This window comes from Nocardia otitidiscaviarum NBRC 14405 (genome assembly GCF_000308635.1).
In the GTDB taxonomy this organism is placed as follows: Bacteria; Actinomycetota; Actinomycetes; order Mycobacteriales; family Mycobacteriaceae; genus Nocardia; species Nocardia otitidiscaviarum.
In genome coordinates this window covers 1-44,759 of the sequence record NZ_BAGD01000070.1, presented here as the reverse complement: position 1 = coordinate 44,759, position 44,759 = coordinate 1, and the positions used below count along the sequence as shown (strand labels likewise).

Sequence of the window (44,759 nt, the reverse complement as noted above, 5' to 3'; positions counted from 1 at the left end):
CGGACGACCTCCCCGCGCGGCTGCGATCACTGTTCGACCGCGCGTTCCACGACCCCTTCGCGACCACGGGTCGCCCGACGGCGGTCGAATGGCGGGACGCGCTGAAGGCGGTCTTCCTGACCGGCGACGGGAGCGCCTTCCGCTATCCGGCACTGCGGGCGGTGGACCGGTACGCCGATCGGTTCCGTCCCCCACCGGTCCGTGCGAAACCCACTGTCCGACAACGCCCGGCCCCGGCGGCAGCGTCGACTTCCGCGACGACGCCATCCCGCGACCCCTGGCTCATGGCGAAGCTGGCGATCGCCGTCACGATGATCCTGATCGTCTTCGCACTCGCCAACGTCACCATCTCCGAGCCGTCCCGCCCGACCAACCGGCCCCGCTCGACCGAGACCACCTCCGAGTGGACTCCTTTCCCCGGTGTGCACGTGGAGAAGACGGACCGTGGCGAGACGCGCATCCGCACCGACACCACCCCGTGCGACCCGGCGGCGGACAATCCCAGGGAACTGCTGTCCGGCTTCTGGCTGGTCTGCCAGTCGGACGGAACCGCACCCCCGGCATGGCGACCGTCGGTGCTCCTCCTGCGCGCCACCCCCGGCACCCTGTGCGACTCCGAAGCAGCACCGATGGCCAGGGGCCCGGACACCCAAATCCTGCTCTGCCGGGACGGCACCTGGCAGCCACCGCGGTAACGCAGGGTGCGGTCGTTGATCAGACCTGATCGGCGGCGCGGCGGGCACGCATCGCCCGGACCCGTCCCCGGCTCGCACATGCCGGGGACGGGCACCAGCGGCGGCGACCTGCGCTGTCGATGAACACGCCCCGGCAATCATGTTCCGGGCAGACCTTCAGCGCGGCACGTTCGATGCCGGTCAGGTAGTCGACGGCTTGGCGTGCGATGCGAGCGAGCGCGTCGACTGCGGTCGCGGGGGGCTCGCGCCGCAGCCGACCTGCCACGACGAGGTGCACCGAGTCATCGTGCCCGGCGAGGAACGCGCTCAGTTCGGTGACCGCGTCGTGTGGTGGTGCCGTGCCGTCGATGGTGGCCAGCACCAGGACACGCAGTGTCTCCCGCAGCCGGGTCGCCCGGGCGAGGTCGTCGGCGGTGGGCGGTCGAGCAGGCAGTAGCTCACTGCGGTCCAGCCACTCGGCGAACCGCGCAGGCGAGTCCAGCCGCTCCACCGGGTCCGCACTGAAACTGCGGCCCTTCGTGGCGAGCAGATTCAGCCACGTGGACCCGCAGTCGAACCGAAACGCGTGCTTGTCTTCCGTCACCAGAACAGCGTAACGCTTCAAGCGTTACACATGTTAGCGTTGTAACGCCTAACCCGTTACGAAGATGTGAGGTTGCCCGACCATGACGAACACCGCTGACCTGTCCCAGCAGCTGACTCCGGCCCGGTTCGATCGCGAGGAGGGCTACCGGGTGTTGGACCTGCTACAGGACGAAGACACCCAGCACGCTGCACTGCCCGGTTTGGAGAGCTGGGTGCCCGGCTTCGCCGACTGGATCGTCACCGCACTGTTCGGCGGCACCTATCAGCGCGGGAATCTGTCGCTGCGGGATCGTCAGCTGGTCAACCTGGCCGCACTGACCGCGCTCGGCGGCGTGGACCCGCAATTGAACGGACATGTGAAAACCTCTCTGCGGGTGGGACTGTCCCGCGAGGAGATCCTCGAGGTCTTCGCGCATCTGGCTCCCTACATCGGAGTGCCCAAGGCGCTGGCCGGTCTGCGGGTGACCACCGCAGCACTCACCGAGGCCGAGGAGTCCACCCGGTGACCGGCATGATCCGCACCGTGCTCGGCGATATCGAGCCCGAGCACCTGGGTGTCTGCAACGCACACGATCACCTGTTCATTCGTTCACCCCAGCTGCCAGGCCAAGAACTCGACGACGCCGATGCCGCACTGGCCGAATTGAATTCGTTCGCGACGCTGGGCGGGCAGGCAGTGGTGCAGTGGACACCGTGGGGCATGGGGCCTCGCCTGGCCGACCTCCCTGAGCTGTCCCGGCGATCCGGTGTGCATCTGGTCGCCGCCACCGGGCTGCATCAGGCCAAACACTACGATCCCGCCGCATTGGCGGCCGTCCACGACGATCTCGCCGAGCTGTTCGTACACGAGCTCACCGCGGCACCGGTACGTGCGGGACTCATCAAGGTGGCCGGAGCCTTTCACCACATCGACGAACACACCCGACACGTCTTTGCCGCCGCGGCGACCGCCCACCACGCAACCGGGGCGCCGATCGGTGTCCACCTCGAGGGCGGCACCGCAGCTCTGGCCGTGCTCGATGAACTCGCCGGGACCCATGATGTGGCGCCGCAGCGCGTCATCCTCGGCCATCTGCACCGGTTCCCGGACCGCGCGATTCACCGGCAGATCGCCGCCGCCGGCGCATTCGTCGGGTTCGAAGGACCTTCCCGGGCACACCACGCCGTCGACTGGCACCTTCTCGACAACATCGCAGCCCTGGTCGACAGCGGGCATGCCGACCGGATCCTGCTCGGCGGAGATACCGTCACCGCCTCGGCGCGCTCGACCGCCGACGGCCCCGGGATGGCCTTCCTGCTCGACACCCTGCGGTCCCGCGTCGAAAACGAACTCGGGTCCGACATCGCCACCGCCGCTTTCGTCACCAACCCCGCCAACGCGTTCAGCGCGCACTGGAGATCGCACGTCCGCGCACCGTGAGACCACATGCGACAGCTGTGGCCACGACAGCGACTCCCGCTGGTCACTCACCGCCCGTCGCGCAGCTCCGCGATCGCTTCCGCCGCTGCCTCGTTCACTGCGGCCAGCATGTCGCGCAGCAGACGCAGTTCAGCGTCGCCGTACTCGGCCAGTCGAGCCCCGACCGCCGCGCCCATGCCCTGGAACAGTGGTGAGACCAGCTCGGTCGCGCGGGCGGCGTCCAGTTCCACCAGGACGCGGCGGCGGTCGGCGGTGTCGCGGCGGCGGTGGACATGGCCCGCGGTCTCCAGGCGGTCGAGCATGGCGGTCACCGCTCCGCCACGGGTGATGCCGATGCGGGCGGCCAATTCGCCGGGGGTGCGCGGGCCTTCGAGGCTGAGTACGTTCAGGCAGCTCAGGTCGGCGGCGGTGATGCCGAGGCGGGCGGCGACCGCGGTGTGGAAGGTGACCGTGCGGACGGCCTGAATGCGGAACTCGGCCTGTAGCGAGTTCAGGGCCGAACTCCGGGTGTTCCCGGATCCCATAGCGTGCTGCTCCTTCCTAATCTCTCTATTGCAGAGAGACTCTGATGCCGAGAGTACCGGGTGAAGGGAAGTACGATCATGACGTTCAAACGAAGCATCTGGCTGTGGCTGCTGGTGATCTTCGTGAGCATCCAGTTCGGCGGCGGGCTGTACGAGAAGCTCGCGGTCATACCGCTGTGGGCGGAGGCTCCGCCCGAACAGGTGCTCGCCACCATGCAAACTTCCGGATTCCACAAGGCGGGGCGCGCCTTCTGGCCGTTCGTCTCCCCGGTGGTGGCACTGCTGTCGCTGATCTGCCTGTTCGTCGCGCGCCGCGCCGCGACCCCGCTGCGGAACTGGTGGCTGGCGGGAGCCGCGATCATGACGCTGTCGTCGATCTCGACCTACGCCTACTTCGCCACCCAGATGCTGGTGTTCCAGAACGGCGGCGACGACTGGGACGCCGACCGCGTCGAATCGTTCGTCGGCCTGTGGACGACGCTGAACTATCCGCGCATGGTGCTCGCCGCCGTCGGCTGGCTCTGCCTGCTGCGCGCGCTGTCGCTGTCGGGTGTCGCGGGAGCCGGGGACCGGCGGCCACTCTCGGCCACCGCCGCATGACGCAATATCGCCAACTCGAGATTCGCAGGTTTCGCAGAGACGTTTCGATGGAACCTATGAACTATCGCATCACTGATCGCGGGGCGGCGCGTTCATCGAGGCATTCGTGTCACGTGACGGGCGATGCGTACTCGAGCGTCCGTAGAAGGAGGACACGGTGCGAGAATTGGTGTTGGATCCTGGGCCCAATGGGCAGGCGCACGACAACTGGAATGAAGCCATGAATGCCGATGACGACGGGCAGGAATCGTTTATGCGGGTCAACCGCCTGTAACGTCCGTTTGCAATCGCATAATCGAATACCGAAACGCCCCCGGAGAAATCCGGGGGCGTTGTTTGTGCCCGCAGGCCCATTGCGGATATCCCGAATGCGCAATGGCATTGAGTGCATGCATGCACGCGCTGCCTCATCCGTGCAGGTACTGCACCAGATGTTCGCGCTCGGTCTCCAGTTCGGCGATCTGACTCTTCACCACATCGCCGATGCTGACGATGCCGATCATGCGGCCGTCGCGCACCACGGGTAGGTGGCGGATACGGTGCTCGGTCATCCGGGCATTGAGGGTTTCGACGCGGTCTTCCGGACAGCAGGTGTGGACGACGTCGGTCATGATTTCCGAGACCGGCTGCCCGAGGACGACGGCGCCGTGCCGGTGCAGGGCACGTACCACGTCGCGCTCGGAGACAATACCGACCATATAGGACGCATCCGGCGAAACCACCACTGCGCCAACATTGTTGGTGGCGAGGATTTCCAGCAGTGCGTGCACCGTGGCATCGGGTGCGATCGTGACTACATCGGAACCTTTCCTGCGCAGGATCTCGGAAATTCGCATACTGTCCACCACCCAGTGAATTCGACGTCGATGCCTCCAGGATCTCGCGATTCACCGCCCGTGACCAGCAACGATTGCGATTCGACCGTTAATGCGGATGTTGAACGAACCGGGCGGGACTCAAGGTGTCCGTGTTGCGAAGATTTTCCGGCGACGCGCGGACCGAAAGCGTCAAGCTGCCGCGCGGAGCGACCCGCGGCACGTACCATGCCGAACGTGGCCGAAGCGAAACGTCCCGCCGCGCTGCGGGTGCTCGTGTACAGCAACGACGCCGACACCCGGAGCCAGATCATGCTGGCCCTGGGTCGAAAGCCGCGTCCCGACCTGGAGCAGTTCGACTACCTCGAGGTGGCGACCGCTCCGGTGGTGATCGAGCGCCTGGATGCCGGTGCGGTCGATATCGCCATCCTGGACGGCGAGGCGCAGCCCGCCGGCGGACTCGGGTTGGCGAAACAGCTCAAGGACGAAATCGCCGACTGCCCACCGCTGGTCGTGATCACCGGTCGCCCCGACGATGTCTGGCTGGCGAACTGGTCCCGCGCGGACGCGGCGGTGTCGCATCCGATCGATCCGATCCGGCTGACCGACGCCGTCGTCGGGGTACTGCGCAACCGGACGGCCGCGTAGCCCACCCCGTCACGTGACGTTCGCCCATTGCGTCCGATTGGTCATGAATGGGCGTTCCGAATTCGATCAAACGCCGCGCCGAAAATTGCTGCATCCCGACGTCCGAGTTGTAGGCTGTGCCGTAGCTCACATGGGTGCGAGCCGAGGTATCAGTCCGATTCGGTATTAATCCGCCGTGCCAGGTCCCGACCGCCCGCATCCCCGGCGAGTGCCTGAGGGGCGAGACTGGCCCGGCATGACGACGAAGTCAGCCCGCCTCGGCAGCATGCCGTCCGAATGCGTCCAGCTCGCAAGGAGGGGTAGTGCGGTTGTGAATATCGAGGTGCCGACTCTTGTTCTCGGTGCGATCGCCGCGGCGTTCGCACTGTTCTCGCTAGCTCTCGCGGCCCTCATCGGCCCCAAGCGCTACAACCGGGCCAAGCTCGAACCCTACGAGTGCGGTATCGAACCGACGCCGCACGCCATCGCCGGTGGTCCGGGAAACGCTGCTGGACAACGCTTTCCGGTGAAGTACTACCTCACCGCGATGCTGTTCATCATCTTCGACATCGAGATCGTGTTCCTGTACCCGTGGGCGGTGCACTTCGACTCGCTGGGCCTGTTCGGGCTGGCGGCGATGGCGCTGTTCATCTTCAACGTCTCGGTGGCCTACGCCTACGAGTGGCGGCGCGGCGGACTCAGTTGGGACTGATTCGCGTGCGACAGGGCTGAATCGAACGACGGCTGACGGGAATTCCGATCAGCGCCGGTGCGCCCGCACGCGGGGTCCGGCGCGAGAAGTCTGGAGAAGAATCCGATATGGGTCTCGAGGAGAAGCTGCCCAGCGGGTTTCTGCTGAGCACGGTCGAGGATATGGCGGGCTACCTGCGCAAGGGCTCACTGTGGCCCGCCACCTTCGGCCTGGCGTGCTGTGCGATCGAGATGATGGCCACCGGCGGCGGGCGATTCGACATCGCCCGCTTCGGCATGGAGGCGTTCCGCGCCTCGCCGCGCCAGGCCGATCTCATGATCGTGGCGGGACGGGTGAGCCAGAAGATGGCCCCCGTCCTGCGTCAGGTCTACGACCAGATGACCGAACCGAAATGGGTGCTGGCCATGGGCGTTTGCGCCTCGTCCGGCGGCATGTTCAACAACTACGCCATCGTGCAGGGCGTCGACCACGTGGTGCCGGTCGACATCTACCTGCCCGGCTGCCCCCCGCGGCCGGAGATGCTGTTGAACGCCATCCTGAAACTGCACGAGAAGATTCAGGAGGCTCCGCTCGGCGTCAATCGCGAGGAAGCGATCAAGGCCGCCGAGGCCGCCGCCCTGGCCTCCACCCCGACCATTCAGATGAGGGGTCTACTGCGATGACCTTCGATTCACCCAGTAGGACCGAGAGTCCCCCGGAGGCGGCCGTGGACGAACGCAAGCACGGCGAATCGAACGAACCGATCGAACCACCGAGCATGGCGGGTCCGATCCAGGACGAAACCGAGAACGACAACGGCACAGCGGAATCCGGACCCGCACCCGATGAGATCATCGGCGTGCGGCGCGGCATGTTCGGGGTCTCCGGCACCGGCGACACCTCCGGCTACGGCCGCCTGGTGCGCACCGTCACGCTGCCCGGCGGCACCGAGCCGCCCTACGGCGGCTACTTCGACGGACTCGTCGCCACCCTGCGCGCCGCGCTCGGAGCGGAATTCGAGGCAGCCGTGGAGAAGATCGTGGTCTTCCGCGGCGAACTCACCCTGCACGTACGCCGCGAACATCTGGTCGCGGTCGCCCGCACCCTGCGCGACGATCCGGCGCTGCGGTTCGAGCTGTGCCTGGGCGTGAGCGGCGTGCACTATCCCGACGACCAGGATCGCGAGCTGCACGCGGTCTACCAGCTCAACTCCATCACCCACAATCGCCGTCTGCGGGTGGAGGTTTCGGCACCCGACGCCGACCCGCACATCCCCTCGCTCTATGCCGTCTACCCCACCACGGACTGGCACGAGCGGGAGACCTACGACTTCTTCGGCATCCTGTTCGACGGTCATCCCTCGCTGACCCGCATCTCCATGCCCGACGACTGGCGCGGGCACCCGCAGCGCAAGGACTACCCGCTCGGCGGAATTCCGGTCGAGTACAAGGGCGCGCGCATCCCGCCGCCCGACGAGCGGAGGGCTTACTCCTGATGAACGACATCGACACCCGGCGCACAGGTTCAGGTGCGCCGGAAACACCCGTCTCACCACACGATCCGAAGCCGGAACGCGCCGTGACGGTGGTCGGCAACGACTGGGACGAGATCTCCGCCGCGCTCGACGGTGTCGCCGAGGAGCGCATCGTCGTCAATATGGGTCCCCAGCACCCCTCCACACACGGGGTGCTGCGGCTCATTCTGGAGATCGAGGGCGAGACCGTCACCGAGGCCCGGTGCGGAATCGGCTACCTGCACACCGGCATCGAGAAGAATCTCGAGTACCGGCCGTGGGTGCAGGGCGTCACCTTCGTCACCCGCATGGACTATCTGTCGCCGTTCTTCAACGAGACGGCGTACTGCCTGGCGCTGGAGAAGCTGCTCGACATCACCGACGACATTCCCGAGCGCGCCAGCGTGGTGCGGGTCATGCTCATGGAGCTCAACCGCGTCTCCTCGCATCTGGTGGCGCTGGCCACCGGCGGCATGGAGTTGGGAGCGCTCACCCCGATGCTGTTCGGCTTCCGGGAGCGCGAACTCATCCTCGATGTGTTCGAGACGATCACCGGTCTGCGGATGAACCACGCCTACATCCGCCCCGGCGGCCTGGCGCAGGATCTGCCGGAAGACGGCGTCACCAAGGTGCGCGAACTGCTGGCCATCATGCCGAAACGCCTGCGGGATCTGGAACTGCTGCTCAACGAGAACCCGATCTGGAAGGCCCGCACCCGCAATGTCGGGTACCTGGATCTCACCGGCTGCATGGCGCTGGGCATCACCGGTCCGGTGCTGCGCTCGACCGGCCTGCCGCACGATCTGCGCAAGTCCCAGCCGTACTGCGGCTACGAGGACTACGAATTCGATGTCATGACCGATACCGGCTGTGACTGCTACGGGCGCTACCTGATTCGCGTCAACGAGATGAAGGAATCGCTCAAGATCGTCGAGCAGTGCCTGGACAAACTGCGGCCCGGCCCGGTGATGGTGAGCGACAAGAAGGTGGCCTGGCCCGCGGACCTGGCGCTGGGACCGGACGGACTCGGCAACTCCCCGCAGCATATCGGCAAGATCATGGGCACCTCCATGGAGGCGCTGATCCACCACTTCAAGATCGTCACCGAGGGTATCCGGGTGCCGGCCGGTCAGGTCTACACGGCGGTGGAGTCCCCGCGCGGTGAACTCGGCGTGCACATGGTCAGCGACGGCGGCACCCGCCCGTACCGGGTGCACTACCGCGATCCCTCGTTCACGAATCTGCAAGCGGTGGCGGCGATGTGCGAGGGCGGCATGGTCGCCGACGTCATCGCCGCGGTGGCGAGTATCGACCCGGTGATGGGAGGCGTGGACCGATGACCGAGATACTGCTGAACCTGACCACGAGGCCGATTCCCTACCCGCAGCAGGTGCACGACCGCCTGGAGGTGGAGGCCCGGGAGATCATCGCGCGCTACCCGCATCCGCGATCCGCGCTGCTGCCGCTGCTGCACCTGGTGCAGTCGGTGGAGGGCTACGTCTCGGGCACCGGCATCGAATTCTGCTCCGGGCAGCTGGGTTTGACCGATGCCGAGGTGACCGCGGTCGCCACCTTCTACTCCATGTACCGGCGCACACCCACCGGCGACTACCACGTGGGCGTGTGCACCAATACGCTGTGCGCGGTCATGGGCGGCGACGAGATCCTCGCGACCCTGAAGGAGCATCTGGGGATCCGGCACGGCGAGACCACCGCCGACGGCGCGGTCACGCTCGAACACATCGAGTGCAACGCGGCCTGCGACTACGCGCCCGTCATGATGGTGAACTGGGAGTTCTTCGACAACCAGACGCCGGAATCGGCACGGGCGCTGGTCGACGCGCTGCGGCGCGGCGACCAGGTCACCGGCACCCGCAGCGGCGCACCGCTGTGCACCTTCCGCGAAACCGCCCGCATCCTCGCCGGCCATCCGGATCAGCGCCCCGGCGCGAACGACGGCGCGCCCGGACCGGCAACCCTCGCGGGTTTGCATGCGGTGCAAGAAAATCCGACCGACGGAGGCGCTCAATGACGACATTGACGCCGGTGCTCACCCGCTACTGGGCCGAGCCCGAGTCGTGGACCCTGAAGTCCTATCGCCGCCAGGAGGGCTACCGGGCCCTGCCCAAGGCGCTGAAGATGCATCCGGACGAGGTGATCGCCACCGTCAAGGACGCGGGGCTGCGCGGCCGCGGCGGCGCGGGCTTCCCCACCGGCATGAAGTGGGGCTTCATCCCGCAGGGCCCCGGCCCGGACGGCATCGAGAAGCCGCACTACCTGGTCGTCAACGCCGACGAGTCGGAACCGGGCACCTGCAAGGACATTCCGCTCATGATGGCGAGCCCGCACCTGCTGGTCGAAGGCGTCATCATCGCCGCCTATGCGATTCGCGCCTCGCACGCCTTCATCTATCTGCGTGGCGAGGTGCTGCCGGTGCTGCGGCGCTTGCAGACCGCCGTGGAAGAGGCGTACGCGGCGGGCTATATCGGCCGCAATATCCTCGGCTCGGGGTACGACCTCGAGATCGTCGTGCACGCCGGAGCGGGCGCGTACATCTGCGGTGAGGAGACCGCGCTGCTGGACTCTCTGGAGGGTCGGCGCGGGCAGCCGCGCCTGCGCCCGCCGTTCCCCGCGGTGGCCGGGCTCTACGCCTGCCCGACGGTGGTCAACAACGTCGAGTCCATCGCGTCGGTGCCCAGTATCCTCGCGCGTGGCGTCGAGTGGTTCCGGTCCTTCGGCACCGAGAAGTCGCCGGGCACCACCATCTACTCGCTCTCCGGTCACGTGACGCGACCGGGGCAGTATGAAGCGCCCTTGGGAATCACCCTGCGGGAGTTGCTGTCCTACGCGGGCGGCGTCCGCGCGGGCCACACGCTGAAATTCTGGACCCCCGGCGGCTCCTCCACTCCCCTGTTCACCGCCGAACATCTCGACGTCGCACTGGATTACGAGGGTGTCGCCGCCGCGGGCTCCATGCTCGGCACCAAGGCGCTGCAGATCTTCGACGACACCACCTGCGTGGTGCGGGCGGTGCTGCGCTGGACCGAGTTCTACGCCCACGAATCCTGCGGCAAGTGCACACCGTGCCGCGAGGGCACGTATTGGCTGGTGCAGCTGCTGCAACGACTGGAAAGCGGCCAGGGGCACAGCACCGATCTCGACAAGCTGGCCGATATCGCCGACAACATCAACGGCAAATCCTTCTGCGCCCTCGGCGACGGCGCCGCCAGCCCCATCTTCTCCTCGCTGAAGTACTTCCGCGACGAATACGCCGACCACATCCGGTACGGCGCATGTCCTTTCGACCCGTCCCGGACCACCGTCTGGGCGGATACGGCTGAAGGAGCGCGATGACCGCGACAGTCAGCAGCAACGACAGCGACACCGCACCCGCCGATCTGGTGAGCGTCACCATCGACGGCACCACCGTCAGCGTGCCCGCGGGCACCCTGGTGATCCGGGCGGCCGAGCTGATCGGCATTCAGATCCCGCGCTTCTGCGACCACCCGCTGCTCGAGCCGGTGGGCGCGTGCCGCCAGTGCATCGTCGAGGTGGAGGGACAGCGCAAACCCGTCGCCTCCTGCACCATGGCGGTCGCCGACGGCATGGTGGTGCACACGCAGCTCTCCTCGCCGGTGGCCGCCAAGGCACAGGAGGGCGTGATGGAGCTGCTGCTCATCAACCACCCGCTGGACTGCCCGGTCTGCGACAAGGGCGGTGAATGCCCGTTGCAGAACCAGGCCATGTCCAACGGCCGCGCGGAGTCCCGCTTCGAGGGCGAGAAGCGCACCTACCCCAAGCCGATTCCGCTGTCCTCGGCCATTCTGCTGGACCGGGAGCGGTGTGTGCTCTGCGCCCGCTGCACCCGCTTCGCGCAGCAGGTGGCCGGTGATCCGTTCATCGAACTCATGGAACGCGGTGCGGTGGAACAGGTCGGCATCGCCCAGGGCGAGAGCTTCGACTCCTACTTCTCCGGTAACACCGTGCAGATCTGCCCGGTGGGCGCGCTCACCGGCAGCACCTATCGGTTTCGCGCGCGCCCCTTCGACCTGGTCTCGAGTCCGGCGGTGTGCGAGCACTGCGCCTCCGGCTGCGCCCAGCGCACCGACCATCGGCGCGGCAAGGTCATGCGTCGCCTGGCCGGTGACGATCCGCAGGTGAACGAGGAATGGAACTGCGACAAGGGTCGTTTCGCCTTCCAGTACGCCACCGAACGGGATCGGCTCACCACCCCGATGGTGCGCGGCTGGGACGGTCGGCTCGCCCCCGCTTCCTGGTCGGAGGCGCTGGCCGCCGCGGCCGCCGGCATGGCCGGGGCGCACGGCAATGCCGCCGTGCTGGTGGGCGGACGCGTCACCCTCGAGGACGCCTACGCGTACTCGAAATTCGCGCGCGTCGTGCTGGGCACCAACGACATCGACTTCCGCTCCCGCGACCACTCCGCCGAGGAAGCCGACTTCCTGGCGGCCCGCGTCGCCGGACAGGGCATCAGCGTCGACTACGGTGCGCTGGAGCAGGCTCCGGCGGTGCTGCTGGTCGGATTCGAGCCGGAAGAGGAATCGCCGATCGTGTACCTGCGGCTGCGCAAGGCGGCCCGCAAGAACGGCACGGCGGTCTTCGGCCTCGCTCCCTTCCTGACCCCGGGGCTGGAGAAGATGTCCGGCACGCTGGTGCCCGCGTCCCCCGGCGCCGAACCGCACATCCTGGAGGCGCTGCACGGCGGCGACACCGCCGGACTCGTCGATCCCGCTGTCGCACAGCGCATCACGAACCTGCTGCGGCAGCCGGGCGCGGTGATCATGGTGGGTGAGCGACTGGCCGGAGCCTCCGGCGGACTCTCCGCCGCCACCCGGCTGGCCGAGGAGACCGGGGCGGCCCTGGCCTGGGTGCCGCGCCGCGCGGGCGAGCGCGGCGCGATCGAGGCCGGAGCCCTGCCGGTACTGCTGCCCGGCGGCCGACCGGTCGCCGATCCGCAGGCCCGGCACGAGGTGCGCGACGCCTGGAACATCGACGACCTCCCGGCCGCCCCCGGCCGCGACACCGCCGGAATCCTCGCCGCCGCACCGACACTCGGCGCGCTGGTGGTCGGCGGGGTGGAGGTCGGCGACCTGCCCGATCCGCACGCCGCGCTGGCCGCCATCGATTCCGCCCGCTTCGTGATCAGCCTGGAACTGCGGCACAGCGATATCACCGGCCGCGCCGACGTGGTGTTCCCCGTGGCCTCCGCCATGGAGAAGGCCGGTACCTTCCTCACCTGGGAGGGCCGCCACCGGCCGTTCGAGGCCGCACTGCGCGACGCCACCGTGCGCCGCGAGGCGGCCCCGCTGCCCGAGCACCGGGTGCTGCATGCCATTGCGGCGGAACTGGGTATCGATCTCGGCGTACCCGATGCCGCCCACGCCCGCGCCGAACTCGCCGACCTCGGCGTCTGGTCCGGACCGGCCGCCGCAGCCCCTGTGCACCGCCCGCATCCGATACCGCAGCCCTCCTCCGGTACCGCCGTCCTGGCGGGCTGGCGCATGCTCGTCGACCGGGGTCGCCTCCAGGACGGCGAACCCAATCTGGCCGGGACCGCCCGCACCCCCGTGGTGCGCCTGTCCCCGCACACCGCCGCCGAGATCGGTGCCACCACCGGCGATCCGGTCACCGTCGGCACCGACCACGGCCACATCACCCTCCCGCTGGTGATCACCGAAATGCCGGATCGCGTGGTGTGGCTGCCCATGAACTCGCCCGGGTCCGATGTGCTCGTGCAACTCGGCACGACACCCGGCCACCTGGTGCGCATCCGACGGGAGGACCACCGTGAGTGACATGAGTGTCTTCGGCCACGACCCCTGGTGGCTGGTGCTGGTCAAATCCCTCGGCATCTTCGTCTTCCTGCTGCTCACCCCCATGCTGGCGGTGTACGCGGAACGAAAGATCGTGGCGTTCATGCAGATGCGCGTCGGCCCCAATCGGGTCGGCCCGCGCGGCACGCTCCAGTCCATCGCCGACGGCGTGAAGATGCTCCTCAAGGAGGACATCATCCCGGCCATCGTGGACAAGCCGATCTTCGTGCTGGCGCCGGTCATCTCGCTGATCCCGGCGGTCATGGCGTTCGCCGTGATCCCGTTCGGGCCCGAGGTCAGCATCTTCGGCGAGACCACACAGTTGCAGCTCACCGATATGCCGGTGGCGGTGCTCTACGTGCTGGCCATGGCCTCGGTCGGGGTGTACGGAATCGTGTTGGCGGGCTGGGCATCCGGTTCCACCTACCCGCTGCTGGGCGGGCTGCGCTCCACCGCCCAGGTGATCTCCTACGAGATCGCCATGGCGCTGTGCTTCGCGGCGGTGTTCCTGCTCGCGGGCACCATGTCCACCTCCGGCATCGTGGACGCCCAGTACGGCACCTGGTACGTCTTCCTGCTGCTGCCGTCCTTCCTCATCTACGCGGTCTCCATGGTCGGCGAGACCAACCGCGCGCCCTTCGACCTCCCCGAGGCCGAGGGCGAGCTGGTGGGCGGCTTCCACACCGAGTACTCCTCACTCAAGTTCGCCATGTTCATGATGGCCGAGTACATCAATATGGCGACGGTGTCGGCGCTGGCCACCACGCTGTTCTTCGGCGGTTGGCACGCTCCGTTCCCGATCAGTCTGTGGGAGGGCGCGAACTCCGGCTGGTGGCCCATGCTGTGGTTCACCGCCAAGGTGTGGACGTTCCTGTTCGTGTTCATCTGGCTCCGCGGCACCCTGCCGCGACTGCGCTACGACCAGTTCATGAATCTGGGCTGGAAGCTGCTCATCCCGGTCTCGCTGGCCTGGGTCATGTTCGTGGCCACGCTGCGGGTGCTCCAGCTCGAGGGCATGAACGTGCAGACCCCGGGCATGGTGATCGGCGGCATCGTGGTCGCCATCGTGCTCATCGGACTGGTGCTGCGGGCCGGGCATGCGGGCGACGACCGCACCGCCGCCGCACCCGATCCCGACGCCACCCGGATGTACTCGGACTTCCCGGTGCCGCCCATGCCGACCGATACCGGCGCACACGCCGCCAAACCCGGTCTGCTGGAACCACTCGCCGGATTCTGGGTCACCTTCTCCACCATGTTCAAGAAGCCGAATACCGAGCTGTACCCGGAAGTGAAGGTGCCCACCGCGCCCCGCTACCACGGACGCCACCAGCTCAACCGGCATCCGGACGGCCTGGAGAAGTGCATCGGCTGTGAGCTGTGCGCCTGGGCCTGCCCGGCCGACGCCATCTTCGTGGAGGGCGCGGACAATACCGAGGACGAACGCTTCTCCCCCGGCGAACGCTACGGCCGCGTGTATCAGATCAACTATCTGCGCTGCATCGGCTGCGGTCTGTGCGTGGAGGCCTGCCCCACCCGGGCACTCACCATGACCAATGACTACGAGCTCGCCGACGACAATCGCGCCGACCTCATCTTCGAGAAGCAGGATCTGCTCGCCCCGCTGCGACAGGGCATGCTCGCCCCGCCGCACGCCATGTACCCGGGCGCGGACGAGGGCTCCTACTACCGGGGTGAAGTACCCGGCGCGACAACCGAATCCGAGCCCCGCACGCCCGCGGCGGTCGGCGCGGAAGGAGAGGCGCGATGAGTGCTCTGCTCGCCCAGGCGGAACCGATCATCACCCGCACCACCACCGGTGAGGCCGTGATGTTCTGGATTCTCGCCGTCGTCGCGGTGGCCGGGGCGCTCGGCATGGTGTGCGCCCGCAAGGCCGTGCACTCGGCACTGTGCCTGGCCGCCACCATGATCACCCTGTCGGTGTTCTACATCGCCCAGGACGCGCTGTTCCTGGGCGTGGTGCAGATCGTCGTCTACACCGGCGCGGTCATGATGCTGTTCCTGTTCGTGCTCATGCTGGTCGGCGTGGATTCGGCCGAGTCGCTGCGTGAGACCCTGCGCGGCCACCGGATCGCCGTGATCGTGGTCGGCCTCGGATTCGGGCTGCTGCTCATGGCCGCCATCTCGCGCGGGATGAACGAGACCAGCGTGGCCGCCACCGGACCGGGACTGGGCGGGGACTACACGGTCGCCCAGCTCGCGGAACTGATCTTCGTGCGGTACGTGTGGGCCTTCGAACTCACCGGCGCACTGCTGATCACCGCCACCATCGGTGCGATGGTGCTGGCGCACCGGGAGAAGTTCGGGCCGCGCACCGATCAGCGGGAACTGTCCAAGCAGCGGTTCCGGGACGGCACCCGGGTCACGCCGCTGCCCACGCCCGGCGTGTACGCCCGCCACAACGCCGTCGACACCCCGGCCCGGCTGCCCGACGGCTCCTTCGAGGAGCAGTCGGTCAGCACCATCCTGCGGCACCGCCGACGGCGCGCCCACAACGAAGCCGCCGCGCTCTCGGTCAGCAACGGGAACGGCAACGGCCACAACCACTCCGACAGTTCGGACGAGGAAGGCACGCGGTGAATCCGGACAACTACCTGTATCTGTCCGCACTACTGTTCACCATCGGCGCGGCCGGTGTGCTGGTGCGGCGCAACGCCATCGTGGTGTTCATGTGCATCGAGTTGATGCTCAACGCGGTGAATCTGGCCTTCGTCACCTTCGCCCGCCAGCACGGCAATCTCGACGGGCAGGTCTTCGCCTTCTTCACCATGGTGGTCGCCGCCGCCGAGGTCGTGGTGGGCCTGGCCATCATCATGACCATCTTCCGTGCCCGCCGCTCGACCTCGGTCGACGACGCGAATCTGCTGCGGTACTGATATGGATACGCAGACGATGACGCTGTGGCTGCTGCCCGCACTGCCGCTGGCCGGTGCCGTATTCCTGCTGTTGGTCGGACGATTCAGCGATAGGTGGGGCCACTGGGTCGGCACCCTCATGGCGCTGGGCTCGTTCGGCGTCGCCGCGTGGGCGTTCGTCGAGATGCTCGGCCGCGCCGACGGCGACCGGGCCGTGCACCACGCCTTCTTCAGCTGGGTGCCGGTCACCGGGCTGAATGTCGACTTCGCCCTGCAACTCGATCAGCTGTCGATGTGCTTCGCACTCCTCATCACCGGAGTCGGATCGCTCATCCACATCTACTCGGTCGGCTACATGAACGGCGATCCGGGGCGGCGGCGGTTCTTCGCCTACCTGAACCTCTTCCTCGCCGCCATGCTGGTGCTGGTGCTCGCCGACAACTACCTGGTGCTGTACCTGGGCTGGGAGGGCGTCGGCCTGGCCTCCTACCTGCTGATCGGCTTCTGGTACCACAAGCCGTCGGCCGCGACCGCCGCCAAGAAGGCGTTCGTGGTCAACCGGGTCGGCGATATCGGGCTGGCCATCGCGCTCATGATCATGTTCGCGACCTTCGGCAGCGTGGACTTCCAGACCGTGTTCGGGGCCGCGTCGGCGGCGGGCGAGGGCACCCTCACCGCCATCGGCCTGCTGCTCCTGCTCGGCGCGTGCGGCAAATCCGCGCAGGTGCCGCTGCAATCCTGGCTCGGGGACGCCATGGAGGGCCCGACCCCGGTGTCCGCGCTCATCCACGCGGCCACCATGGTCACCGCCGGTGTGTACCTGATCGCCCGCTCCAATGCCATCTTCGATCTGGCGCCGGGTGCGCAGGCCGCGGTCATGGCGGTCGGCGCGGTGACCCTGCTCTACGGCGCGATCATCGGCTGCGCCAAGGACGACATCAAGAAGGCCCTCGCCGCCTCCACCATGAGCCAGATCGGCTACATGGTGCTGGCGGCGGGATTGGGGCCGGTCGGCTACGCCGCGGCCATCATGCACCTGCTGACGCACGGCTTCTTCAAGGCCGGACTGTTCCTCGGAGCCGGATCGGTCATGCACGCCATGAACGACGAAACCGATATGCGCCGCTACGGCGGACTGCGCAAGATCCTCCCGATCACCTACATCACCTTCGGACTCGGATACCTGGCGATCATCGGGGTGCCGCCGTTCGCGGGCTTCTTCTCCAAGGACCGCATCATCGAATCGGCCTTCGCCTACGGCGGCTGGGGCGGCTGGGTGACCGGTATCGCGGCGCTGGTCGGCGCGGGCGTCACCGCCTTCTACATGACCCGCGTCATGCTGCTCACCTTCTTCGGCGAGAAGCGCTGGCACTCCGACGCGCACCCGCACGAAGCGCCGGTGAGCATGACCGGGCCGATGATCCTGCTGGCGCTGGGCTCGATCGCCTCGGGCGCGATGCTGGCTTTCGGCTCGTCACTGCAGAATTGGCTCGCGCCGGTGGTCGGCTCGCATCACGGTGAACCCGTGCTGCCGATCTGGATGATCACCTTCTTCGCCCTCGCGGTGGTCGCGGCGGGTGTGTGGGTGGCCTACGACCAATATGCCAAACGAGAGATCCCGGTGCTCGCACCCGCGGGCAACGCTCTCACCGTGGCCGCGCGCCGCGATCTCTATCACGACGCCGTCAACGAGGCCGCGTTCATGCGGCCGGGCCAGCATCTGACCCGTTCGCTGGTGTTCGTCGACAATCGCGGGATCGACGGTCTGGTCAACACCACCGCCGCCGTCATCGGTGGCCTGTCGGCTCGAATCCGGCGCGCGCAAACCGGATTCGTGCGGTCCTACGCCCTGTCCATGTTCACCGGCGCGGCCCTGGTGGCCGCCGCCCTGCTGGCGGTGAGGTACCTGTGAGCGAGTTTCCTTGGCTGACAACGCTGTGGGTGACACCGCTCGCCGGTGCCGCGCTCACCCTGCTGATTCCCGGAGCCTGGCGGACCGCCGCCCGCGCCTGGGCGCTGCTCGTCTCGCTCGGCACCCTCGGCATCGGGATCTGGCTCGCCACCCGGTTCGTGCCCGGTGGTGAGCATTTCCAATTCGTCGAATCACACGAGTGGATACCGGCTTTCGGGGCCGGATACACCGTCGGCATGGACGGCATCGCCCTGGTGCTGGTGCTGCTCACCGCCGGATTGGTGCCGCTGCTCATCCTCGCCGGATGGAACGACGAACGCGAGGTGGGCAGCGGGCCCCGGGTGACGCACTACTATATGGCGCTCACCCTGGTGGTCGAGGCCATGGTGCTGGTGTCCTTCACCGCCCTGGACATCCTGCTGTTCTACGTGTTCTTCGAAGTGATGCTCATCCCGATGTACTTCCTCATCGGCGGATTCGGGCCGCGCATCACCGATGTGGCACTGCGACAGCAGCGCTCCCGGGCGGCGGTGAAATTCCTGCTGTACAACCTGTTCGGTGGGCTGATCATGCTGGCGGCGGTGATCGGGCTGTACGTGCTCACCGTGCGCGAGGGCATCGGCGGTGAGAACGGCACCTTCGATTTCCGGGCCGTCATGGAGGCCGCCAACACCGGGCAGCTCGGGGCCGGACCGGCGGTACTCAACGCCATCTTCCTCGGCTTCATGTTCGCCTTCGCGGTGAAGGCCCCGCTGTGGCCGCTGCACACCTGGCTGCCGGACGCCGCGGTGGCCGCCACGCCGGCCAGCGCGGTGCTCATGATGGCGATCGTCGACAAGGTCGGCACCTTCGGCATGCTGCGCTACTGCCTGCTGCTGTTCCCCACCGCCGCATCGGATTACGCGCCGATCATCAGCGTGCTCGCGGTCATCGGCATCATCTACGGGGCACTGCTGGCCATCGGGCAGACCGATGTCATGCGGCTCATCGCCTACACCTCGATCTCGCACTTCGGTTTCATCATCCTGGGCATCTTCGCCATGACCAGCCAGGGCGGCTCCGGGGCGACGCTGTACATGGTCAACCACGGCATCTCGACGGCGGCGCTGTTTCTCATCGCCGGATTCCTGGTGTCGCGGCGGGGCACCCGCGTCATCGCCGACTACGGCGGGGTGCAGAAGGTCGCGCCGATCATGGCCGGAACGTTCTTCATCGCCGGACTGGCCACCCTGTCACTGCCCGGACTGGCGCCGTTCGTCAGCGAATTCCTGGTCCTCGTCGGCACCTTCACGCGGTACCCGGTGGCGGCCGTCTTCGCCGCCAGTGCCCTGGTGCTCGCGGCGCTGTACGTGCTGTGGATGTACCAGCGCATGATGACCGGGCCGGTGAAGGAGGGCAGCGACAAGATCTACGACCTGCTGCCGCGTGAACTCGCGGTGGTGGTGCCGCTGATCGGGGCGCTGATCTTCCTGGGCGCGTACCCGAAACCGGCGCTGGACGCCATCGATCCGGCGGTGGCGCGCACGCTCACCACCATCGGTAAGCAGGATCCGGCACCGACCGTGCAGCCCGAGGCCGCGACCGAATCCACGCACAGCGGAGGTACACACAAGTGAGCGGTACTCCCCTTCTCACCGCGGTATCCGATTCACTGCTCGCCGCGACCGTCCCCGCGCCCAGCATCGAGTACCGGGACCTGTCCCCCATGCTCATCGTGTTCGGTGTGGCCGTGGTGATGGTGCTGGTGGAAGCGTTCCTGCCCAGGCGGTTCCGGTATGGATCGCATCTGGTGCTCGGCCTCGGCGGTCTGGCGGTGGCGCTCGGCGCGGTCATCGGACTGCGCGGCACCGAGGCCACCGCCGTGGTCGGCGCGGTCGCCATCGACGGGGTGACCCTGTTCCTGCAGGGCACGATCCTGGTGGTGTCCATCCTCGGCCTGCTGTTCCTCGCCGAGCGGCGTGCGGACCGGAATCCGGTGCGGCGGGAAGGACCCGGCACCTGGAGCCTGACCGCGTCCAAGGGCGTGGACGCCTTCACCCCGCAGGCCGCCGCCACCCCCGGCAGCAGCGACGAACTGGCGGCCGCGCGGGCCGGTGTCGCCACCACCGAGGTGTTCCCGCTGGCCATGTTCGCGGTGGGCGGGCTCATGCTCTTTCCGGCCTCCAACGACCTGCTCACCATGTTCGTGGCGCTCGAGGTGCTGTCACTGCCGCTGTATCTGCTGTGCGGGCTGGCCCGGCGGCGGCGACTGCTCTCCCAGGAAGCGGCGCTGAAGTACTTCCTGCTGGGGGCGTTCTCGTCGGCGTTCTTCCTGTACGGCATGGCGTTGCTGTACGGCTACGCGGGCAGTGTGCGTCTGTCCGGCATCGCCGAGGCGGTCTCGCGCGACGGCGGTGAGCGCACGCTCGCCATTCTCGGCGTGGCCATGCTGGCGGTCGGCCTGCTGTTCAAGATCGGCGCGGTGCCGTTCCAGTCCTGGGTGCCGGACGTCTACCAGGGCGCGCCTACTCCGGTCACCGGCTTCATGGCCGCCGCCACCAAGATTGCCGCGGTGGGCGCGCTGCTGCGCGTGCTGTACGTCGGGGTGCCCGGACTGCGGGACGACTGGCGGCCGATCCTCGCGGCCGTCGCCATCGCGACCATGATCGTGGGCGCGGTACTGGCGATCACCCAGACCGATATGAAGCGCATGCTCGCCTACTCGTCGGTCGCGCACGCGGGCTTCATACTCACGGCGCTGGTGGCGGCGAATACCGCGGGTATCTCCTCGGTGCTGTTCTACCTTGTCGCCTACGGCCTGGGCACCATCGGAGCCTTCGCCGTGGTGACCCTGATCCGCGACCGCAACGGCGACGAGGCGACCACACTGTCGGCCTGGGCCGGGCTCGGCCGCCGCTCCCCCTGGCTGGCCTCGATCTTCGCGCTGTTCCTGCTCTCCTTCGCGGGTATTCCGCTCACCAGCGGTTTCATCAGCAAGTTCGCGGTCTTCGAGGCGGCGGCGTCGGGCGGGGCCACCCCGCTGGTCATCGTCGGCGTGGTCACCAGTGCGGTGGCGGCGTTCTTCTACGTCCGCGTCATCGTGCTCATGTTCTTCACCGACCCGCCCGAGGACCCGCCGACACTGGTCTACCCGACCGTCACCACCACCGTCATCGCCGTCACCGCCGCGGCCACCCTGGTGCTCGGCATCTTCCCGCAGCCGCTGCTGGACCTCGCCGAGCAGGCGGCGGTATTCACCGGTTAGCCTCTCTCGCACACACATCGGGCCCGCCGCGATCGTCGCGGCGGGCCCGATGTGTTCGACGGCGGTGCCGGGTGCACTAGACGGGCGTGCATTCGATGCTGGAGTACTTGGCCTCCCCGCGCCATTCCGTCTTGGCCAGCCCCTTGGCAGCGCGCACACCGTACTTCGACTCGACGGTCAGCGGACCGAGCTGCTCGCCGCCCCACGACTCGGCGGTGCAGCTGTAGGTCTGCACCCGAGCCTGGGCGGTGCCCGAGGCGGCGAACCCGAACACCGGCACCATGGCCATGACCGCCACCGGCAATCCCACGAGGTATCGAACTCTCACCAACTGCTCCTCACGTACCGAGCTGAACGAACGCGCCCATCCTCACACACCCGCCGCCGAGCCGTGGGGCGTGCGCTGGAAACGGTGCGAGCCGGGGATACCGGCAGCGACCACACTCGTTCCGAAGCCGAAAAGACCGGATACCGAGGTTCACGGCTATTCGATTGCTGATCCTTCAGATGGTGGACATTCCAGAGTTTCCCGATGCTGGGAAGCTCTGACGGATTGAGATCGCCCCTCCTGCGGGAAGATCAGGTGCTTGGCACGGCCTCCTCGAGAAGAGGATTCGGTCTCGTTCGGATTGTGCCGGTAGGGATGGGGTTGCTGTGGATCATTTCGGGATCGGCTGCCGGGCCGCGGTATCGACGTTGATCTCACTGTCGGAATCGAGTGATCCAGTTTCGCCGCACACTCGCGGAGGCGCATCGTGACGCCCGGAGGCGCAGACGAGATCAGCAGGATTGTCGACCGGATTCTGGCCGTACAGGGACCTTTCACGCCGGACTCCGTCTCCGAGGCGTGCTCGGTCACGCTGTTCGAGGTGCCCTGCACCAATCCTCACCTGCGCGAATTCGAGGCACACCCGGAGACGGGTCCATTGTCAACAATCACCTTCCGTGGATCTCGTACGCTGTCCGGTCCTCCGAAGGGCTTGGTGATAATGGACGTCTCGGCGGGATGCCGAATCACTCAGGCCGAGCTCACGACTCGCTTCCACCTTTCCTCCGAGCATGTCAGCGCCAACCCTCGGATACCACCGGAGGGAGTCATCTCGTTCCAGGAAAGGCGCGGTCTCAGAACGCTGTACCTACAGTTCACCGCGGAAGCTAGGACACTTCACGCAATCAGCGTGCACGAGACGTCATGAGCCGAGTCTCGCAACTCGTCGAAGAAATCGCCGGCCGTACCAGCAACCTGCTGCGGCGGGCCGGCGAGGGCTACGTCACCCGCTATCGGGCCGGCAGTGGTGGACTGCGCAACACGGCTGCCGGGCTGACCGGCGCTGATCAACGCAATGCTCCGAAGTTCACATGGGAGCGTGCTTCGAGGATCGCATGGACGACCTCCGCTGGATTGTGGGGCTACCAGATCTTGGCCAGTGACAGCGCAGAAAGGGCGGGACCTTCCAGCGACGGACCGGTTCAGGAAGTGGACGCGCTCGTCGAACTGTCTCCCACACTGGCGAAGACTTTGCGGGACTTGGAAGCGGACGGGTGGATCATTCAATGGGGGCCGAAAGGCAGCGGGTATTACACCGTCCGAGAGCAAAAATTGATCAACATCGACATAGCCGCGAAGGGAGACGATCTGCTTTTGACGGATATCCTGGCTCATGAGGCCGGCCACGCCAGGAAGAGCGATGTACCCATTTCGATAAGACCGCCTACAAAGGATATGACACGCGAGCAGTGGATAGATGAGCATCTGTACAATTCGTTCGTCGATGAAGCTGAGGCTGAACTGACGTCCGCGCAGGTGCGGAGAGAAATCTCGGAGAACGGCGGTCCGGATATCCGATCTTTTGACGGTGACGGTGACAGCATACGATTCGCTGTCGAAGTCGCCTACAATAGCCATGCCAGCGGCATGATATCCCGCCAAGAGGCACGTCTCATAATCGCCGACAGCATCAACCACCCGCATTCGTTTTGGTATCAGAAATACTATCCCTTCTATCAGAAACTGTCTGACGACTACTTCGGAGATTAGGTGCTCGATGGACCACGGGTGATCACTTCTGGAACGGTGAACCTCCGGAGCGCTCCCCCTGCCCTGCCCGCCGGTCCCGAGCCCCGTGAACACGCGTCGGTAACGCGAGTGATCTGAGTCACATAGTGTCAGGAAACTCGGAACTGCGGTGTCTGGTGCATGAACCCCTCGGAGTGAAGGAGACATCATGGGCGAGAACATCGATGTGGTCGTGGTCGGCGGCGGGTACGCCGGGATCATGGCGGCCAATCGCCTGACCCAGCGCGACGACGTGACGGTGACCGTGATCAATCCACGGTCGGTCTTCGTTCCGCGGCTGCGACTGCACCAGCTGGTGGGCGGTACCCACGACGCGGTCGTCGAATACCCGGACGTGCTCGCCGAGGGCGTCCGGTTGGTCGTCGACAACGTCACCGGCATCGACGCGGCCGGACGCGGCGTGACGCTGGCCGAGGGCGGCCGGATCGGCTACGACTACCTCGTCTACGCGGTGGGCAGCGGCAGCGCGGGGCCGCGGGTACCGGGCGCGGCCGAGTTCGCCTATCCGATAGCCACATTGGAGGCGGCGCGGCGCTTGCGGTCGGTGCTGTACGACACGCCGATGTCGGCGGCGGTGACGGTGGTCGGGGGCGGGCCGACCGGGATCGAGACCGCCGCGGAACTGGCGGAGCAGGGGCGCAGCGTCACCCTCATCTGCGGTGGTGGCCTCGGGCCGTACCTGCACCCGCGGGCGCGCCGCACCGCGCGCAAATACCTCACCAAGCTCGGCGTCGGCCTGCTGGAGGGCCCCGATACCGCGGTCGCCGCGGTGACCGCGGACGCCGTGGAACTGCGGGACGGTCGCACCCTGGCAAGCCGGGTCACCATTTGGACCGCAGGATTCGGGGTGCCCGAACTGGCCGCGCGCAGCGGTCTGCGCACCGACGCCGCCGGGCGCCTGCTCACCGACGAAACCCTCACCAGTGTGGACGATGAGCGGATCGTCGCGGCGGGTGACGCGTCGGCACCCTCGGATCTGCCGTTCCGGATGAGCGCCTACGCGGCGGGCTGCCTGGGCGCGCACGCCGCCGACACCGTCCTGCACCGGATCGCGGGTGAGCGGCCGACGCCGATCGACCTGTCCTTCCCCGCCATGTGCATCAGCTTCGGCCGCCGCACCGGCATCTTCCAGCTCGGTCGCAAGGACGACACCGCACTGCCGCTGTACTTCACCGGATTCGCGGGCCGCACACTGAAGGAGTTCTCCTGCGCCGCCAGCGTCGACCATCTGGTGACGGAGGCGGCCAAGCCCGGTTCGCACCACTGGCCAAAGGACGGCAAGCATCGACCGGCCCTGCTGGCTCAGCGCGGCGACGCCACGGCACCCGTCGCGTAGGACGGGAGCGAACCCGATGGACACCACGCGCGAACCCGGCCGACCCCGGCGGCCCGGCGTGCCCGCCAACCCCCACGCCGCCGTCGCCGCGACGGAAACCTTTCTCACCCATCGCAATCTGCTGTTCACCGTCGCCTACGAAATGCTCGGGTCGGCCGCTGACGCCGAGGACGTGCTCCAGGAGACGTGGCTGCGCTGGGTGAAGGTGGACGCGGCGGAGGTCTCCGAACCGCGTGCCTACCTGGTGCGGATCACCGCCCGGCAGGCGCTGAACCGACTGCGGTCGTTGAAACGCCGCCGCGAGTCGTACGTGGGGTCCTGGCTGCCGGAGCCGCTGCTCACCACCCCGGATGTGGCGGCGGATGTGGAACTGGCCGAAAGCGTTTCGATGGCGCTCATGCTGGTACTCGAGACGCTGACCCCGACCGAGCGGGCCGTGTTCGTGCTGCGCGAGGCCTTCGGGATCGGCTACGACGAGATCGCGGCCGCGGTGGACAAGACCCCCGCGGCCGTGCATCAGATCGCCCATCGCGCCCGCCGCCACGTCGAGGCCCGCCGTCCGCGCCGCACGGTCACGGCCGACCAGGCCGAGGCCGCCGTCGAGGCATTCCGGCACGCCCTGGAAACGCGGGACCTGAGCGGACTGCTCGCGGTGCTCGCCCCCGACGTGGTGGCGATCAGCGACGGCGGCGGCATCAAACAGGCATCCCCGCGGCCGATCCACGGCGCCGACAAGGTATCCCGCTTCATCGTCGGCGGGCTCACCAAGACGCTCACCACCACCGATATCACGATCACCGTCGAGCCGGCCACGGTCAACGGCGGTCCCGCACTCGCCCTGTACGCGGACGGCGAACTCGACGGCGTCATCGCCGTACACGTCGAGGATGCGCACATCACCGGCCTCTTCTATGTCCGCAATCCGCGCAAACTCACCCACGTCGACTCCGAAACCCACCTCACGCTTCGATGATTTACCCGGAAATTGGACGGGCACCGATGAATCTCGAGCCCGCGGGCGGTCCAACGAGTTATGCGGAAACTTGTCTACACCTACGGTGTATCCCTGGATGGTTACATGAACGACCGCGACGGCGGCATCGGCTGGACCACCCCGGACGACGAACTGCATCAGTTCCACAACGACCGCTTCCGCGAGCTCGAGATCTCGCTGCACGGCCGCCGCATGTACGAGCTGATGGCCGATCACTGGCCGCACGTCCCCGAGGACGCCCCACCCATCGAACGCGATTTCGCCGAGCTCTGGACCAGCAAACCGAAGGTCGTCTTCTCCCGGACCCTCACCGAAGTCCACTGGAACAGCACCCTGGTCCGAGAGAACGCGGTCGAGGAGGTGCGCGCGCTCAAGGCCGGAGGCGACGGCGTCATGGAGGTCGGCGGCGCGAGCCTGGCCGCCGCACTGCTCCCCCACGGTCTCATCGACGAGTATCAACTGTTCGTCTCGCCGATCCTGCTTGGCGGCGGTACCCCGATGTTCCCGCCCCTGGCCAAGCACATCCCGCTGCGCTTGGCCGAAACGCGACACTTCAGCACCGCGGTACTGCTGCGCTACCTCGCCGACTGAGCCCTCGTTCAGACCGGGATTCGAGACAGGAGCCGTGTCCTGAACCCCGCATGGCCCGTTCTCGGAGCCGGATACGCCGAATCCGATGTCGGGAGTGGCCTGCTGCGGCTCCATCAGCTCGCCATCGGGCGGCGATTGCGCCACCCCGGACGGAAGTGCCACTGAGTGTCGGTGTTTCGGCGGCGTGGCCTATCCCGCGAGCCGTTCGATCGTCGCGAGCCAGGCGGGTGCGCCGTCCGGCGTGAATCGGGTTTCGATGGTCTCCGGTGCGATGTCGGCGACCTGCCAGTCGGGGTCGTCGTCGAAGGGGGCTGTCAGCGCCTCGCGGCTCACAGGGTGTGGACCTGGGTCGGGACCGTTGTCGCCGAAGCAGAGGATGAACAGTCGGGAGCCAGGGGTGGTCACCGATGTGAGGCTGTGCACGTAGGCCGTTCGCTCGTCGGCGTCGAAGGTGTGGAAGAGGCCGCTGTCGACGACTGTGTCGAAGGTGCGGTGCAGCAGGTGTAGCCGGAAGGCGTCGGCCACGGCGAATTCGGCGTCGAGTCCACGGGCGGTCGCCTTGCGCCGGGCCATGGCGATGGCGGTCTCGGCCACGTCCACGCCCAGGACCGCTCCCCCGGCAGCGGCGATGTGGAGTGTGTTCTCACCGGTTCCGCAGCCCGCGTCGAGGACGGTGCGACCGAACGCCCCCGCCGCCAGCCGTACGATCGCCGGTTGCGGGCGGCCGGTGTCCCACGGGGCGGGTTCGTCCCGATACGACTCGTCCCAGAACAGGCCCGACCTGCGTTCGTGACTGGTTGGCTGCCGATCCGCCAGCGGTTCGTTCACGGTGCTCCCATCCGGCCACCGCTCCCGGCCGATGCTCGTCAGGACAGGTCCGCACCCCGGTCCCGCTGCACCTGCTTCCAGAGCGCGAGCGGCATGAAATCGTAAGCGGTGCCCAGGATTACCGGCTCCGGGAACACCTGTTCCGGCTGATTCTGCAGATGCACGCTCAATACGTGCACCTCACCGTCGATCCGGCACCACCGAGCTTCGTGGCCGTTGCACTTGGTGATATGTGGGCCCGGTTCGTCGGCGCGCCCCATCACACGCCCCTATCCCTCCGCTGTGCGATCAGTCCGCAGCCACCGCCGCGATACGGCACGGCGGCTCGAACTACCTGTGCCTGTTCAACATACCCGCAGCGGGTTGAGGATTCCACGTGTCGGGCAGGTGGGAGGTCGGCGCGGCTATATGATCCCCCGCTGAGGTCGTGCGCCGGCACGCGTAACCTATCGCCGCCAGCGCGGCCACTCCCGGTAGGTGGCCGCGCGCAGCAGCCACTCGACCGGACCGTAGCCGTGACCGCGCAACCACCACGCGCTGAACCACAGCTGCATCAGGTAGGTCGACAGCGCGATACCCACCGCGACGGCGGGGGCGACCCGATCCGCCAAGGCCAGCCCGTACCCGGTGAACACGAGCATCATCACCACCGATTGCAGGATGTAGTTGCTCGCCGCCATGCGACCGGCCGGGGCCAGCCACGCGATCCCACCCGCCCAGCGGCCGCGCGCCAACCAGAGGACGGCTGCCATGTAGCCCAGCGTCACCACCGGATTCACCAACTCCTGCACGCCGTACCAGTGCGGGGGCAGACTGCCCTCCGTGGACGCGAAGAAGAGGGACGCAAGCGATACCGGCAGCCCGACGAGCCCGCCCGCGACGAGCCCGACGCGCGCCCAGCGGCGCAGCAGGTCGGCGTTCTCGAAGATCCGCCGCTTCCCGGCCGCCATGCCGATGAGGAACATGCCCAGGCTCGGAACGCCCTGCGTGAGCCAGATGAGGAGCATGAACACCGGCGCGGTGTCGAGTTGGGCGTGGAAGGTGTCGGCGGGACTGCCGGTATATCCGGCCCGCATGGCCTGGAGGTCGAAGAGGGCACGCAGACCTTCGATTTCGCCGCTGCCCGGCAGGAAGGAGAACGCCACGAACGCCAGGTACAGCACCACACCCGCGATGAACGCCGTCCGGGGCCGGATCTTGCGCAGCAGCACCAGGATCAGCCCCAGCGCCGCGTAGAGGGTGAGGATATCGCCGAACCAGAGCAGCATCACGTGTGCGAGACCGATCAGGAACAGGGCCAGGCACCGCCGTAGCAGCCGTGGCACCGGCCGCGCACCCGCCCGCTCGGCCGCCGTGATCTGCAGCGTGAACGAGTAACCGAACAAGAAGGCGAACAGCAGGTAGAACCGGCCGATGAACAGCCCGTCGACGATCGCGTAAACGAACCGGTCGATCGTCCCGTCGTAGAGGTGACGCGGATCGTCGTCCGTGCCGGTGAACGACAGCACCGTCGTGAGGACCACGACGTTGGTGATCAGGATCCCGAACAACGCGAATCCCCGCAGAATGTCGATTTCTCCGATACGGCGAACACGGGACGATGCGGCAGACGAACCGGACATAGGGCAACGCTATGTCCCACCACCCACTCTCACATCCACCGCGCGGCTCAACCGCGACAGCGCCATCTGATACCTCGGGACTACGAACCGCGACTGACCTGGCATTTTTGCGGACGGACCCGAACCTAATAATATTAGGTAGTAGCCTAATTGCCATAGGAATAAGGGAGTCGCATGTCCCCGCGCGTGGGCCTCAGCGCCGAGCGAATCACCAGTGCCGCGGCCGAGTTGGCCGACGAGATCGGCTTCGACAAGGTCACCCTGTCCGCCGTCGCGCGGGGCTTCGGCGTCAAGGACCCGAGCCTGTACGCGCATGTGCGTAATCTGCACGACCTGCGGGTGCGTATCGCGCTGCTGGCATCGGGTGAGATGGCCGATCGCATCGCGGCGGCGGTGGCGGGGCGGTCGGGGCGGGACGCGCTGTTCGGGTTCGCCGGGGCTTATCGCGGCTACGTGCTCGACCATCCGGGCCGCTACGCCGCCACCCAGATGCGCTTGGACCCGGCCGACGTGGGCGACCACCCGGCCTTTCTGCGCACGATCGAACTCACCACCGCCCTACTGCGCGGGTACGGACTCGACGAGCCCGCGGCCACCGACGCGGTTCGCCTGCTCCGCAGCACCTTCCACGGCTTCGCCACCCTGGAGGCGGCCGGCGGCTTCGCCCACCCCCGCCCCACCGACACGTCGTGGGAACACATCCTCGACGCCCTGCACCGCACACTCGACCAGTGGCGGCACACCGATAAGGAGCACTGACAGTGAGATCCGGAACAATTCGATCCGGCACCCTGAAAACCCCCGGCGCGACCATCTACCACGAGGTGCGCGGCAGCGGACCGCTGCTGCTCATGATCCCCGGCGGCGGTGGAGACGCGGGCGTCTTCGATGCCATGGCCGAGGTCCTCGAGCGGCATTTCACCGTCGCCGCACTCGACCCGCGCGGCTACTCCCGCAGCACCCTGGACAGCGGTCACCCGGAGCGGCAGGTTGTGGCTGTGCAGAGCGATGACGCTTTTCGCCTGCTCGCGCATCTGAGCGACGAGCCCGCGTATGTGTGCGGTACCAGCAATGGCGCGATCGTCGGCTTGGACCTGCTGGCCCGGCATCCGGAACGGGTGCGCGGCCTGATCGCTCATGAGCCGCCCTGCTTCGCCGTCCTCCCCGACGCCGCCGAACACCGCGCCATGGTCGAGGAGGTCTACGCCCTGCACCGCAGCGAGGGACCGGCGGCGGCCGGGGCGCGGTTCCTGGCCGGTATCGGAGGTGCGATGAAAGCCGCGCCCGAGGTGTCCGAACTGCCGCCGCGCATCGCTGAGATGTGGGGACGCCTGGCCGCCAACGGGCCCCTCATGATCGAGCACGAGTTGCGCGAATTCACCTCGTACCAACCGGATTACGCGGCCCTCGCGCCGCATGCCGACCGCCTGATCCTGGCCGTGGGACGCGAGACGCGCGGCTGCCTGCCCTATCGTCCGGCCGCGGCGATCGCGGAACGGCTCGGCGGTGGCGTCACCGAGTTCCCCGGTGCCCACAATGGTGTGCGCACCGACGCCGAGGAGTTCGCCCGCCGGGTGATCGAGGTGCTGCGCTGATCCGACGGCGGGTCAGTCGAGCGGTGTGACGCTCGCGAGCGTCCGCGCGGTGCCGTCGATCTCCAATTGCGCGTGCAGTCCGGTGTCGGTCCGCCAGCTGCGCAGCGTCACGTCGTTGCCGGCCATGACCGGGCCGACGTGTTCGACGATGGCGCGGTGCGGTCGTGCGTGCAGGTCCGGATGGGCGGCTAGGGTTTCCTCCACGGCCTGCCAGTGCACGGCGTTGTTCACGTGGTCGTGGCGGTCGAAATCGGTGGCGCGCAAGGGGAAGGGGCGGGCGTCGGTGGCGGGGGCGGTCTGCTCGTGCAGCGCAGCCTTCCAGCGCAGCCGGTGTTCGGTGGTCACCGCCAGCATGGGCGACATGAAACGGTCGGTCATGCGGGCCGGACGTCCCGCCTGCGGATCCACATTGATCAGGAACTGCTCGACCTCGACGACGCCGCCCTGATCGCTGTGGATCTGGATGCGCGCGTTGAACCAGCGGTTGGACAGCGCCGACGGCCAGCGCCGCAACCGCACCCGGTCGCCGAACCGAATGGGCCGTAGCACGTCGATCACCGTGCGCCGCACCAGCCAGGCCGGATGCAGATGCCCGTCCTCGGCGGCACGCAACTGGTCGTAGCCGATATCCATGGCGTAGCGCGCGATGCCGTCGAGACGCAGCCGCTCCCGAGTATCGGTGTCGGCCAGGCGGACCGCCCAACTCGCCTCGTACGCCTCACCGTCCGGGCGCGGCGGCAGCGGGAAGTCGATCACCGGTTGTTCGGTGCGGTACGCCGTTTCGGTCGGCAAGGGTTCCTCCGTCTGATGGATGGTGGTCGGTCACCGGATCTCGGTCTCGCCCGGAACGCTACCCGCAACCATTGGGCATCCCAAGGATCTCCGGAAGCCCCCGCTGGGACGGATCAGTACGTACCGACGATCTGATCGGCGGTGCGCTCCAGCCGCACGGCCGTCAGCACCTCGGAGACGCCCAGCGCGAGGGTGAACAGGCCGACCACCACCGACAGGGTGGCGATGGATTGGAACGGCACCACGGCCACCGCGATGCCGACGACCGTCGTGGTCAGTCCGACCGCTTCCTGCCGTCCCGCACCCGCGAGTTCGTCCGACCAGGCCGCCACCAGCGCCAGCACCACACCGCGCGCCATCCAGCCCATACCCACCCACATGCCCAGCAGCGGAACCCATTCGCCGCTGCCGAAGCACCAGTACGCCAGGGCGGCCGCCAGCAGGGCGCTGAAGAACTCCAGGAACCGCAGCGCGGTCGGTATGTTCGCACCGAATGCAACGATCGCCTGCACCGCCGCGGTGGCGAGGAGGACCAACCCGAACAGGGTGCCCGCCACGGTGGTGGATTTGTTCGGCCAGACCGCCGTCGCCAGCCCGAGCACGGCGGAGCACACGCCGATCACCAGCAGTGTCTGCCAAGCCCACTCGGCGAACACCGCGGTACGCCCCTCGATCCGATTGGTGGGCATAGAGCAATGATATGACCGGAAAGTCGGATTACCTGGACATTTGCATCGATGGCATGTCGGCACGCGCTGCGGAAACGGCCGTCCAGTCGGTAGCTGGCCGCCGCTCGGCGTGACGCGGACGGCAGCGTCGATGAGACTGTCGGAATGCACATCGTGGTGGCGAACCGGGGAGAAGTGGCCGTTCGGGTGATGCGGACTGCGCGGGAACGCCGTGCCGCGACCCTCGCCCTATACAGCGCGGACGACCCGGACGGCCTGTGGGTGCGGCTGGCCGACGATGCCCTGGAATTGCCCGGCGACGGGGCCGCCGCCTATCTCGACATCGATGCCGTCGTGAAGGCGGCCCGCACGGCCGGGCCCGGAGCCCTCGTCCACCCGGGCTACGGATTCCTCAGCGAGAGCGCCGCGTTCGCCGAATCCTGCGCGGCGGCGGACCTGGTGTTCGTCGGCCCCTCCCCCGACGTGCTGCGCGTCTTCGGCGACAAGGTCGCCGCCCGCGCCGCCGCCGCGCGGGCGGGCGTGCCGGTCCTGCCCGCCACCGCCGCACATGCCACCCTCGCCGAGATCGGCGCATTGCTCACCGACCATCCCGGCGGAATCATGGTCAAGGCCGCCGTGGGCGGCGGCGGCCGCGGTATGCGCGTGGTGCGCGATCCGGCCCAGCTGGCCGAGGCGTACGAGCGCTGCCGGGCCGAAGCCCGCTCCGGATTCGGGGACGACACCGTCTACGCCGAGGCGCTGGTGGACGAGGCCCGCCATATCGAGGTGCAGATCGTCGCGGACGGGCGGCGCGCGGTCGCGGTCGGCGACCGGGATTGCAGTGTGCAGCGGCGGCAGCAGAAACTCCTCGAGATCGCGCCCGCCCCGAATCTGGATGCGCCGCTGCGGACCGCACTGCACGACTACGCGGTGCGATTGGCGGAATCGGTGGCCTGCCGGGGCGTGGTCACCATCGAGTTCCTGGTGTCGGGCGGCGACGCGTGGTTCCTCGAGGTGAATCCGCGACTCCAGGTCGAACACACCGTGACCGAGGAGGTCACCGGCCTGGACCTGGTGGCCCTCCAGGTGGATCTGGCCCAGGGGCGCACGCTCGACGACCTCGGTATCGAGGCGACCCCGCCGCGCGGGTACGCGGTGCAGGCGCGGCTCAACGCCGAGATCGTCACCGCAGGGGGCGAGGTGCTGCCAAGCACCGGACAGCTGCACCGGTTCGCACCCCCGATCGGCATCGGGGTGCGCGTCGATACCGCCGCCTATCCGGGTATGCGGCAGGGCGCGCGATTCGATTCACTGCTGGCGAAGGTCATAGCCCGGGGTCCGTCGTATCCGGCCGCGCTACGCCGCTGCGCCGACGCACTGGCCGAGACCGTCGTCGACGGCGTCGACACCACCATCGCGCTGCAGCGGGCGGTGCTCGAGGCGCTGGCCGACGGTGCGGTGGTGTCGACGGCGTGGTTCGAGCGGCAGGTCGGCGAACTCGTGTCCCGGGCGGTCGATATCGCGCCCGCCGCCGTCGCCGCGGCGACGCCGAGACCGGTGTCGGTGGAACCGGAGCTGGCCGACGACGAGCGGGCGCTGCGCTCCCCGCTGGGCGGCACGGTCGTCACCGTGGCCGAGGCGGGCACGCTGGTCGCGGCCGGTGCCGAGGTCGCGGTGCTGGAGGCGATGAAGATGCAGCACGTGGTGCGCGCCGAACAGCCCTTGCGGGTGCGCCGCGCCCTGGTCGCACCCGGCAGCGTGGTGGATCCCCATACGCCGCTGCTGATCTGGACCGCGGCCGACCACGACGGCGCGATCGCCGATCGCGAGGCGGCGGACCTCGACGCGGTGCGCGAGGACCTCGCCGAGGTCCACGAACGCCACCGCCGCACCCGCGACGAGGCGCGCCCCGAGGCCGTGGCCAAACGACACCGTCTCGGTCGGCGCACGGCGCGGGAGAACATCGCCGATCTGGTCGACGCGGGCAGTTTCATCGAGTACGGAGCCCTCGCGGTCGCGGCCCAGCGGCTGCGCCGCAGCCCCGAGGACCTCATCGCCAACACCCCCGCCGATGGGCTCATCGCCGGGGTCGCCACCGTCAACGCCGACCGCTTCGGCGCCGAGGCGGCCCGCGCGGTGGTCATGTCCTACGACTACACCGTGCTGGCGGGCACCCAGGGCATGCGCAATCACGCCAAGACCGACCGCATGCTGGAACTGGCTCGGGAACAGCGACTTCCGGTGGTGTTCTGGACCGAGGGTGGCGGTGGACGCCCCGGCGACACCGACTACTCCGGCATCTCCGGCCTGGACGTCACCACCTTCCGCGCCATGGGCGCGCTGTCCGGCACCGTCCCCCTCATCGGCATCGTGTCCGGCCGCTGCTTCGCCGGGAACGCCGCCCTGCTCGGCATGTGCGACGTCGTGATCGCCACCCCGGACGCCAATATCGGCATGGGCGGTCCGGCCATGATCGAGGGCGGCGGGCTGGGCGTGTACGCGCCCGAGGACATCGGCCCGGTCGAGGTGCAGCGCCGCAACGGCGTGGTGCACGTGGTGGCCGCCGACGAGGCCGAGGCGGTCGCCGTCGCCCGCCGGTACCTGGCCTACTTCCAGGGCGCGGACACCGAGTGGACCGCACCCGACCCGCGCCTGTCCCGGCATGTGGTGCCGGAGAATCGATTGCACGCCTTCGACATCCGCGCCGCCATCGACGCCGTCGCCGATATCGACTCGGTGCTGGAGCTGCGCCGCGACTGGGGTGTCGGCGTGGTGACCGCGCTGGTGCGGGTGCAGGGCCGCCCCTTCGGACTCATCGCCAACGACTGCCACCATCTCGGCGGTGCCATCGACGCCCCCGCCGCCGACAAGTTGAGCGCCTTCCTGCGACTCTGCGACGCGCACCGGCTGCCGATCGTCTCCCTCTGCGATACACCGGGATTCATGGTCGGACCGGAGGCCGAGACGCACGCCACGGTCACCAGGTTCAGCCGACTGTTCATCGACGCGGCGGCGCTGACGGTGCCCTGGGGCACCATCATCCTGCGCAAGGGCTACGGCCTGGGCGCACAGGCCATGGCGGCGGGCTCCTTCCGCGCCCCGCGCTTCATCGTCGCCTGGCCGACCGGGGAGATCGGCGGTATGGGTCTGGAGGGCGCGGTGCGACTCGGCTTCGCCAAGGAGCTCGCCGCCATCGAAGATCCGGCCGAGCGCGCTGCCGCCTTCGACAACCTGGTGCGACTCGCCTACGCCAACGGCAAGGCGCTCACCGCCGCGACCGTGCTGGAACTCGACGACGTCATCGACCCGGCGGATACTCGGCGGTGGATCGACACCCTGCGCTAGGCCGAGAGTCCGCGCAGCTTACGGCAGAACTCGCGCAGATCGTTCGTGAGCAGGTCGGGCGCTTCCATGGCGGCGAAGTGCCCACCGCGGTCGAACTCCGACCAGTGCACGACGGTGTTCTGCTTCTCGGCGAGCCCGCGAATGCTGGTCCCGCCCGGGAAGATCGCGACACCGGTCGGCACCCCGGAGTTCGTCGACTCCCCGCCCCACTGTTGCGATTCCCGGTACAGCCGCATGGAGGACGCGGCGGTGTTGGTGAACCACAGCAGCGACAGGTTGGTCAGCAGTTGGTCACGGTCCATGGCCTCATCCGGCCGGGACTTCGTGGGGTTGGTGTAGGTCTGCACGACATCCAGAACCCAGGCCATCATGCCCGCCGGGGAATCCGAGACCGCGGGCGCGAGGGTTTGCGGCCGGGTGGAGTGCACCATGGCGTACGCGGAATGGTCCTGATTCGACCAGTCCTGGAGCGCGGCCAATTTCTCCCGGTCCTCCGGACCGTAGTCGGAGCCGTCGTCGTCCCAGGACGGAATGGTGATCGGGTCGTTGAGGTGTACGCCGACCACATGCTCGGTATCGATGCGACCCAACTGCGGGGCGATGAACGAACCGGCATCCCCGCCCTGCGCGGCGTAGCGCGAGAATCCCAGCCGCGCCATGAGTTTCGCGATGAGTTCGGCCGCGCGCTCGGTGGCGGCGTCACCGGGCCGCCGCGTCGGACCCGACAGTCCGCATCCGGGCAGGCTCGGGATCACCAGGTGGAAGGCGTCGCTCGCCGCGCCGCCGTGCGCGCGCGGATCGGTGAGCGGTCCGATCATGTCGGTGAAATCCGCGAACGGCCAGCCGTGGATCAGGACCAGCGGCAGGGCGTCGGCCTCCTGTGAGCGAATGTGCATGAAATGCAGACGCTGCCCGTCGATCTCGGTGACGAACTGCGGAATCTCGTTGCGGGCGGCCTCCGCGGCTCGCCAGTCGTACTCGGTACGCCAGTACTCGGCGAGTTCGCGCACATACGAGGTCGGGATGCCGTAACTCCAGTCCACCCCGGGCAGTTCATCGGGCCAGCGGGTATGGGCGAGGCGGGCGTTCAGGTCGTCGATCTCGCGCTGCGGAATGTCGATGCGGAAGGACTCGATGGTCGTCATGGTTCCCACGGTAGAAGTCCATTAGGTCAGCTTCTGTCCTAAGAATGTGGCAATCTGAGGGCATGCTGGAAACCTCGGCGCGACTACTGCGACTGCTGTCGCTGCTGCAAACCCATCGCGAGTGGTCCGGTCCCGAACTGGCCGATCGACTCGGCGTCAGCGCCCGCACCGTGCGCCGTGACGTGGACCGGCTGCGGGAACTCGGTTACCCGGTCGACGCGGTCCAGGGCACGGCCGGATACCGCCTCGGCGCGGGCTCGTCCCTGCCGCCGCTGCTGCTCGACGACGAGGAAGCCGTGGCGGTGGCCGTCGGGTTGCGCACCACGACCGGCGGCACCGTCTCCGGGATCGAGGAGGCGTCGCTGCGGGCGCTGGCCAAGCTGGAACAGGTGTTGCCGTCGCGGCTGCGTCACCGGTTGGCGGGGCTGAAGCGGTCACTGGTGCGCGTGGAGGCCGCCGCGCCGCGCGTCGACCCCGATGTCCTCATCGCGCTCTCCGACGCCTGCGACCGGCACGAGCGATTGCGTTTCGACTACACCGATCATGCTGGGCGACAGTCGATCCGCGAGGTGGAACCGCAGGCGGTGGTGAACTTCAATCGGCACTGGTACCTGGTCGCCTGGGATGTGGCGCGCGATGATTGGCGGTCCTACCGAGTGGACCGGCTGCGCCCGCGCATCCCCAGCGGCCCCCGGTTCACACCCCGCGAACCACCCGACGGCGATGTGGTCGCATACCTGTCCCAGCGGTTGTCCCAGGCGTCCTGGCCGTATCAGGCCACGGTCACCCTGCACCGCGGCGCGACCGAACTCGCCGACGAGCTCTGGCCGGGCATGGGCGTACTGGAGGCGGTCGACGACACCAGCTGTCTACTGCACCTCGGCGCGGATTCGCCCTGGGCGCTGTCGTGGATGCTGACCTCGCTCGACACCGACTTCACCGTCACCGAACCGCCGGAACTGGTCGCCGAGATCGAGAAGCTCGCCCGCCGCTGCGCCGCGGCCGTGCGCTGAATTGGCCGAACATATCTGCACGCGGCGGCCGCTCGCGCCCTACCGTGGACGAGAGGCGGTCGCCGCCGCCCGCGGTCCGAAAGGAATTCCCGTGCCCACCGCCCATCCCCCGGGTCCTCGGCTGCCGAGGATGGTTCAGACCGTGCTGTACGCGAAGTGGCGCGGTTTCCTGCTCGAGCGCGCGGCCCGCCGCTACGGCGACGTGTTCAGCCTGCGCCTGGTGCCGCCCTACGCGGAGCATGTGGTGATCTTCTCGCGGCCGGAGCACATTCGGGAGATCTTCGCCGCCGACCCGGCCGATCTGCATGCGGGCGAAGGCAATCGGCTGCTCGTGCACATCATGGGCGAGCGTTCGGTGCTGCTCACCGACGAACAGGAGCACGCCCGCGCACGGCGACTGCTCATGCCCGCCTTCACCGGATCGGCGCTGCACGGGTACCGGGCCATGGTGGAGGCGATCGCCAAGACGCATATCGACCGGTGGGCGTCCGGGTCCACCCTGCCCGCCCTGGACCGCATGAACGACCTCACCCTCGATGTGATCATGCAGGTGGTCTTCGGCATGACCGACGAGCGGCGGCGGGGCGAACTCGCACCGCGACTGCGCCGCATCGTCAACATCAACCCGATCGTGTTCTTCGGCTGGAAGTATCCGCGCCTGGCGCGCTTCGGGGTATGGCGGCGTTTCCGCGAGAACCAGCTCGCTATCGACGCCCTGCTGTTCGACGAGATCACCCGCCGCCGTGCGCACCCCGATACCGACCAGCGCGCCGATGTGCTGTCCCGACTGTTGGCGGTGGGGTCCGGCGACCATCCGGCCGATCAGCCGCTCTCCGACGCGGAACTGCGCGATCAGCTCATCACCCTGCTGCTGGCCGGGCACGAGACCACCGCATCCGCGCTGGCTTGGGCGTTCCAGGAGCTGGCCGCGAATCCGGAGGTCCAGGACACCGCCCGGCGAGCCGCCCACGACGGTGACGACAAGTACTTGGAGGCGGTGCTCAAGGAGTCGCTGCGGCGGCGTACCGTCATCGCCGCCACCGGGCGCAGAATCACCCGCGATATGACCATCGGCGGTATCGAGCTGCCGCGGGGCACCGTCGTGTCGACCTCGATTCTGTTGGCGCATCAGCGGTTCGACGCCTATCCGGACGCCGCCCGTTTCCGGCCTGACCGGTTCCTGGACGGCAGCGTCGCACCGAATACCTGGCTGCCGTTCGGCGGCGGGGTGCGCCGGTGCATCGGCGCGGGCTTCTCGCTCATGGAGGGCGCCGTCGTGCTGCGGGAGGTTCTCGGCCGCTTCGCCCTCGAACTGCCCGAGGACGGGTCCGTGGAGCGGACGCGCATTCGCAATATCACCCATGTGCCCGCGGGCGGGGCGCGCATCACCGTGCGCGCCGCGGCCGCACCGTCGTGACGTGCGGGCCTCGGTGCGCTTCCGCTGTCGGTGACGGTGGTCCCGGCCGTGGCCGGAGAGCGATCTTGGTTGTAGTTTGAGCTGATGCAGGTCACTGTTCGCCCGGCAACCGATTCGGATATCCCCGAACTCGCCCGCGTCCTCGGCATCGCCTTCCTGGACGACCCCGTCGCCACCTACTTCGTTCCCGATGCCGGCGTACGGGCGGACCGCATGGCGCTCATGTACGCCACGCTGACGCGCACCCATTTCCTGCGCTACGGCGGTGTGGACGTGGTCGAGGACGATGCGGGAACCATTGTCGGCGCGGCGGTCTGGGCTCCGCCGGGACACTGGCACGCCTCGACCGCGGCCACCCTGCGGGCCGCACCGAACATGATCCGCGCCTTCCGCGGCCGCATCCGCCTGGCCGGGCGGATGGCCGAACGCATGGCGGACGTACACCCTCGCGAACCGCACTGGTATCTGGCCTTCATCGGCACCCTGCCCACGGCGCGCGGGCGCGGATACGGCCAAGCGCTGCTGAACTCGCGCCTGGACCGCTGCGACGCCGAGGGCGTGCCCGCCTACCTCGAATCCAGCAAGGCCGACAACGTCCCCTATTACGAGCGCTTCGGGTTCGTTCAGACCGCCGAGCACGATTTCACCGACGGCGGGCCGCTGGTCTGGTCGATGTGGCGGGAACCCGCTGATCAGGCGGATTGAGTCGGCGTTATGGCGAACTTTCTTGCGTCACAGTGACGTTGGTCGATTCTGATGTTGAATGGACGGCATGAGTGACTGGAGTTCACCGTACGTCTACCCGTCCGTGATCGAGTTCGTCGAGAACTACCTCAGCGTGGTGTACCGGCGCGACGTGGTCAACGACCCGAACCAGGCGTGGTGCGTCGAATGGTGGAAGCACGCGGAGGCGGTGGCGCGGCTGGATGTGCTGTGGCGGGCCTGGGAGCACTACCGCCTGGATTCACGCACGGGACTGAGCGTGTGGTTCCTCGATCACGCCGATCCGCAGATGGCCCGGTTACTCGCGGCGAACGGACCCTTCCGGTTCTGCTCGGTGACCAACGGGCATCAGAGCATGCTCGGCCCGCTGCCGCTGGTCTCACCCCGGAAGGGGCTGTTCACCGATCCGACCGCATAGGAGCTTCAGCGCTTGCGGGCCATCCCCGCCACGATGAGGTCCTCCCAGATGCTCAGATCCTTCTGCACCGGATCGGTTCCCGGTGCGGGCGGTTCCGGCCGCCAGCGGGCGCACGGTGCCATTCCCGGCTCGAGCAGTTCGAGATCGCCGAAGAAGCTCTTGATCTTCTCCTCGTCGCGCCAGGTTCCGACCCCGAAGGCGTCCCGGATCTTGCGCTCGGTGGCGACCGCCTCCCGAGTACGCCCGGTGCGGAAATGCGAGATGTAGACACGACTTTCGGGCGCGAGGCGCTGCGACCAGTCCCGTACCACCGCGGCCGGATCGGCCTCGTCATCGAGGAAGCTGAGCACCACGCCGAAGATGATGCCGACGGGCTCGTCGAAATCGATCAGCCGCTGCACATCGGGATGCTCCCGAATCGCCGCCGGGTCGCCGACATCGGCCTCCACCACCGCGATGTTCTCGTCGATGGCCAGCAGCGCCCGCCCGTGCGCCACCACGAACGGATCGTTGTCGACGTACACCACACGCGCATCGGGGACCTTGCGCCGCAACACATCGTGCACGTTCTCGTCGGTCGGCAGTCCGCAGCCCATATCGATGACTTGGCGGATGCCGTCCGAAGCCATATCACGGGCCGCGCGGAGGATGGCTTGACGATTCGTAATGGCCAGCATCTCCGACCCGGGGAGATCGCCCATGAAGAAATCCCCGACGTCCTTGTCCACCCCGTAGTTGTCGCGCCCACCGAGCACGTAGCTGTACACGCGCGCCACACTCGGCCGTGATTGCCGTGCCCGCATGGCGTTGATATTCAAGTCTCGCAACCCCTTTACCCTTCCGTGCACCAGCGGTCGATGATCGCACGGGCAGCTCGCCGGTAGGCGGAACCACGACAGAAGATCATTCCAGATCGCGTCCGTGTGGAGCAGTCGTTCGCATCTGACGATACAGGTGTAAGCCCGGGATTCCATCAGCATTGAAATCTTCGGGGTGAAGATTCATCGCGCAGTCCGCACGTAGGCTCTGACCTGCGGTTGAATGACCGAATGGTCCGAATGAGGAGGCCGCAGAACAAGATCGGCTACGGTATGGGTGATCGAAGGAGGGGAAGTGACGGAGGGCCCACGGCCGAACCTGCGGACCCGCCTGCGCGCACTACGGCAGGGCGAACGGGATGCGGGGGTGCTGGAGGCCCTGCGCGCGGCCGGACGGGCGGCGCATCAGGAACAGTTGCTGGCCGACCAGGCGCGCGCGGAACTGACGCTCGCCGGGCACAGCGTCTGGCAGGCGTCACCGGCGACCCAGTCGCGGCTGCTCGCCGCCTGGTCGGCGACCGCATGGCAGACGCTCAGCGAATCCGTGCTGGATACGGTGTACGCCGTCGATCCCCGTACCGCCGGGTACGTGCCGCCGGTGACCTATGACCTGGTGTGGCGATGGCTGAACATGGTGGAGCAGTGGCTGAAATTCGCCCGCGCCGCCACCATCGATCCGCGGTTCGAGATCACCGCCGTCCTGCCGGTGCCGACCTCGCTTCAGGTGGGTCCGGTCGCGACCAATACCCCACGGCCACATCGTCATGCCCTGACCGCCGCGGTGTCCACCGCTCGACAGCTGGCCGAAGCCGCCGTGTACGCCCTCGAAATTGACACGCCCGCGGAGTACGAACCGAAGTTGAACCGCATTCGCGCCCTGGCCGGGCAGGCGGCGGTGCAGTCGGACTATCTCGTCGGGCTGCATCCGGCACTGGACAACGCGGATTTGCACCACCTCATCGATGAGCGCGTGCGCAGCACGCTGGATCTGTGGGTGACCATCGGACAGACGGCAGCGATGCCCGCGCTGTTGTCGCGACGGACCCGGTCGGCACATGCCGCACGCGCGTCGCGTCCCGCCGGCCCGCCCGCCGCGCCATCACGGCCGCAACCCGCCCCCCGACCGGCGCCCGAGCCTCGGCTCTCCCTCGGTCCGGGGCTGCCGCTGGGGTCGAGAGAACTGCCCGACGCCAGCGTCGGTCGCGGATCCGCCGTGCTGGGACTACGGCTGACCCCGGGCGTCAGCCACACCGTGAGCCTGATCATGGACGGCGACAGCCCATTTCGCGTATCCAGCCGGAGCGAGCACGGCACCGAGCTCGCGGTGCTGGCGCAGGCGGTCGGCGCGTATCGCGGTGTGCTTCCGCTGGATCTCGGGGTGGTCCCGGCGACGCTGCACATCGACACCTCCGCAGATATGCGGTGGCGCGTAACGATCGACCGGCTGAGCAATGCCCCCAGATGGAACGGGCGGGCGTCGGGCGCGGGATCAGCGGTCCTGCGGGTCCCGTCCCGGCTTCGCATGGGATTCGCCGAACTCCGCGTCTCTCACACCGGATCCGCCCGTTTCCGAGTGGTCGCACACACCCCGTGGCCCACACTGCTCGTGGACGGCATCGGACCATACCGCGGCACCGTGGCCCTCCCCGCCGGATCGCACACCCTCCAGATCGACGCCGACGGCTCCTGGTCCATCTCCCTGCCGTCCGTGCTCGCGGACTGACCCCTTCAGGACAGCGCCAACAGCGTCACGGTCGCCGCGGCTCCCAGGAAGAGCGACGCCGCGACAATCGCCGCCATCAACCGCATCCGTGGGGACGGCCCTCGATAGAGCGGCCCGTCCTCGAGCATGTCGTGCGTCTCCAGCTCCGGATCGCGCATGAGCCGTTCGCGGTAGTCGTCCATGCGGACGAGGGTATCCGGACCGGAGAGCTAGTCGCACGGGTAAGTCATGCTCAGGCGCGTACCCACGGCGCGCTCCGTGCTAGCAAGCTGATGCGCTGCGGTCATGCTGTCCTGGGGCGCTATTACTCGTCCTTGTCAAGACCGGCGTGCGGAAACAACTTCCGGTACGGTTTCACCATGGCGAGCGTGAACGTGGGATCAGGTGCAGGCGATCGCGGGGTCGGGTGCCGACCGGTGTCGCCGACAGCAGCGGCCTGATCCGTGTGGATGCTGCCGAAACCGTTACGCCGAGGCGGATTTCGGCGTGGCTGGTGCGGAGCAGCAGCATGTGAGGACCGTTGACAGGGTCGAGGCTGCCGGAGTTCTTCAAGGGCGTAGCCGATGGACTGCGCAGCCAGCAGATACCACGCATCGCCGAGTACATCGAAAGGAGCTACGGCGGCCCGCTCGGTGCGAACGGCCTTCGGACTGTCAGCGGTGGGGCAGGTGACGCCGACGCGTTGGCTGCCGAACAGGTGAAGCACCCTATCGAGGGCACAGGCCAGGCCGTTCCACCGGCACCGTTGCTGTCGCCTCACGATGTCGAGAACTCCTTGACAAACCTTGCCATGTTCAGTGCCGACCGGCTCCGCGCCTTTGGTCCCGGGTCGGGTTTCAGCGGCGTCTACCACCCTGGCACCCGGAAAATGCTCGCCTACCCGAGTGGTGATACGACAAGGCTCGATATCCCAGGAGAGCCAACGAACCTGGTATCCCGGTACGGAGGTCATGTGGATGTCGAGGACAAACTTCTGCAAGCGATAAATCGTGATTACGGCGAGAGTGTCGGGTTCAGTGCAGTCTTGCGTGAGGATGGCTCTCTTGGCTGTAGGTGGACATCCAGGTCGGTGAATGGTGAAAACCGTAGCTTCGACGGGCCGTTCGTCCCGGAGGACTTGCGTCCGGAAATCATGAGAACTCTACATGAAATCACTGGTAGAAAGGTGGAGTCTGACGTATGACGGTGACAGAGATCAATGGTCTGCCGTTGCCGGAGACCCTGGTGGGGGCGATCAGGGAAGGCCGATGGAAGGCGCCGGACACGCGGCTCCTGAAACAGATTTTTGGTGAGGAGCCGCAGCAGCCGAACTTCTACTCGCTCGAGTACATGCGAACCGAGAACCGACACTGGATCGATGTTGCTGCTCAGGCACCGGCCCTGTGCGGCCGCCCGGACGAGTCGACCCCACCCGGCGATATCGATCCCGCCCTGTCGGTACTGATCGGAGATCTCGGCTACGACCAGCCGTTCGCATTGGACTTCCGTACCTCGAGGGTGGAACCACGCGTGATCTACGCGTCACTGCAATCTGGACGTTGGATTACTGTAGCGCCACAGATCGAGCAGCTCTTGCGCCAATTAGGACTCTGAGAGAAAATCTTGCGGCGCAGGCGGCCGCGGAGATCAGGAGCCCACGCGAGATGGGTTTCATCCGACCCGATCTGCTTTCGGTGACCGAGTGGACAGAGCCGGGCCGTCGCGGCGAGCGGCCAGCAGTTCGTCGAGTTGTCGTTCGGCGCGTTCGGCTCGGGCCAGGGTTTGGGCGCGGGCGTCGTCCAGGGCGGCGAGTTTGGCGGCGGCGTCGTGTTGGGCCTTGTCGAGAGCGGCCGCGGCCTCGGTGCGTACGGCGGCGATGTCGGCGGCGGCGGTGCGGCGGGATTCGGTGAACTCGATGCGGGTGCGTTCCAGTTCGGCGCGGACCTGCCGGAGTTCGTCGCGGGTTTCGGTAAGGGCCTGATTGCGTTCGGCGACAGCGTTTTCGGCGCGCTCGATGGCTCGGTCGGCATCGGCGGCCCGCTGCACCGCGAGATCGCGTTCGGCGCCCGCGGCGGTGACGCGTTGGGCGGCGTCGCGGCGCACCTGTTCGATTTCGGCGGCGGCCTTGGTGCGGGCCAGGTCGATGTCCTCGGTGGCCTGCTCGCGTATCCGCTCGATCTCCGCGGCGGTTTCGCGGCGCACCTCCCGGATCTCGGTCTCGGCAGCGGCGCGGGCGGCGAATACGTCGTCGGCGGCCTGGGTGGTGATTCGTTCGACCTCGCGCAGGGCGTCATCACGGGCCGCGACCGCCTCCGCGATCCTGGCCTCCGCTGCTTCGGCGG

At 67.8% G+C, this 44,759-nt stretch carries 45 protein-coding genes; 32 read left to right on the top strand and 13 right to left on the bottom strand.

Annotation, left to right across the window (positions count from 1 at the left end; translation table 11 throughout):
- On the top strand, nt 1-695 hold a 695-nt coding region (locus ON31_RS14070; protein WP_039813858.1), incomplete at its 5' end, for a hypothetical protein.
- Between the two features lie 19 nt (nt 696-714).
- Here ON31_RS14070 and ON31_RS14065 read toward each other — a convergent pair.
- Nucleotides 715-1,278, bottom strand: a complete 564-nt coding sequence (locus ON31_RS14065) for a CGNR zinc finger domain-containing protein (protein ID WP_039813855.1) — start codon at nt 1,276-1,278, stop codon at nt 715-717.
- 82 nt (nt 1,279-1,360) lie between these two features.
- On the opposite strand from ON31_RS14065, the gene ON31_RS14060 reads away from it, so the two are divergent.
- On the top strand, nt 1,361-1,786 hold the full coding sequence (locus ON31_RS14060) for a carboxymuconolactone decarboxylase family protein (RefSeq protein WP_051037223.1): 426 nt from the start codon (nt 1,361-1,363) through the stop codon (nt 1,784-1,786).
- 5 nt (nt 1,787-1,791) lie between these two features.
- Nucleotides 1,792-2,700, top strand: a complete 909-nt coding sequence (locus ON31_RS14055) for a phosphotriesterase family protein (RefSeq protein WP_039813898.1) — start codon at nt 1,792-1,794, stop codon at nt 2,698-2,700.
- Between the two features lie 47 nt (nt 2,701-2,747).
- Here ON31_RS14055 and ON31_RS14050 read toward each other — a convergent pair whose 3' ends face one another.
- On the bottom strand, nt 2,748-3,224 hold the full coding sequence (locus tag ON31_RS14050; RefSeq protein WP_051037222.1) for a MarR family winged helix-turn-helix transcriptional regulator: 477 nt from the start codon (nt 3,222-3,224) through the stop codon (nt 2,748-2,750).
- A gap of 78 nt (nt 3,225-3,302) precedes the next feature.
- Between ON31_RS14050 and ON31_RS14045 the strand changes: the two genes are divergently transcribed.
- Nucleotides 3,303-3,824: a DUF1772 domain-containing protein gene (locus tag ON31_RS14045; RefSeq protein WP_051037221.1), complete on the top strand. Its 522-nt coding sequence runs from the start codon at nt 3,303-3,305 to the stop codon at nt 3,822-3,824.
- Between the two features lie 407 nt (nt 3,825-4,231).
- On the opposite strand, the gene ON31_RS14040 is transcribed toward ON31_RS14045, so the two are convergent.
- The gene (locus ON31_RS14040) at nt 4,232-4,660 is read right to left on the bottom strand and encodes a CBS domain-containing protein (protein ID WP_029927527.1); all 429 of its coding nucleotides are present in this window, start codon (nt 4,658-4,660) and stop codon (nt 4,232-4,234) included.
- A gap of 207 nt (nt 4,661-4,867) precedes the next feature.
- Here ON31_RS14040 and ON31_RS14035 point away from each other — a divergent pair, with 207 nt between their 5' ends.
- From ON31_RS14035 to nuoN, 14 genes are all read left to right on the top strand, one after another.
- Entirely contained in the window at nt 4,868-5,287 is a 420-nt protein-coding gene (locus ON31_RS14035) for an Rv3143 family two-component system response regulator (RefSeq protein WP_039813852.1), read from the top strand.
- Between the two features lie 310 nt (nt 5,288-5,597).
- The gene (locus ON31_RS14030; protein ID WP_029927524.1) at nt 5,598-5,978 is read left to right on the top strand and encodes an NADH-quinone oxidoreductase subunit A; all 381 of its coding nucleotides are present in this window, start codon (nt 5,598-5,600) and stop codon (nt 5,976-5,978) included.
- 107 nt (nt 5,979-6,085) lie between these two features.
- A complete protein-coding gene (locus tag ON31_RS14025) occupies nt 6,086-6,640 on the top strand; it encodes a NuoB/complex I 20 kDa subunit family protein (protein ID WP_029927522.1) in 555 nt (184 codons plus the stop codon).
- A 95-nt stretch (nt 6,641-6,735) separates the two neighbouring features.
- Nucleotides 6,736-7,452: an NADH-quinone oxidoreductase subunit C gene (locus tag ON31_RS14020; RefSeq protein WP_051037225.1), complete on the top strand. Its 717-nt coding sequence runs from the start codon at nt 6,736-6,738 to the stop codon at nt 7,450-7,452.
- A complete protein-coding gene (nuoD, locus tag ON31_RS14015) occupies nt 7,452-8,810 on the top strand; it encodes an NADH dehydrogenase (quinone) subunit D (protein ID WP_081592437.1) in 1,359 nt (452 codons plus the stop codon). Before ON31_RS14020 ends, nuoD begins: the two co-directional genes overlap by 1 nt.
- Nucleotides 8,807-9,502: an NADH-quinone oxidoreductase subunit NuoE gene (gene nuoE / locus ON31_RS14010; RefSeq protein ID WP_039813849.1), complete on the top strand. Its 696-nt coding sequence runs from the start codon at nt 8,807-8,809 to the stop codon at nt 9,500-9,502. The genes nuoD and nuoE overlap by 4 nt, the downstream gene beginning before the upstream one ends.
- Complete coding sequence (nuoF, locus tag ON31_RS14005) at nt 9,499-10,824, top strand: NADH-quinone oxidoreductase subunit NuoF (RefSeq protein ID WP_039813846.1); 1,326 nt, start codon at nt 9,499-9,501, stop codon at nt 10,822-10,824. Before nuoE ends, nuoF begins: the two co-directional genes overlap by 4 nt.
- Entirely contained in the window at nt 10,821-13,283 is a 2,463-nt protein-coding gene (locus ON31_RS14000) for an NADH-quinone oxidoreductase subunit G (protein ID WP_081592436.1), read from the top strand. Before nuoF ends, ON31_RS14000 begins: the two co-directional genes overlap by 4 nt.
- 1 nt (nt 13,284) lies before the next feature.
- Nucleotides 13,285-15,072, top strand: coding sequence for an NADH-quinone oxidoreductase subunit NuoH (gene nuoH / locus ON31_RS38555; protein WP_039813843.1), 1,788 nt, complete (start codon nt 13,285-13,287; stop codon nt 15,070-15,072).
- On the top strand, nt 15,069-15,902 hold the full coding sequence (locus tag ON31_RS13990) for an NADH-quinone oxidoreductase subunit J (protein WP_039813840.1): 834 nt from the start codon (nt 15,069-15,071) through the stop codon (nt 15,900-15,902). The genes nuoH and ON31_RS13990 overlap by 4 nt, the downstream gene beginning before the upstream one ends.
- On the top strand, nt 15,899-16,198 hold the full coding sequence (gene nuoK / locus ON31_RS13985) for an NADH-quinone oxidoreductase subunit NuoK (RefSeq protein WP_029927508.1): 300 nt from the start codon (nt 15,899-15,901) through the stop codon (nt 16,196-16,198). Before ON31_RS13990 ends, nuoK begins: the two co-directional genes overlap by 4 nt.
- A gap of 1 nt (nt 16,199) precedes the next feature.
- The gene (gene nuoL, locus ON31_RS13980; protein ID WP_370450492.1) at nt 16,200-18,089 is read left to right on the top strand and encodes an NADH-quinone oxidoreductase subunit L; all 1,890 of its coding nucleotides are present in this window, start codon (nt 16,200-16,202) and stop codon (nt 18,087-18,089) included.
- Complete coding sequence (locus ON31_RS13975; protein ID WP_039813836.1) at nt 18,086-19,705, top strand: NADH-quinone oxidoreductase subunit M; 1,620 nt, start codon at nt 18,086-18,088, stop codon at nt 19,703-19,705. Before nuoL ends, ON31_RS13975 begins: the two co-directional genes overlap by 4 nt.
- 89 nt (nt 19,706-19,794) lie before the next feature.
- Entirely contained in the window at nt 19,795-21,333 is a 1,539-nt protein-coding gene (gene nuoN / locus ON31_RS13970; RefSeq protein ID WP_081592439.1) for an NADH-quinone oxidoreductase subunit NuoN, read from the top strand.
- A gap of 76 nt (nt 21,334-21,409) precedes the next feature.
- Here the strand turns inward: nuoN and ON31_RS13965 are convergent, their stop codons facing one another.
- Nucleotides 21,410-21,661: a hypothetical protein gene (locus tag ON31_RS13965; protein ID WP_143980993.1), complete on the bottom strand. Its 252-nt coding sequence runs from the start codon at nt 21,659-21,661 to the stop codon at nt 21,410-21,412.
- Nucleotides 21,662-22,525: 864 nt separating this feature from the next.
- On the opposite strand from ON31_RS13965, the gene ON31_RS13955 reads away from it, so the two are divergent.
- The 4 genes from ON31_RS13955 (at nt 22,526) to ON31_RS13940 (ending at nt 26,331) form a co-directional block, all read left to right on the top strand.
- Complete coding sequence (locus ON31_RS13955) at nt 22,526-23,371, top strand: hypothetical protein (RefSeq protein ID WP_147287215.1); 846 nt, start codon at nt 22,526-22,528, stop codon at nt 23,369-23,371.
- Nucleotides 23,372-23,558: 187 nt separating this feature from the next.
- Complete coding sequence (locus ON31_RS13950; RefSeq protein ID WP_039813825.1) at nt 23,559-24,746, top strand: NAD(P)/FAD-dependent oxidoreductase; 1,188 nt, start codon at nt 23,559-23,561, stop codon at nt 24,744-24,746.
- Nucleotides 24,747-24,888: 142 nt separating this feature from the next.
- Nucleotides 24,889-25,719, top strand: coding sequence for an RNA polymerase sigma-70 factor (locus ON31_RS13945; protein ID WP_370450501.1), 831 nt, complete (start codon nt 24,889-24,891; stop codon nt 25,717-25,719).
- A 60-nt stretch (nt 25,720-25,779) separates the two neighbouring features.
- Nucleotides 25,780-26,331: a dihydrofolate reductase family protein gene (locus tag ON31_RS13940; protein WP_039813824.1), complete on the top strand. Its 552-nt coding sequence runs from the start codon at nt 25,780-25,782 to the stop codon at nt 26,329-26,331.
- 189 nt (nt 26,332-26,520) lie between these two features.
- On the opposite strand, the gene ON31_RS13935 is transcribed toward ON31_RS13940, so the two are convergent.
- The 3 genes from ON31_RS13935 to ON31_RS13925 all read right to left on the bottom strand — a co-directional run bounded on the left by ON31_RS13935 (nt 26,521) and on the right by ON31_RS13925 (nt 28,709).
- Complete coding sequence (locus tag ON31_RS13935) at nt 26,521-27,159, bottom strand: class I SAM-dependent methyltransferase (protein ID WP_051037219.1); 639 nt, start codon at nt 27,157-27,159, stop codon at nt 26,521-26,523.
- Nucleotides 27,160-27,197: 38 nt separating this feature from the next.
- Complete coding sequence (locus ON31_RS37900; protein ID WP_255056020.1) at nt 27,198-27,329, bottom strand: hypothetical protein; 132 nt, start codon at nt 27,327-27,329, stop codon at nt 27,198-27,200.
- A 276-nt stretch (nt 27,330-27,605) separates the two neighbouring features.
- Entirely contained in the window at nt 27,606-28,709 is a 1,104-nt protein-coding gene (locus ON31_RS13925; RefSeq protein ID WP_255222097.1) for a DUF418 domain-containing protein, read from the bottom strand.
- A 246-nt stretch (nt 28,710-28,955) separates the two neighbouring features.
- On the opposite strand from ON31_RS13925, the gene ON31_RS13920 reads away from it, so the two are divergent.
- Nucleotides 28,956-29,540, top strand: coding sequence for a TetR/AcrR family transcriptional regulator (locus ON31_RS13920; RefSeq protein ID WP_039813816.1), 585 nt, complete (start codon nt 28,956-28,958; stop codon nt 29,538-29,540).
- Between the two features lie 2 nt (nt 29,541-29,542).
- Complete coding sequence (locus ON31_RS13915) at nt 29,543-30,376, top strand: alpha/beta fold hydrolase (protein ID WP_255222096.1); 834 nt, start codon at nt 29,543-29,545, stop codon at nt 30,374-30,376.
- Between the two features lie 12 nt (nt 30,377-30,388).
- Here the strand turns inward: ON31_RS13915 and ON31_RS13910 are convergent, their stop codons facing one another.
- Together ON31_RS13910 and ON31_RS13905 are read right to left on the bottom strand one after the other, a co-directional pair.
- Nucleotides 30,389-31,168 (bottom strand): acyl-[acyl-carrier-protein] thioesterase, encoded by a 780-nt coding sequence (locus tag ON31_RS13910; protein ID WP_039813814.1) that lies wholly within the window; start codon nt 31,166-31,168, stop codon nt 30,389-30,391.
- A gap of 113 nt (nt 31,169-31,281) precedes the next feature.
- On the bottom strand, nt 31,282-31,857 hold the full coding sequence (locus ON31_RS13905; protein ID WP_039813812.1) for a DUF308 domain-containing protein: 576 nt from the start codon (nt 31,855-31,857) through the stop codon (nt 31,282-31,284).
- 144 nt (nt 31,858-32,001) lie between these two features.
- On the opposite strand from ON31_RS13905, the gene ON31_RS13900 reads away from it, so the two are divergent.
- Nucleotides 32,002-35,181 (top strand): acetyl-CoA carboxylase family protein, encoded by a 3,180-nt coding sequence (locus tag ON31_RS13900; RefSeq protein ID WP_039813810.1) that lies wholly within the window; start codon nt 32,002-32,004, stop codon nt 35,179-35,181.
- On the opposite strand, the gene ON31_RS13895 is transcribed toward ON31_RS13900, so the two are convergent.
- On the bottom strand, nt 35,178-36,326 hold the full coding sequence (locus ON31_RS13895; protein WP_039813808.1) for an epoxide hydrolase family protein: 1,149 nt from the start codon (nt 36,324-36,326) through the stop codon (nt 35,178-35,180). The genes ON31_RS13900 and ON31_RS13895 overlap by 4 nt on opposite strands.
- A 62-nt stretch (nt 36,327-36,388) precedes the next feature.
- Between ON31_RS13895 and ON31_RS13890 the strand changes: the two genes are divergently transcribed.
- The 4 genes from ON31_RS13890 (at nt 36,389) to ON31_RS13875 (ending at nt 39,897) form a co-directional block, all read left to right on the top strand.
- Complete coding sequence (locus ON31_RS13890; RefSeq protein WP_039813806.1) at nt 36,389-37,339, top strand: helix-turn-helix transcriptional regulator; 951 nt, start codon at nt 36,389-36,391, stop codon at nt 37,337-37,339.
- Between the two features lie 91 nt (nt 37,340-37,430).
- Complete coding sequence (locus ON31_RS13885) at nt 37,431-38,756, top strand: cytochrome P450 (protein WP_051037224.1); 1,326 nt, start codon at nt 37,431-37,433, stop codon at nt 38,754-38,756.
- An 84-nt stretch (nt 38,757-38,840) separates the two neighbouring features.
- Nucleotides 38,841-39,461, top strand: coding sequence for a GNAT family N-acetyltransferase (locus ON31_RS13880; protein ID WP_039813803.1), 621 nt, complete (start codon nt 38,841-38,843; stop codon nt 39,459-39,461).
- 67 nt (nt 39,462-39,528) lie between these two features.
- On the top strand, nt 39,529-39,897 hold the full coding sequence (locus tag ON31_RS13875) for a DUF4913 domain-containing protein (RefSeq protein ID WP_039813866.1): 369 nt from the start codon (nt 39,529-39,531) through the stop codon (nt 39,895-39,897).
- 5 nt (nt 39,898-39,902) lie between these two features.
- On the opposite strand, the gene ON31_RS13870 is transcribed toward ON31_RS13875, so the two are convergent.
- Nucleotides 39,903-40,724: an SAM-dependent methyltransferase gene (locus ON31_RS13870; protein WP_255222095.1), complete on the bottom strand. Its 822-nt coding sequence runs from the start codon at nt 40,722-40,724 to the stop codon at nt 39,903-39,905.
- Between the two features lie 286 nt (nt 40,725-41,010).
- Between ON31_RS13870 and ON31_RS34645 the strand changes: the two genes are divergently transcribed.
- Nucleotides 41,011-42,438: a hypothetical protein gene (locus ON31_RS34645; protein ID WP_051037217.1), complete on the top strand. Its 1,428-nt coding sequence runs from the start codon at nt 41,011-41,013 to the stop codon at nt 42,436-42,438.
- 5 nt (nt 42,439-42,443) lie between these two features.
- On the opposite strand, the gene ON31_RS36660 is transcribed toward ON31_RS34645, so the two are convergent.
- Nucleotides 42,444-42,620 carry a hypothetical protein gene (locus ON31_RS36660; RefSeq protein ID WP_157533668.1) on the bottom strand — a complete coding sequence of 59 codons (177 nt, stop codon included), beginning with the start codon at nt 42,618-42,620 and terminating at the stop codon, nt 42,444-42,446.
- Nucleotides 42,621-42,958: 338 nt separating this feature from the next.
- Here ON31_RS36660 and ON31_RS36655 point away from each other — a divergent pair, with 338 nt between their 5' ends.
- Both ON31_RS36655 and ON31_RS13860 read left to right on the top strand, forming a co-directional pair.
- Nucleotides 42,959-43,621, top strand: a complete 663-nt coding sequence (locus ON31_RS36655) for a hypothetical protein (RefSeq protein ID WP_147287214.1) — start codon at nt 42,959-42,961, stop codon at nt 43,619-43,621.
- Nucleotides 43,618-44,031 (top strand): SMI1/KNR4 family protein, encoded by a 414-nt coding sequence (locus ON31_RS13860; RefSeq protein WP_039813800.1) that lies wholly within the window; start codon nt 43,618-43,620, stop codon nt 44,029-44,031. Before ON31_RS36655 ends, ON31_RS13860 begins: the two co-directional genes overlap by 4 nt.
- Nucleotides 44,032-44,088: 57 nt before the next feature.
- On the opposite strand, the gene ON31_RS13855 is transcribed toward ON31_RS13860, so the two are convergent.
- Nucleotides 44,089-44,759, bottom strand: a 671-nt coding sequence (locus tag ON31_RS13855; RefSeq protein WP_039813797.1) for a hypothetical protein, incomplete at its 5' end; no start/stop codon positions are given.

Excerpts from the sequence above, each read along its gene's own strand:
- ON31_RS14060 (WP_051037223.1), top strand. The coding sequence starts at position 1,361 with ATGACGAACACCGCTGACCTGTCCCAGCAGCTGACTCCGGCCCGGTTC.
- ON31_RS14055 (WP_039813898.1), top strand. The coding sequence starts at position 1,792 with ATGATCCGCACCGTGCTCGGCGATATCGAGCCCGAGCACCTGGGTGTC.
- ON31_RS14050 (WP_051037222.1), bottom strand. The coding sequence starts at position 3,224 with ATGGGATCCGGGAACACCCGGAGTTCGGCCCTGAACTCGCTACAGGCC.
- ON31_RS14045 (WP_051037221.1), top strand. The coding sequence starts at position 3,303 with ATGACGTTCAAACGAAGCATCTGGCTGTGGCTGCTGGTGATCTTCGTG.
- ON31_RS14040 (WP_029927527.1), bottom strand. The coding sequence starts at position 4,660 with ATGCGAATTTCCGAGATCCTGCGCAGGAAAGGTTCCGATGTAGTCACG.
- ON31_RS14035 (WP_039813852.1), top strand. The coding sequence starts at position 4,868 with ATGCCGAACGTGGCCGAAGCGAAACGTCCCGCCGCGCTGCGGGTGCTC.
- ON31_RS14025 (WP_029927522.1), top strand. The coding sequence starts at position 6,086 with ATGGGTCTCGAGGAGAAGCTGCCCAGCGGGTTTCTGCTGAGCACGGTC.
- ON31_RS14020 (WP_051037225.1), top strand. The coding sequence starts at position 6,736 with ATGGCGGGTCCGATCCAGGACGAAACCGAGAACGACAACGGCACAGCG.
- nuoD (WP_081592437.1), top strand. The coding sequence starts at position 7,452 with ATGAACGACATCGACACCCGGCGCACAGGTTCAGGTGCGCCGGAAACA.
- nuoE (WP_039813849.1), top strand. The coding sequence starts at position 8,807 with ATGACCGAGATACTGCTGAACCTGACCACGAGGCCGATTCCCTACCCG.
- nuoF (WP_039813846.1), top strand. The coding sequence starts at position 9,499 with ATGACGACATTGACGCCGGTGCTCACCCGCTACTGGGCCGAGCCCGAG.
- ON31_RS14000 (WP_081592436.1), top strand. The coding sequence starts at position 10,821 with ATGACCGCGACAGTCAGCAGCAACGACAGCGACACCGCACCCGCCGAT.
- nuoH (WP_039813843.1), top strand. The coding sequence starts at position 13,285 with ATGAGTGTCTTCGGCCACGACCCCTGGTGGCTGGTGCTGGTCAAATCC.
- ON31_RS13990 (WP_039813840.1), top strand. The coding sequence starts at position 15,069 with ATGAGTGCTCTGCTCGCCCAGGCGGAACCGATCATCACCCGCACCACC.
- nuoL (WP_370450492.1), top strand. The coding sequence starts at position 16,200 with ATGGATACGCAGACGATGACGCTGTGGCTGCTGCCCGCACTGCCGCTG.
- nuoN (WP_081592439.1), top strand. The coding sequence starts at position 19,795 with ATGCTCATCGTGTTCGGTGTGGCCGTGGTGATGGTGCTGGTGGAAGCG.
- ON31_RS13955 (WP_147287215.1), top strand. The coding sequence starts at position 22,526 with ATGAGCCGAGTCTCGCAACTCGTCGAAGAAATCGCCGGCCGTACCAGC.
- ON31_RS13950 (WP_039813825.1), top strand. The coding sequence starts at position 23,559 with ATGGGCGAGAACATCGATGTGGTCGTGGTCGGCGGCGGGTACGCCGGG.
- ON31_RS13945 (WP_370450501.1), top strand. The coding sequence starts at position 24,889 with ATGCTCGGGTCGGCCGCTGACGCCGAGGACGTGCTCCAGGAGACGTGG.
- ON31_RS13940 (WP_039813824.1), top strand. The coding sequence starts at position 25,780 with ATGCGGAAACTTGTCTACACCTACGGTGTATCCCTGGATGGTTACATG.
- ON31_RS13920 (WP_039813816.1), top strand. The coding sequence starts at position 28,956 with ATGTCCCCGCGCGTGGGCCTCAGCGCCGAGCGAATCACCAGTGCCGCG.
- ON31_RS13905 (WP_039813812.1), bottom strand. The coding sequence starts at position 31,857 with ATGCCCACCAATCGGATCGAGGGGCGTACCGCGGTGTTCGCCGAGTGG.
- ON31_RS13900 (WP_039813810.1), top strand. The coding sequence starts at position 32,002 with ATGCACATCGTGGTGGCGAACCGGGGAGAAGTGGCCGTTCGGGTGATG.
- ON31_RS13895 (WP_039813808.1), bottom strand. The coding sequence starts at position 36,326 with ATGACGACCATCGAGTCCTTCCGCATCGACATTCCGCAGCGCGAGATC.
- ON31_RS13890 (WP_039813806.1), top strand. The coding sequence starts at position 36,389 with ATGCTGGAAACCTCGGCGCGACTACTGCGACTGCTGTCGCTGCTGCAA.
- ON31_RS13880 (WP_039813803.1), top strand. The coding sequence starts at position 38,841 with ATGCAGGTCACTGTTCGCCCGGCAACCGATTCGGATATCCCCGAACTC.
- ON31_RS13875 (WP_039813866.1), top strand. The coding sequence starts at position 39,529 with ATGAGTGACTGGAGTTCACCGTACGTCTACCCGTCCGTGATCGAGTTC.
- ON31_RS36660 (WP_157533668.1), bottom strand. The coding sequence starts at position 42,620 with ATGGACGACTACCGCGAACGGCTCATGCGCGATCCGGAGCTGGAGACG.
- ON31_RS13860 (WP_039813800.1), top strand. The coding sequence starts at position 43,618 with ATGACGGTGACAGAGATCAATGGTCTGCCGTTGCCGGAGACCCTGGTG.